Here is a 55,613-nt window from a genome sequence, read left to right on the forward strand (position 1 = left end):
CGGGAGAGGGTTAGGGTGAGGGCAGCAGCCTTTGTCCTACCAAGCCAACTTATTGAGAAACAAGGAACTACCCATGAAACAAGTCCAGGAAGCCTACATCGTTGCCGCCACGCGCACGCCCATCGGGCGCTCGCACCGGGGCTTTTTCCGCAACACCCGTCCCGACGACCTGCTGGTCAAGGCCCTGCAGGCCGCGCTGGCCCAGGTGCCCACGCTGGACCCCAAGGCGATAGAAGACATCATCTGCGGCTGCGCGATTCCCGAAGGCCCGCAAGGCCTGAACATTGCGCGCATAGGCGCGGTGCTGGCCGGCCTGCCCACCAGCGTGGGCGGCATCACCGTCAACCGCTTCTGCGCCTCCGGCCTGTCGGCCGTGCAGATGGCGGCGGATCGCATCCGTGTGGGCGAGGCCGATGTGATGATCGCCGCCGGCACCGAGAGCATGAGCATGGTGCCCATGTCGGGCAATTCGCCCTCGCTGTCGCCCGCCATGTTTGCCAATGACGAGAACATCGGCATTGCCTACGGCATGGGCCTGACGGCCGAGAAGGTTGCGCAGCAATGGAAGGTTTCGCGTGACGCGCAAGACCAGTTTGCCTACGAGTCCCACATGAAGGCGCTCAAGGCGCAGCAGGCGGGCGAGTTCAAAAATGAAATCACCCCGGTGGAGGTGACCGACCGCAGCGCCAACCTGGAAACCGGTGAAGTCATTGCCAAAACCCGTACCGTGAGCCTGGACGAAGGTGCACGCCCCGACACCACGGTCGAGGGTCTGTCCAAACTGAAAACCGTGTTCGCAGCGCGCGGCTCGGTCACGGCCGGCAACAGCTCGCAAACCTCGGACGGCGCCGGTGCGCTGATTCTGGCCAGCGAAAAAGCAGTGAAAGAATTTGGCCTCAAGCCGCTCGCGCGTTTTGTCAGCTATGCGGCCAAAGGCGTGCCTCCGCACATCATGGGCATAGGCCCGATCGAAGCCATTCCTGCGGCGCTGCGTTATGCCGGTCTGAAGCAGGACGACATCGACTGGTTCGAGCTGAACGAGGCCTTTGCCGCGCAGTCGCTGGCGGTCATCAACACCCTGGGCCTGAACGCTGCCAAGGTCAACCCCATGGGCGGCGCGATTGCACTGGGCCATCCGCTGGGTGCCACGGGCGCGATTCGCGCCGCAACCGTGATTCACGCGCTGCAGCGCCATCAGCTGAAGTACGGCATGGTGACCATGTGTGTGGGCATGGGGCAAGGCGCCGCCGGAATTTTCGAACGCGTTTAAAGGCTGGGGCCTGATGCGGCGTTGAGATCGTCAGTTTTCAAGCCCATGCAGATGGGCATGAGTAAAACACAGGAGACCGTCATGCAGAAGCAGATTCTCAGCACGGGCGCAACGCAGCTTTCACTGCGCATTTATGACTCATCCGGCCCCGCGCGGGCCAGCGTCGTGATCGGCGGCGCGATGGGCGTGCGGCAGGACTACTACACGCCGTTTGCCGAGTGGCTGTCCAGCCAGGGCTTTCGTGTCACCACCTTTGACTACCGCGGCTCGGGCGAGTCGCGGCCCGACACGCCGGGCGGCACCTTGCGTGGTTTCAAGGCCGACCTGCTGGACTGGGCCTGTGACTATGAGACGGTGGTTGACGCCGCCAAAACGGCGTTGCCCGACGCGCCGCTTTACCTTCTGGGCCACAGCCTGGGCGCCCAACTGCCGGGATTTCTGAAGAACCAGGCCAAGGTCGACGGCCTGGTCAGCATCGCGGCGGGCAGCGGCTACTGGCGCGACAACGCGCCGCAGCTCAAGCGCATCGTGCTTTATTTCTGGTATGTGCTGGTGCCGCTGGCCACCAGGCTGTTTGGCTACTTTCCGGGCCGCATGCTCAAAAAAGTGGGCGACCTGCCGGCCGGGGTGGTGCTGCAGTGGCGCAAATGGTGCCTCAACCCGCTCTACAGCGTGGGCGCCGAGGGCGAAGCCGCACGGCAGAGTTACGGGCAGGTGCAGTTTCCGGTGCTGGCGCTGTCCATCACCGATGACGAGCTGATGACTTTTCGGGGCACGCAGACGCTGGTCAATCTGTACGCCAACGCGCCGCGCAAGGTGGAGCGGGTGGCGCCTGCCGATGTGCAGGCCCGGCGCATCGGGCATTTCGGGTTTTTCCGCGAGCAGTTCAGCCAGAGCCTGTGGCCCCGCGTCACGGGTATTTTTGACACCATGCCGCAGCTCACGAGCTTGCCGGCCGCCGGCGTCACCAGTACGACTGCATGAATTCGCACCCGGCGGCACACTGGTCCCATGAGTACACATCCTTTTGACGAGGCCGTCAGGCTGCAAGTGGCCGACCCGGCCTGCCCCGATGTCTATACCGGGACCAGCAGCCCGGCCTACTGGAACATGGTGGGACCGTTCGGCGGTACCACCGCGGCCACGGCCTTGCAGGCCGTCATGCAGCACCCGGCCAGGCTGGGCGAGCCGATTGCCCTGACCGTGAATTACGCGGCGGCGCTGGGGGCAGGGCCTTTCACGCTGACGGCCCGTCCGGTCCGTACCAACCGCTCCACCCAGCACTGGGCGGTGGAGATCGTGCAAACCGATGCTTCGGGTGCCGACGGTGTGGTGTTGACCGCGACCATCGTGACGGCCGCGCGCCGCGAAACCTGGGGCCAAAACGACGTGCCCATGCCCTCGGTGCCCGCACCGCTGGAGGTGACGCGCCAGGCGTTCATCGCCGGGGTGGAGTGGATCAATCGCTATGACATGCGCCCCGTGCGCGGAGCCATTCCGCAGGTGTTGGACGGCAGCGGGCAGGACAGCGTGACGCAGTTGTGGGTGCGCGACGATTCGCCGCGGGCGCTGGATTTTCCTGCATTGGCGGCCATGGCCGATGTGTTCTACCCGCGTGTCTGGTTGCGCCGCGCCACCCGGGTTCCTGCGGGCACGGTGTCGATCACAACCTACTTTCATGCCGACAGCCGGCAGCTGGCCCAAAGCGGGCAGGGCTACCTGCTGGGGCAAGCGCGCGGGCAGGCTTTTCGCAACGGCTTTTTCGACCAGACTGCGCAGCTCTGGAATGAGGCGGGTACGCTGCTGGCGATCAGTACCCAGATGGTTTATTACAAGGAATAATCCTGACTGCTTATCCACGGCTCCTACATTTGGCCCCTTAATACTGAAATCATCATGAGCACATCTACTTCGTCCATTGCCTCCACCATTGCGGAAATCCTCAGCCACGTTGACGCGGGCGTGATGACCATCACGCTGAGCCGCGTGGACAAGAAAAACTCCATCACCGCCGCCATGTACGGTGCCCTGGCCGATGCACTGGAAACCGCCAACCACGACGCCGCCGTGCGCGCGGTGGTGATTCAGGGACATGAAACCATTTTTTCCGCCGGTAACGACATTGGCGATTTCCTGAACAATCCGCCGGCCACACCCGACTCGCCGGTGTTTCGCTTTCTGCGCGGCATCAGCAGCTTCCCCAAACCCATCGTGGCCGCGGTGTGTGGCCCGGCTGTGGGCATTGGCACCACGATGCTGCTGCACTGCGACCTGGTGTACGCGGGCGACAACGCCGCGTTCTCCATGCCTTTCGTCAACTTGGGGCTGTGCCCTGAAGCGGCGTCAAGTTTTCTGGTGCCTCAGCTCATGGGCCATGCGCGGGCTGCAGAAGCCCTGCTGTTGGGCGAACCTTTCATGGCCGAGACGGCGCTGGACATCGGGCTGATCAACCGCATCGTGCCGCCGGCCGAGGTCAATGCGCTGGCGCAACGACAGGCCCTCAAGCTGGCGGCCAAACCGCTCAGCGCCCTGATTGAAACCAAACGCCTCATGAAAAAAGGCAACGCCGGCACCGTGGCCGAGCGCATGGCCGAAGAAGGCGCCAGCTTTGGCCGCATGCTCAAGGAGCCCGCCGCACGTGAAGCGTTCAGCGCCTTCATGGAGAAGCGCAAACCGGACTTCTCCAAGGTCTGAGCCGGTGGGTCTGGGTTCCGTAGTTCTTCAAGAGAAAAAGGCTGATGGCCCTCGTCGATATTGCGCAATTAGCTATTAAAACGATAGCAAATTTAACCAGGAGAGCTTCATGAATCTCAAAGGAAAAACCCTCTTCATCACCGGCGCCTCGCGCGGCATTGGCCTGGCCATCGCCAAACGCGCGGCAGCCGATGGCGCCAACATCGTGATCGTCGCCAAGACCACCGATACCAACCCCAAGTTGCCCGGCACCATTTACAGCGCGGCCGAGGAAGTCAAGGCCGCAGGTGGACAGGCCCTGCCACTGGCCGTGGACATCCGCGACGAAGAGGCCGTGGCCGCCGCCGTGGCCACGGCGGTGGAAACCTTTGGTGGCATCGACATCCTGGTCAATAACGCCAGCGCCATCAGCCTGACCGACACCGAGCACACGCCGATGAAGCGCTACGACCTGATGAACGGCGTCAACGCGCGCGGCACCTACCTCTGCACCCAGGCCTGCCTGGCCGAGCTGAAAAAAGCCGCGCAGGCCGGCCGCAACCCGCATGTGCTCAACATGTCGCCGCCGCTGTCGATGAAGCAGCACTGGTTCGAGAACCACACGGCCTACACCATGGCCAAGTACGGCATGAGCATGTGCACGCTGGGCCACTCGGGTGAGTTCAAAAAATACGGCATCGCCGTCAACAGCCTGTGGCCGCGAACCGCCATCGCCACGGCCGCGCTGCAGATGATCCCCGGCGTGGATCTGAAATTGTGCCGCAAACCCGAGATTCTTTCGGATGCGGCGTATTTCATCCTGACCAGCCCGAGCGCGAACAGCGGCAACTTCTACATCGACGACGAATTGCTGGCGGCGCACGGCGTGACCGACCTGGAGAAGTACTCGGTGACGCCGGGGACGAAAAACTTCATCCCGGACTTCTTCGTGGATTGACGTCCGACAGGGGCGTTCGCATCCGGTTGGTTGCCACCATTGCATGTCCGGTAGCGGCGAGTTTTTCACTGTGGCGCCGACGCTTTCAAATCGCTTTCAAACGAAGCAAGGGCCTGGGTGTTAAGGTGGCAGGCATGAAAGCCCTGGTGGTTGAAGACGATGCGCAAATGCACAAGTCGCTGTGCCGCGCGCTGGCGCGCTGGGGTTTTGCCACCGCCAGCGCCATGGATGGACCCCAGGCGCTGGCGCAATGGCAGCAACTGCAGCCCGCCGTCGTGCTGCTGGACCTGAGCCTGCCGGGCATGGACGGCCTGGACGTGCTGCAAAAGGGCCGCGCGCTGGGCCTGACGACGCCCGTCCTGCTTCTCACGGCGAGGGGCACGGTGGGTGACCGCATCCTGGGCCTGAACTTCGGTGCCGACGACTACCTGCCTAAGCCTTTCGAGCTCGATGAACTCGAGGCGCGGCTGCGCGCACTGCTGCGGCGCGTTCAATCGAGCCTGCCGGCTTCACTGGACCGGCCCCGCACCCTGGGCTCGCTGGTCTGGGAGCCCTCGGGGGCGGCTTTTTACTGCGGCGACAAACCGCTCGCGCTCACGCCGCGCGAGGCGGCCCTGCTGCGCGCGCTGGTCGAGAGGCCCAACTATGCGCACACCAAGGAATACCTCAATGAGGTGGTATTCGGGCAGGAGGAGGTGCAGCAGGACGCGGTTGAGGTGGTTGCGCACCGGCTGCGCAAGAAGCTGGCTCCCTGTGGCGTGGCCATCGTCACGCTGCGCGGCATCGGCTACCTGATCAAGGTTGCGGTATGAAGAAGAATACCTGGTCGCTGCGCACGCGGCTGGTGTTCTGGTTGATCGTGCCGGTGGCCGTGCTGATGACCCTGGACACCATAGGCCTGTACTACCGCGCGTTGGTCGCGCTCAACTCGGCGTATGACCGTTCGCTGCTCGGCTCGGCCCGCATGATCGGCGACCTGCTGGAGGTGAAGAACAACAGGCTGGTGGCGGTCGTGCCCTACACCGTGATCGAGTTCTACGAAGCCGACAACCGCTCGCGGCTGCTGTACCGCATCAAGGGCTTCCATGACGAGCACGTGGCCGGGTACGAGGACTTTCCCGAGGACCCGGCCGGTGTCCCACCCAAGGCCACCTACCCGACCAAGGTGTCGTTTTTCGATGCCGATTACCAGGGCGAGCCGCTGCGCGTGGCCTCGATGTACCAGGCGGTGGCCAGCAGCGACGACCGCGGCCTGGCGCTGGTGCAGGTGGCCGAGCCCCTGTCGCTGCGGCAGAGCAAGGCGCGCAGGCTGCTGGCCGAAACCATCGCCTGGCAGCTGGTCTACCTGGTGGCGACGATCGCGCTGACCTGGCTGGTGGTGACGGCGTTTCTCGCGCCGCTGCGCCGGCTGGAGCAGACCCTGCTGCATCGCGGCCCCGACGACTTGTCGCCGATCGCACAGCCGGGCGTGCGCGAACTGGAGCCCTTGGTCCGGGCGCTCAACGAGGTCATGGGGCGCTTGAGCGAGCTGCTGGACCACCAGCGCCGTTTCATCCGCGATGCCTCGCACCAGCTCAAGACGCCGCTGGCGGTGATGAAGATCCAGTTGCAGCTGGCCCAGCGCAGCGGCATGCCCGATCCGCAGTTCATCGACGAGCTGGCCCAAACCACGGCGCGTGCGGTCAACGTCACCAACCAGCTGCTGGCGCTGGCCAAGATAGAACAGGTGCGCGGCCAGGCCCATACAACGCCGGTCGACGTGGCGGCCATCGCGCGTCAGGTCGTGGTGGCGGTATCGGCGCTGATCAGCGAACGCGGGCTGCAGTTCGAATTGACGGGCGACACACCGACCATCACGGCCCACAGCTGGATGATCGAGCAGTTGCTCGCCAACCTGCTGTCCAACGCCGTGCGCCATGCGCCGCAAGGGGGCGCGTTGGGGCTGGACATCCGCTCGGGCGACGAGGTGGTGATCCGCGTCTGGAACCTGGGTCCCGGCATCGCGCCAGAGATTGTGGACCGGCTGTTCGAGCCGTTTTCAACCACGGACCCCTTGCACGGGACCGGCCTGGGCCTGGCGATTTGCCGCGAGATCGTGCGCTGGCTCGATGGCAGCATTGCGCTGCGCAATTTCGACTCGCCGCAAGGCAGCGGGGTGGAAGCCGTGGTGCGGCTTCCCGGGCAGGTCAATCGAGCCTGATGTTGGCCCGGCTGACCACCTTCTTCCAGCGCGACTGCTCGGCTGTGATAAAGGCCTTGAACTGGGCCGGCGAATCGCCCACGGCAAACACCGCTTCGTCGTTGAACCGGTTGGCGGCGGCCGGGGCCTTGACGGCTTTGCCGGCCGAAGCGGCCAGCCTGGCGACCTGTTCGTCGCTGAAGCTGGAAGGCGCCATCAGTCCATACCACTGCGTCATCTCGAAGCCGGGATAGCCCTGTTCGGCCACCGTCGCCACGTCAGGCAGTTGCGGCAAGCGTTCCCTGGAGCCCGTGGCGATGCAGCGCAGCTTGCCGGCCTTGATGAAGGGCATCACGGCGGCAGCGCCAACGGAGGCGGCCTCCAGCCGGCCCGCCAGCAGATCGGTCATCTGCGGTCCGGTGCCGCGATAGGGCACGTGAAGCATGAAGATGCCCGTCTCTGACTTGAGGTATTCCATGGCCAGGTGGCCGGCGCTGCCGTTGCCGGCGGAGCCGTAGTTGAGCTTGCCGGGCGAGGCCTTGGCCAGGGCCACGAATTCCTTGAGGTTCTTCGCCGGCACACTCGGGTTCACCACGTAGAGGCTGGGCACCTTGGCGAGCAGCGAGATGGGCTTGAAGTCGCGGTTGACGTCAAAAGGCAGCTTGGCGAAGAGCAAGGGGTTCACCGCCAGCGTGCCGATGTGGCCGAGGATGATGGTATGGCCGTCGCTTGCGTTCAGGCATTCCTGCATGGCGATGTTGCCGCTGCCGCCGGGCTTGTTGTCGACGTACACCGTCTGCCCCAGCATGCCGCCCATTTCGGCGGCCGTGCTGCGGGCAATGATTTCGCTGCTGCCGCCAGGCGCGAAGGGCACGATCAGGCGAATCGGTTTGCTGGGCCAGCTGCCCTGCGCGTAAGCCCGGGGGCCGGCGGCCGCGCTGAGCAGCGCGGCGGCGAGAAAACTGCGTCGTTCCATGGTGTCTCCTTTGAACTTCAGATTTGTAATGATGCCAATGCTAAAGACCCCCTCTTTCAATCTGCTTTCAGTGCCTGGTCCGGCGCCAGCGCTGCAACTTCTCCTTGACAAGTGGCCCTTCGAGGCCTAGTCTGATCGGCTCCCGCCCCTGATCGTCGCCATGGGTGCTGCCATTCTCGCGAAGCGCCATGGTGCGGCGGAACAACAATGCCAGCGAGAAAGTGGAGACCTTTCCATGGACATGGCGATTCAAACGCACAACCAGCGCCCGGCGGCCGTCTGGAGTTCTGGCGGGCAGGACTATGACCAGATCAGCCGCGGCATCAGCGACTCCATCGAGCATTGCGTGCTGCGGCTGGACCCGAAGCCCGGCGAGCGCATTCTTGACCTGGCCACAGGCACCGGCTGGACCTCGCGCGTGGTCGCGCGGCGCGGTGCGCAGGTGATTGGCGTGGACATCGCCTCGGAACTGGTGGCCGCTGCCAAGGCCAGGGCCGAAGCCGAGGGACTGGCCATCGACTACCAGGTCGGCGACGCCGAAAGCCTTGCGTTCGCCGATGGCGCGTTCGACGGCGTCATCTCGACCTGTGGCGTCATGTTCGCCAGCCGGCCGGAAGCGGCCGCAGCCGAACTGGCGCGCGTCACCCGCCGGGGCGGACGCATCGCGTTGACGACGTGGCTGAACGACAGCAACGTGGCCAAGATGTTCCAGGTCATGAGGCCCTATATGGCCGCGCCCCCCGACCCGGCGCCGCCTTCGCCTTTCGAGTGGGGCCGCACGGAGCGCATTCGCGAGCTGCTGGCGCGTGACTTCGACCTCAAGTTCGAGAAGGGCGTTTCCTGCTACCGCGAGCCCTCCGGGGAAGCCGCCTGGCAGACCTTTTCTACAGGCTACGGCCCGACCAAGGCCCTGGCCGCGAGCCTCGACGAAGGCAGGCGCGCGCAGCTGCGGCGCGACTTCATCGCCTTCCACGACAGTTTCGCGACGGAGCTGGGCATCTGCGTGCCGCGCGAATACTGGGTGACGGTGGGTGTGAGAAAGTGATCCTGAAAGGAGACAAGCCATGATGATTGCACGCTGGAGCATTGATGCGAAGTTCGGCTACAAGCAGAACGTGCTGGACCTGATGCAGCGCTGGCTGCGGGAGATCGCGCCCCAGGCCGGTTTCACCGCCGACAAGACGCGCCTGCTGACCGGCTCGATAGGCGCGCTGGAAGCCACGGTCCAGTCGGAACACCTGATCGAGGACCTCGCCGAATTGAACCGGGCCTGGGACAAGATGGCTTCGATTCCCGCACACAAACAGTGGAGCAAGGATCTCGAACCCTTCGTGGTGTCCGGAACCAGCCGCTGGGAGATCTATCGGGTGTTGTGACACTGCGGCCCGGCGTGTTGGTCGGGTGGCCGTTCGTGCGCCATGCAGGCCCTGCTGCAGATGAAAAGGCGCGACATCGACAAGCTCAAACGGGCCTGCGCAGGCTAGCGCGCGATCCGGCTGGCTTATCATGCCCGGGCGCTTAGTCGCATCCCGTCACACACCCGAGGCGTTTTCGATGTCCTACATGTTATTGATTCACGAGACCATAGGCCAGCGGCTGACTCGCAGCGAGGCCGAAGGCCATGCGGTGTACGAGCGCATGCTGCGTTTTGCCGACGACCTGAAATCGCGCGGCCTGCTGCTGGGCGTGGAGTCGCTGGTGTCGCAGGAGAGCGCCGCGCGCATCCAGGTCAAGTCCGGCCGCGCGCTGGTGGTGGACGGCCCCTTTGCCGAAGCCAAGGAGATGGTGGGCGGGTTCTTTCTGCTGAGCTGCAAGAGCCGCGAGGAAGCCGTGGCCATCGCCAAGCAGTGCCCGGCAGCCGAATGGGCCACGGTCGAGGTGCGCGAAACCGGGCCCTGCTACACATAGATTTGCATCTAGGGTTTTTACCTAGTTCTAATTTGTCGATTTCGCACCGACTCCTTCGTCGTGTGAATAGGAGCCGGAAGTTTTCCGTCACCACTATCCCACCCCAAGGAGTACCGACATGCGATTCATGATCATCGTCAAGGCCACGCCCGATACCGAGGCGGGCATCTTTCCGCCGGACATGGAAAAGCTGATGGCCGCCATGGCCGACTACCACGAGCAGCTGGCCAAGGCCGGCGCGCTGCTGGACGGCTCCGGGCTGCAGCCCAGCTCCAAGGGCTGGCGCATCCGCTACAGCGGCAGCCAGCGCAAGGTGATCGACGGCCCGTTCGCCGAGAGCAAGGAACTGATTGCCGGCTACACCCTGATCCAGGTGCGCTCGCGCGAAGAGGCGCTGGAGTGGACGCGCCGCTTTCCCAACCCCGTGGGTGAGGGCCTGGATGCCGAGATCGAGGTGCGCCAGCTGTACGACCTGGAAGACTTCAATGCCCCCGACGAGCTGACCGACCGCTTCCGCGACATCGGCATGGGCCACTGACTTGACTGTCCCACTCCCACCTCTCCTGCAATTCAACTCTGGACTTCATGCAAAGGATCTCCCCATGAGCCGCCAAATCTACGTCAACCTTCCCGTCAAGAACCTCGAGCGCACCAAGACCTTCTTCGCCAGCCTGGGCTTTGCCTTCAACCCGCAGTTCACGGACGAAAAGGCCGCCTGCATGGTCATCAGCGACAGCATCTACGCCATGCTGCTGGTCGAGCCGTTCTTCCAGACCTTCACCAAGAAGCCGGTGGCCGATGCCACCAAGACCACGCAGGTGCTGGTGTGCCTGTCGTGCGAGAGCCGCGCCGAGGTCGACGCCCTGGTGCGCAAGGCCCTGGCGGCCGGCGGCACCGCGCCGAACCCGCCGCAGGACCATGGCGCCATGTACGGCCACGGCTTCACGGACCTGGACGGCCATGGATGGGAGCTGATGCACATGGACGCCGCTGCGGTGGCAGGGCAGGGTTGAAATCAGCGGGTGATATTTTTACCAAGCGGGTGCTTGCTAAAAATAACGGATTTTGCTATGGTCTGTCCTCATGGACAAACCCGCCGCGCGCAGCCGCGCCACTGCTGTAGCTGTTCCCGCCGCCGAGAAACGGCCGCGCGGCCGCCCCCGCAAGACGGTGGATGAGCGCGATGACGGCAACCGCCGGCGTGACCTGATCACGTCGGCCGCCAAGCTGTTTCGCAAGAAGGGCTTTGACGCCACCAGCACGCGCGACATCGCGGCGGCGGTGGGCATGCGCAGCGGCTCGCCGTTCTACCACTTCAAGAGCAAGGGCGCGCTGCTGTACGCGGTGATGGAAGAGGGCATGCGCTCGGCCATAGAACGGCAGGCCCAGGCCCTGCAAAGAGCCGAGCAGGAAACGCCCGACATCCGCAGCCAGCTGCGCATCCTGATCCGCAACCACTTCGGCGTGCTGCTGGGCCCCGGCAGCGACTTCATCCCAGTCATGCTTTACGAGTCGCGTGCCATCACGGCGCGCCAGCGCGCGTCGCTGGCGAAGCTGCAGAACGAGTACGAGTCGGTCTGGGTGCCGGTGCTGCAGGCGCTGCACGCCTCGGGCCAGCTCAGGGGCGACGTCAAGCTGGTGCGCCTGCTGATGTTTGGCGCGATGAACTGGTCGGTGCAGTGGTTTGACGCGAAAAAGGGCGCGTCGCTCGACGAGCTGTCCGACGCCGCCATGGCCCTGTTCTTGGGGGATTGATGATGAAGTACGGTTCGGTGTTTGAAACCAGCCCTCACCCTAACCCTCTCCCAGGGGGAGAGGGAACAGAAACTCCCTCTCCCTCTGGGAGAGGGCAGGGGTGAGGGCAAGCGCATGACCGTCTATCAATCCTCCTGGAACGCGCAGGGTGCGCAGGCGCTGGAACGCCGCGAGGCCATGCTCGCGCGCATCGCGCAACTGCGCGCGCTTGAGGAGCGCGCTGCGCAGATTTCGGCCAAGTCCAGGCCCGTGTTCGACAAGCGCGGCCAGCTGCTGCCACGCGAGCGTGTGGCGCTGCTGCTGGACCCCGGCACGCCCTACCTGCCGATCGGCTCGCTGGCCGGTTTCCTGCAGGACACCAGGAACCCTGCCGAGTCGGTGCCGGGCGGTGGCATCGTGGCCGGCATCGGCTTTGTCAGCGGCGTGCGCTGCATGGTGGTGGCCAGCGACTCCGGCATCGACGCCGGCGCCATCCAGCCCATGGGCCTGGACAAGATTTTGCGCGTGCAGGACATCGCCTTGCAGAACAAGTTGCCCTTCATTCACCTGGTGGAAAGCGCGGGCGCCAATCTGATGAAGTACCGGGTCGAAGGTTTCGTGCAGGGCGGCGCCCTGTTTCGCAACCTGGCGCGCCTGTCGGCGGCCGGCATTCCGGTCATCACCGTGCAGCACGGCTCGGGCACGGCGGGCGGCGCCTACATGCCGGGTCTGTCCGACGTGGTCATCATGGTGCGCGGCCGTTCGCGCGCCTTCCTGGCCGGGCCGCCGCTGCTCAAGGCCGCGACCGGCGAGGTGGCGACCGAAGAGGAACTGGGCGGCGCCGAGATGCACACGGCGGTGTCGGGCCTGGGCGAATACCTGGCCGAGGACGACCGTCATGCGCTGGGGATTGCGCGGGAGGTCGTTGAGAAGTTGTCATTCCGGCGAAAGCCGGAATCCATGGCTGAGGCCAAGGGGGCATGGATTGCGGGTCAAGCCCGCAATGACAACCCGAGATATGACGCCGACGAGCTGCTCGGCCTGATGTCCGCCAGCCACCGCGAGCCAGTGGACATGCGCGAAGTCATCGCCCGAATCGTCGACGACTCGGACCTGCTGGCGTTCAAGCCGCTCTACGGCGCGGCCACGGTCTGTGTGCAGGCGTCGATTGAAGGCCATGCCGTGGGCTTCATCACCAACAACGGCCCCATCGACGTGGCCGGCGCCAACAAGGCCACGCATTTCATCCAGCTGATGTGCCAACTGGGCCACCCGCTCATCTACCTGCAGAACACCACGGGCTACATGGTGGGCAGGGACAGTGAGCAGGGCGGCATGATCAAGCACGGCTCCAAGATGATCCAGGCCGTGACCAATGCCACGGTGCCGCAGATCACCATCCAGTGCGGTGCGAGTTTCGGCGCAGGCAACTACGGCATGTGCGGCCGCGGCTACGCGCCGCGCTTCCTGTTCAGCTGGCCCAGCGCCAAGACCGCGGTCATGGGCGGCGAGCAGGCCGCGCGGACCATGCAGATCGTGACCGAGGCCGCGCTGGCGCGTAAAGGCGTCACGCCCGATCCCGCGCAGTCGCAGGCCCAGTTCGACAAGATCGTTGCCATGTTCGAAGCTCAGGCCGACGCGTTCTACACCTCGGGCCTGGTGCTGGACGACGGTGTGATCGACCCGCGCGACACGCGGGCGGTGCTGGCGCAGTGCCTGTCGATGTGCGCCGAAGCGGAGCAAAGGCAGTTGCGGCCCATGCAGTTTGGCGTGGCGCGCATGTGAATTCAGAAATCAGGACAGGAGACAAGCATGCAGTTCACCCATGAACACCTGGAAATCCAGAAAACCCTCAAGCGCTACATCGACGAGCACATCAATCCCCATGTCGACGAGTGGGAAGCCGCGGAAATCTTTCCCGCGCACGAAGTGTTCAAGGGACTCGGCAAGCTCGGCCTGCTGGGCCTGACCAAGCCCGAGGAATATGGCGGCGCGGGGCTGGACTATTCCTACGCCATGGCGATGGCCGAGACGCTGGGCCATATCGAATGCGGCGGCGTGCCCATGGCCATCGGCGTGCAGACCGACATGTGCACGCCGGCGCTCGCGCGCTTCGGCAGCGATGAGCTCAAGCGCGAATTTCTCGCGCCCGCGATCGCCGGCGACACGGTGGGCTGCATCGGCGTGAGCGAGCCCGGCGCCGGCAGCGACGTGGCGGCCATCAAGAGCCATGCGCGAAAGGACGGCGACGACTATGTGATCACCGGCCAGAAGATGTGGATCACCAACAGCCTGCAGGCCGACTGGATGTGCATGCTGGTCAACACCGGCGACGGACCCATGCACAAAAACAAATCGCTTGTGATGGTGCCCATGGACAGCAAGGGCATCGAGAAGGCCAAGAAGATCAGGAAGATCGGCATGAACTCGTCCGACACCGGTCTGATCTACTTCGACGAGGTGCGCGTGCCGCAGCGCTATCGCATCGGCGCCGAGGGCCAGGGCTTCGTCTACCAGATGCAGCAGTTCCAGGAAGAGCGGCTGTGGTGCGCGGCCAGCACGCTCCAGTCGCTTTCCAACTGCATCGCCTGGACCATCGAATGGGCGCAGGAGCGCAAGATGTTCGGCTCCACCCTGGCCGACCAGCAGTGGGTGCAGTTCAAGCTGGCCGAGCTCAAGACCGAGGTGGAGAGCCTGCGCGCGCTGACCTACCGTGCCGGCGAACTCTATGTGCAGGGCGAGGACGTGCTGGAGCTCGCCTCCATGGCCAAGCTCAAGGCCGGGCGGCTCAACCGCCTCGTGCCCGACACCTGCCTGCAGTTCTGGGGTGGCATGGGCTACACCCTGGAGAACAAGGTCTCGCGCATGTACCGCGACGGCCGGCTTGCGTCGATCGGCGGCGGCGCCGACGAGGTGATGCTGGGCATCCTGTCCAAGACCATGGGCATCTCCAAACGCCCGGCGGCCCAGTGAAGAAGATTCGACGCCTGCTCATCGCCAACCGCGGCGAGATCGCGCGGCGCATCATTCGCACCGCGCAGCGCCTGGGGCTGGAAACGGTGGCGGTATATTCGGACGCCGATGCGCAGGCCCTGCATGTGCGTGAAGCAACGAGGTCGTTTGCGCTGGGCGGCAAGGCCTCGGCCGAGTCCTACCTGTGCATTGACAAGCTGATCGCTGCCGCCCGGGTCACGGGCGCCGATGCGGTCCACCCCGGCTATGGTTTTCTGAGCGAGAACGCCGACTTTGCGCAGGCTGTGCAGGGCGCCGGCTTGACCTGGGTCGGCCCGCCGCCCACTGCGATTCGCACGCTGGGCAGCAAAAATAGCGTCAAGCAGCTTGCACAATCACGCGGCGTGCCTTGTCTGTCGGGCTACCATGGCGACGATCAGTCGGACCAGCGCTTTGCCGATGAAGCGCAGCGTATCGGCTTTCCGGTGATGGTGAAAGCAGCCGCCGGCGGCGGTGGCCGCGGCATGCGCCTGGTGAGCGAGGCTGGCCAATTGCTGGAGGCCGTGCACAGCGCCCGCTCGGAAGCGCAAGCGGCCTTTGGTTCCGGTGAACTGCTGCTGGAGCGCGCGCTGCTGAATCCGCGCCATGTGGAGGTGCAGGTGTTTGCCGACAGCCTGGGTCACTGCATCCATCTCGGCGAGCGCGATTGCTCGGTGCAGCGGCGCCACCAGAAGATCATTGAAGAAACGCCCAGCCCGGCGGTGGACGCGGCCTTGCGCGAACGCATGGGGCGTTGTGCCGTGGAGCTCGCCCAGGCTGCGGGTTATGTGGGCGCGGGCACGGTTGAGTTTTTGCTGGAGGCGAGCCCTCACCCCAGCCCTCTCCCAGCGGGAGAGGGGGCGAATTTCTACCTGATGGAAATGAACACCCGGCTGCAGGTCGAGCACCCGGTGACCGAGGCCGTCACGGGGCTCGACCTCGTGGAATGGCAGCTGCGCGTGGCGCAGGGTGAACCGTTGCCGTTGAACCAGGAGCAGGTGCAGTTCAAAGGCCATGCCATCGAGGTGCGCCTGTGCGCCGAGGACGAACACTTCACGCCGCATGCCGGCACGGTGCTGCGTTTTCGTGAACCGGGTGGTGTGCGCTTTGACCACGCTTTGTTCGACGGTCTGCAGGTGCCTTCTTACTACGACTCCATGCTCGGCAAGCTGGTGGCCCATGCCGCCACGCGCGGCGAAGCCATCGACCAGTTGGCGGCCGCACTGGACCGCACCGAGGTGCTGGGCCTGCCGACCAACCGGCGGTTTCTGGCGGCCTGTTTGCGGCATCCCGAATTCCGGGCCGGACAGGCGCTGATCCCGTTTCTGGCCGGCCAGGGCGATGCGGTCCGCGAATTGCTACAAAAAGAGGAGCTGCTTGCGCAAATACCATGCGGGCTGGCGGCCATTTTTTCTCAAGAAAACGGTCGAAATCAGGCTCTCATGGCGCTGCCGTGTCCCTTCCCCAGGCCGGTGCGCCTGCGCCACCGTGGCGAACAGGTCGATGTGACGGTCAGCGGCGTGCCCGACCTGCCACGCGGCGTTTCAGTGGTGCGCATGGATGGCCGGCGCTGGCATGTGCAGCATCACGGCGTGGACCTCTTTATCGAGGACGCCTCGTTCGAGCCAGCGGCCGGTGCGGCGGCCGCCACCGCCAACGAGTTGCGCGCCCCGTTCAACGGCATGGTGATCGCCGTCAAGGCGGCGGCCGGTGGCGCCGTGAGCAAAGGCGACACGCTGCTGGTGATCGAATCGATGAAGCTGGAGCATGCGCTGGCCGCCTCGCGCGACGGCATTGTCAGGTCGGTGCATGTAGCGCCGGGCCAGCAGGCCGCGACCTCGCAGGTGCTGGTGACATTCGAGGCGCTCGCATGAGCGAAGATCATGAAAGAGCTCGCTGCACGACAATTGTGGAATCTGACCCCAATTTTGATCCCTGCACGACAATTGGGCCTATGACCAAAGTTTCCATCCCATCGACACTTCCTCCGTCTGAATTCGAACCGGAGTTCATCGCCGGTCTCAAAACCATTTTTGAAGAGAAGATTGTTTTCAACCAGGTGCTGGGGCTGAAGATCACCTCGCTCAAGCCCGAGCGGGTCACGGCCCGCATCGACATGCGGCACGAACTGGTGGGGCACTTCGCCTACAACCGGATCCACGGCGGGGTCATCAGCGCCGGGCTGGACGCCATGGGCGGACTGGCCGTGATGGCGGCCATCGGTGCGCGCCACATGGACGAGGCACCCATGCAGCGGCTGCACCGCTTTGCCAAGCTGGGCACCATCGACCTGCGCATCGACTACCTGCGCCCGGGCATCAGCGAGCATTTCGAGCTGCGCGCCGAGGTGCTGCGCCTGGGTTCGCGTGTGGCCTCCACGCGCATGGAGTTTCTCGCCGCCGACGGCAAGCTGCTGTCCACCGGGGCGGGCGCCTATATCGTGTCCTGATCAAAAGCTGGTTTGCTATAAAAACAATAGCCGGTTGCGCAATTCATGCGCGGGCTGGAGGCCTGTTTGGCATAAAAAAACCGCCCCGAAGAGCGGTTTTCCCCCAGGCACAGTTGATCACTCGGTAATGTAGTCAGACACCACTTTCCAGCGTGCATCCTGCAGTTGCGACAGGCGCGACTGGTTGTTGCCCAGTCGTTTTTGCGGTCCGAATTTGGCTTGCGCACTGCCGAAGATATCGGGCGGGATGACCATGGTGTCCATGGCCTTGATGAAGCTTTCCGTGGTGAGGTTGCCGCCGGCTTTTTGCGAGGCCCGGATGAAGGCATCGACCAGCGTATAGCCATACACCGAGAACACGGTCGGGTCTTCGTTGAACTTGGTCTTGTACTTGTTGGCCCAGAAGCGGATCGGCTGGGAGGCCTCGTCCAGATAGGGGTTTTGCACCGTCATGGTGGCGTACAGGCCGTCCATGGCTTTGCCGCCCAGTTTGTGGATCAGGTCGGTGTAGGAGGCGCTGGAGCCGAGGAAGGTCGGGTTGTAGCCGAGCTTGCGCGCGGTGGCGATGCCGCCAATGGTTTCGCGGATGATGGTGCCCAGCACGACCAGGTCGCACTCAGAGGCCTTGAGCTTGGCAATCTGTGAAGAAAAATCGGTGGCGCCGCGCTTGAACGAGGTTTTCTCGGTCATGGTCATGCCAACGACCTTGAGGCCTTCGTCTGCGCCGCGCTGCACTTCCAGGCCGAACTCGTCATCCTGGTACATGGAGCACACCTTCTTGGCGTTCTTTTCCTTGACCAGCTTGGGCACGGCCGCTTTCATCTGGTCATAGTAGGTGGCGGCGAACGAGTACTTGAGCTTGTGGAAGGGCTCGTACATCTCGCGGGCCGCAGTCACCGGGAAGAAGTTGATGACGTTCTTCTCGAACTGCACCGGCATGGCGGCGAGGTTCTGCGCCGTGCCGATGTGGCCGACCATGGCGAAGATCTTGTCCTGGTTGACGAGCTTCTGGGCCGCCAGCACGGCCTTCTTGGGGTCGTAGGCCGAGTCTTCCACGATGAGCTTGATCTTGCGGCCATTGATGCCGCCCTGCTCGTTGAGTTCGTCTACGCGCAGCATCATGCCCAGGCGCACCTGTTTGCCGAAGCCCGCGATCGGGCCCGAGAGGTCCTGGATCGAGCCGAGCGTGATCTCGGTCTTGCTGACGCCCTGGCTCTGCGCCTGGGCCAGCGTCGTGGACAAGGCGCCCGTCAATGCCAGGGCGGCAAGGGCGGCGGTTGACTTCAGCTTCATGGTGGGTCTCCTGTAAAAACTCTGCAAAAACCGTCAATACATGGCTTGAATCTGCGGTGCGTATTTTTTCTCGACCAGCTTGCGCTTGAGCTTCATGGTGGGTGTCAGTTCCTCGTCTTCAGCCGTGAGTTGGGTGTCCAGCAGGAAGAATCTTTTGATCTGCTCGACCCGTGCAAACTTCTTGTTGACCCGGTCAATCTCGGACTGGATCAATTCTTGCACTTCGGTGGCGCGCGTCAAGCTGGCGTAATTACTGAAGGGTATGTCCGCATCCTGCGCAAATTTTTCGACGTTTTCCTGGTCAATCATGATGATGACGGTCAGGTAGGGGCGCTTGTCGCCAATCACCACCGCATCGGTGATGTAGGGCGAGAACTTGAGCTCGTTCTCGAGTTCGCTGGGCGTCACGTTCTTGCCGCCGGCGGTGATGATGATGTCCTTCATCCGGTCGGTGATCTTGAAGAAACCTTCTTCATCCATGGCGCCCACGTCGCCGGTGTGCAGCCAGCCGTCGGCATCGATCGCTTCGGCGGTTTTCTCGGGCAGGTTCAGGTAGCCCATGAATACATTCGGGCCGCGCACCAGGATCTCACCGGTGGTCGGGTCCAGCCGGACTTCGTTGTAGCCGGCTGCCGGGCCAATCGAGCCGGGCTTGATGCGGCTGGCCGGCACGCCCGTGGATGCACCGCAGGTCTCGGTCATGCCCCAGACTTCCAGCAGGGGCACGCCCAGCGCCATGTACCACTTGACCAGTTCGGCGGAGATGGGCGCCGCACCGGTCACGCAAAAGCGCGCGCGATGAATGCCGATGAGCTTGCGGGTGTTGTTGAGGGCCACCCAGCGCGCGATGGTGAACTTCAGCCTGAGCCAGTGGCTGACCGGCTCGCCCGCCATCACCCGCTCGGCAATGTCGCTGCCGACGGCTATGCCCCAGGCATAAGCGGCCTGCTGCGGCCGGCTGGCTTCTTTCAGGGAAATCATCACGCCGGAGTAGAACTTTTCCCAGACGCGCGGCACCCCGGTGAAAACCGTCGGGGCAATTTCACGCACGTTCTCGGGAATGGTCTCGGGGTTTTCGACGAAATTGAGTTTGGCGCCGGTGTAGAGCCCAAAGTACTCGCCCCCCATGCGTTCGGCGATATGGCACAAGGGCAGGAAACACATGCGTTCGTCGTGCTCGTCCTGCGCTATCAGCGTGTTGTAGCCGCGCGCGGTGTAGACCAGGCCGTGGTGGCTGTGCATCGCGCCCTTGGGTTTGCCGGTGGTGCCCGAGGTGTAGACCAGGATGGCCAGATCGCCGGGCTGGCAGGCCTTGACGCGCTCTTCGACCACGTCCGGCTGCCGTTCCAGGCAGGCACGGCCCAGGGTGCGCAGGTCTTCCAGGCTCATCACGGCGGGGTCATGGAGTGCGTGCAAGCCCTCCATGTCAAACACGACGATCTGGCGCAGGCCCGGCAACCGGGGTCTGGCTTCGAGCGCCTTGTCGAGTTGCTCGTCGTCTTCAACAAACAGGAGGGTGGTGCGCGAGTCTTCGCAGAGGTACTGCACCTGCGAGGCCGCGTCGGTCGGGTAGATGCCGTTGGACACACCGCCGCAGCTGAGCACGGCCAGATCGGCCAGCACCCATTCAATGACGGTATTGGACAGGATGGACGCGCATTCGCCCTTGGCAAAACCCAGGCTGACCAGGCCGGCGGCGATTTCGCGCACGGCGTCGCCGGTTTGCGCCCAGTTCCAGCTGCGCCAGATGCCGAGTTTTTTCTGGCGCATCCAGACCTGGCTGCCGCGCTGGTTCACTCCATTCCAGAACAGGGCGGGAATGGTGTCGCCCTCCAGCACCACGGTAGTGTTGGGCTGGATATGGCTTAAATCCCACAAATTACTCATTTGAATGTGGCCTTGAAGTGCTTGCGTTGTGCATTCATGTGCTTACCGCCAGGTTTTCTTTTTCTTCCAGCGCCGCTCGCCGCGCACACCGTCTTCTTTCAGCCCCAGGTAGAACTCCTTGATGTCGTCCTTTTCACGCAGGCGGGCACAGGTGTCTTCCATCACGATGCGGCCGTTTTCCAGCACGTAGCCGTAGTCCGATGCGTTAAGGGCCATGTTGGCGTTTTGCTCGACCAGCAAAATGGTGGTGCCGCGTTCGCGGTTGATGCGCACCACGATCTCGAAGATTTCCTTGGTCAGCTTTGGGCTTAGGCCCAGGCTGGGCTCGTCCAGCAGGATCAGGTCGGGCGAGGCCATCAGGGCGCGCGAGATCGCCAGCATTTGCTGCTGGCCGCCCGACAGCAGGCCGGCGTCCTGCAGGGCCCGTTCGCGCAGGATGGGGAAGTAGCCATAAACCGCTTCGATGTCCCGCGACACGCCGTCGCGGTCCTGGCGGGTGTAGGCGCCCATCAGCAGGTTGTCGCGCACACTGAGCAGGGGGAACACCTCGCGCCCTTCGGGTACATGCGAGAGGCCCTGCTGCACGATCAGGGCCGGGTCTTGCGCGGTGATGTCCTGGCCCTTGAATTCGATGGAGCCTTTGCGCGGATCGATGATGCCCGAGATGGTCTTGAGAATGGTGGACTTGCCGGCGCCGTTGGAGCCCAGCACCGTGGCAATCTCGCTGCGGCGAACCTGCAGGCTGACGCCGCGTATGGCCTTGATGGGCCCATAGGCGCTCTCCACGTTGAGCAGCTTGAGTACGGGCTGGTCGCTGATGGGGGGAGGCACGGCGCTCATTGGGTAAGCTCCCTCCTCAGCGAAGACACATCATCAACCGAGCCCAGATAGGCTTCAATGACACCCGGGTCGTTCTGCACCTCGCGCGGCGTGCCCATGGCCAACACCTCGCCCTGGTTCATGGCCAGCACGCGGTCGGACACCTTGGAGACCAGGGTCATGTCATGCTCCACCATCAGCACCGTGATGCCCAGCTCGTTCTTGATGTCCTGAATCCAGAAGGCCATGTCCCCGGTTTCCTCCACATTCAGGCCCGAGGAGGGCTCGTCGAGCAGCAGCAGTTTCGGCTCGGTGCACAGGGCGCGGGCCAGCTCCACCACCTTGCGCACGCCGTAGGGCAGGCCGGCGACCATGGCGTCGCGGTGGTGCTGCAAGTCCAGGAAGTCGATGACCTGCTCGGCCTTCTCGCGTGCCAGCAATTCGGCCTGCCGGGCCTTGCCGGTAAAAAACATGTCGTGCAGCAGGCCGGTCCGGCGGTGCGTGTGCCGGCCAATCAGCAGGTTGTGCAGCACGGTGGCATGCTCAAACAGCTCGATGTTCTGGAAGGTTCGCGCAATGCCCAGCGACGCGATTTTGTGCGGCGGCTGGTCCGTGAGTTTGTTGCCCAGGTATTCGATCTCGCCCGTGGTGGGGGTGTAGATGCGGCTGATCAGGTTGAACACCGTGGTTTTCCCGGCGCCGTTGGGGCCTATGAGTGTGAAGACTTCGCCTTGCTGCACATCAAAGCTGACATTGTTGACGGCGAGCACGCCGCCAAAGCGCACGCTGAGATTTTTGGCTGAAAGAAGGACGGCGCTCATTTCAGGCGATCCGATTTTTGGAAAGACTTCTGCCGCTTGAACATGCCCTTGCGGTAGAACGGAAAGAGCTGAAGGTAGGTGCGTATCTTCAGCCAGCGGCCATACAGGCCCAGCGGCTCGAACAGCACAAAGGCGATCAGCACGATGCCGTAGACCGCGGCCTGCAGGCCGGGCGCCTGGCCTATGGTGGCGGGCAGGTAGTCCTTGGTCAGGGCGATCACTTGCGGCATGGAGATCAGGAAGATGGCGCCCAGAAACGCACCATGGACCGATCCCGCGCCGCCAATGACGATCATCAGCAGCAGGTCGATCGACTGCAGGATGTTGAACTGGTCCGGCGAGATGAATTGCAGCTTGTGCGCATACAGGGCGCCGGCAATGCCGGCCAGCGCCGCAGACAGCGAAAACGACAGGGTCTTGTAGCGGGCCAGGTGGATGCCCATGCTTTGTGCCGAAATCTCCGAATCACGAATCGCCACGAAGGCCCGGCCGGTCGGGGCGCGCAGCAAATTGAGGATGGCCAGCGTGGCGACGATGGTGATGAGCAGGCAGAGAAAGTAGAACGCCTCACCACTGGCCAGCTTCCAGCCGAACATGTCGGGCACCTTGAGGTGGATGCCTGCATTGCCGCCCGTCACGCTCTCCCAGCGCGCAAACACCTCTTCCACGATAAAGCCGAACGCCAGCGTGGCCATGCCCAGGTAAATGCCTTTGACACGCAGCGCGGGCAAGCCCACGACCACGCCCACGGCGGCCGACAAACCGGCGGCGCAGGCCAGTGCAATGGGAAAGGGCAGGCCGGCATTGGTCAGCACCGCCTGGGTGTAGGCCCCGACGCCCAGGAAGGCCGCGTGGCCCAGCGAAAACAGGCCCGTGAAACCGGCCAGCAGCATCAGGCCCAGGCCGGCGATCGAGTAAATCAGCACAAAGGTCAACTGGGCCAGCCAGTACTCGGCAAACAGCCAGGGAGCGGCCAGCAGCAACAGCAGCAGCGCGCCGTACCAGAACACATGGCCGCCGTGCTTGGCCAGCTTGATGTCCTGCCCATAGTCGGTTTTGAAGATAAAGCGCATGGACTGTTAAACCTTTTTACGCAGCTTTTCGCCGAACAATCCGCTGGGCTTGACCATCAACATGATGAGCACCACGATGTAGGCTGCGACGTCCTTGAAGCCGTCGGGCAGGTAAAAGCCGGACAGGGACTCGACGGTGCCGATGACCAGCCCGCCCACGATGGCGCCGGGCAGGCTGCTGAAGCCGCCCACCACCGCGGCGGGAAAAGCCTTCAGGCCGATAAAACCCATGTTGGCGTGCACAAAGGTGATGGGCGCCAGCAGCAGGCCGGCAATCGCGGCCACGGCTGCGGCCAGGCCCCAGACCAGGCCATTGAGGCGCTTGACCGGGATGCCCATGTAGTACGCCGCCAGCTGGTTTTGCGACGAGGCCTGCATGGCAATGCCCAGCTTGCTGTACTTGAACATGGCAAACAAAAGAGTGCACAGCACGGCCGTGCTGCCTATGATGGCGACCTGCTCCACGTTGATGACCAGCGGGCCCAGCGTCCAGATCTGGTCTTTGTAGGGCACCGGCAGCACATAGGTTTCGGTGCCTATGCCGGGGATCATGGTGATCAGGCCGCGCGCGGTGTAGCCGACGCCAATGGTCAGCATCACGACGGAAAAAGCCGGCTGCCCCAGGATGGGGCGTATCACCAGGCGCTCAAGCAGCATGCCAAACAGCGCCATGCCCACAATCGCGCTGATCACCGCCAGCCAGAACGGAAAGCCCAGCAGGGTCATGCCGGCCAGCCCCCCGAAGGCGCCGAGCATCATCAACTCGCCTTGTGCAAAACTCACGGTCTCGGTGGCTTTGTAAATGAGTACAAAGCCCAGCGCGATCAGCCCGTAGATACAGCCTTGGGCAATGCCGCTGATGACCAGCTGCAAAAATTGCACGTTGATGTCTCCCTGAAGGTGTTGCGCAAGTTATAGCTGTCACCCAGGGGTCTGTCTTTAGGGGTTCATCCGAATACGGCTCATTGGGGCCATCACGCGTAATCAAACCATGCAGAGAAAAGTTCGAATCGGCGCCGGCCTGGGTTTTTACGGCGACGCATGGGAGCCTGTCGTCGCCAGCATTGAGCGCGGCGAGGTCCAGTACATCGCCAGTGATCACCTGGCCGAGCTGACCCTGGCCATCCTGCAAAAAGACCGGCAGCGCGACCCATCGCATGGCTATGCGCGCGATGTGCTGCCCATGCTGATGCGCCTGTGGCCGCTGATGCAAAAACACCGGGTCAGGCTGGTCTGCAATGCCGGTGGGCTCAATCCCACCGGTGCCGCCACGGCCTTGCGCGCGGCGTTTGCGGCCAAAGGCTGGCAGGCCCGCATCGCCGTGGTGACGGGCGATGACGTCTTGCCGCACTTAAGCAAGCTGAGCCCGCCGCACCTGTTCAATGGGGACGGCTTCGAGGCGGTGCGCGAGCGCATGGTGTTTGCCAATGCCTATCTGGGCGCAAGGCCGATTGTCTCGGCCCTGCAGCAGGGCGCCGAGATCGTGATCACCGGCCGGGTCGCGGATGCGGCGCTGTCTCTGGCGCCGCTGGTGCACGAGTTTGGCTGGCGGCTTGAAGACGCCAGCACGCCGTTTGATCTGGACCGTCTCGCACAGGGCCTGGCGGTCGGGCATTTGCTGGAGTGCTCGGGCCAGGGCAGCGGCGGCAATTTTGGCAGCCAGCAGGCCTGGAAAGCCATTCCCGACCTGGCGCACATTGGTTATCCGATTGCCGAGGTGACGCAAGACGGCGCGGCCCTCATCACCAAAGCCCCGGGCACGGGCGGGCGCATCAACTTCGACACGGTGCGCCAGCAACTGCTCTACGAGGTGCACGATCCGCACCAGTACTTTTCGCCGGATGTGGTGCTTGACCTGTCGAGGGTGCAACTCGATGACCTGGGCCAGGACCGCGTGCGGCTCACCGGAGCGCGCGGGCATGCCCGGCCGGCGCAGCTCAAGGTGGTCGGCGGCTACCGCGATGGCTACAAGGCCGAGGTGACCTGGGGCTTTAGCTGGCCCGACGCCTACGACAAGGCGCTGGTGGCCATCGAGATGGTCAAGTCCCAGCTGGCCGACAAGCGCTTGCCACACGAAGCCCTGTTCGTGGAGTTCCCGGGGCTCAACTCGGCCCACGGGCCGCTGGCGCCGCTGCCGCCGCCCGAGGCGCTGGCCGAGCTCAATGAAGTGTGGGTGCGCATGGTGCTGCGCACGCGCGACAAAACCGTGGCCGACAACTTCGGCCGCCTGTTTCCGTGGATGGCCCTGAGCGGCCCGGCCTACACCTGCGGCTTTCAGGGGCGGGGCGGCAGCACGGAGCTGCTGGGCATCTGGCCGGCCCTGGTGGACCGGCAGGCGGTGGAGGCGCAGATCCGGGTGGAGGTGCTGACAACATGAAGGTTCAACTCGTGAAGCTGGCCCATGCGCGCAGCGGGGACAAGGCCGACTGGGTCGACTTTGGCCTGTTTGCCTGGAATGCAGCGGGCTACCAGCTCTTGGAGCGGGAGGTCACGGCCGAACGCGTGCAGGCGCACTTTGCGCCCTGGCTGCCCGGCGCGGTGCAATGCTGGCCCCTCCCCAACATCCTCGCGCTCAAGCTGGTGCTGCACGATGCCCTGCAGGGCGGCGGCGCGCGCAACCTGCGCATGGACAACCTGGGCAAGGCCATGGCGGCCGCGCTGCTGCGCATGGAAATCGACGTCAGTGAGGCGGAGCTGGCGCTGGCCAGCGCCGCGCCGCGTGTGGGCTGGTGGGGTTAGGAGGGAAAAGTGCCTTGGGTCCTTGCGAAATAGGCGTAATTAGCTATTAAATTGATAGCTAATCAGCTCTTCGCAATCTTGCGCGGTCGGCCCTGCTCATCGATCGCCACATAGGTCAGGCTCGCTTCGGTCACCTTGATGTACTGCCCCTGCGAGCGAAAACGCTCGGCGTAGACCTCGACCTGCACCGTGATCGAGGTGGTGCCGATGCGGGTGAGGCTGGCAAAAAACGACAGGATGTCGCCCACCCGGACCGGCTGTTTGAAGATGAATTGATTGACCGCCACTGTCGCCATGCGCCCGTCCACATGGCGGGCCGGGATCACCGAGCCGGCCAGGTCGACCTGGGCCATGACCCAGCCGCCAAAAATGTCGCCATTGGCATTGCAGTCGGCCGGCATGGGAATGACCTTGAGGACCAGTTCCTTGTCGTCGGGCAGCTTGACATTGAGGCTGTCCGGGTTAGAGCTTGAGCGGGCGCTTGATTCGGAAGACATAGGCACAATCTGAAAAGAAATTAAAAACAACCCCAATGATTGTGACTCATGCGCTCCCGTGCCTCCACTGTTGACACTCCCCTCCCGACCCCTGTGGGCGCCGGCGCGCCGGTCCAGCCGCCCCGGGCCCGCTCCGACAGGGACACCCTGAAGCGTCTTTTCCCCTATTTGTGGGAGTACAAATGGCGCGTGCTGGCCGCCCTGAGCTTCATGGTGGGCGCCAAGCTGGCCAATGTGGGGGTGCCGCTGCTGCTCAAAAACCTGGTCGATGCGATGAACTTTCGGCCGGGCGATGTGCAGGCGGTGCTGGTGGTGCCGGTGGCGCTGCTGCTGGCCTACGGCCTGCTGCGGCTGTCGACCTCGGTGTTTACCGAGCTGCGCGAGCTGGTGTTTGCCAAGGCCACCGAAGGGGCTGCACGCCGGATCTCGCTGGAGGTGTTTCGCCACCTGCATGCGCTGAGCCTGCGTTTTCACCTGGAGCGCCAGACCGGCGGCATGACGCGCGACATCGAGCGCGGTACGCGCGGCGTGCACTCGCTCATTTCCTATTCGCTCTACAGCATCATCCCGACGCTGATCGAGGTGACGCTGGTCCTGAGCCTGCTGGCGATCAAGTTTGACGCCTGGTTTGCCGGTATCGCCGCCATTGCACTGGTGTTTTACATCTTCTTCACGGTCACGGTGACGGAGTGGCGCACCCAGTTTCGCAAGGCCATGAACGAGCTGGACTCGTCCGCCCACAGCCGCGCGATCGACTCGCTGCTCAATTACGAAACCGTCAAGTACTTCAACAACGAAGACTTTGAAGCCCGGCGCTATGACGAAAGCCTGCTGCGCTACCGCCGCGCGGCCATCAAGAGCCAGAACACGCTGAGCCTGCTCAATGCCGGCCAGCAGCTGATCATTGCCACCGGCCTGGTGGCCATGCTGTGGCGCGCCACCCAGGGCGTGGTCGATGGCCGCATGACGCTGGGCGACCTGGTCATGGTCAATGCCTTCATGATCCAGCTGTACATCCCGCTGGGCTTTCTGGGCGTGATTTACCGCGAGATCAAGCAAAGCCTGACCGACCTCGAGAAAATGTTCAACCTGCTCGAAAAAGAGCGCGAGGTGGCCGACGATCCGCTGGCGCAGCCGCTGCAGGTCGAGGCGTCGCCGGCGGTCAAGTTCGTCAACGTCAGCTTTGCCTACGAGCCGGCGCGCCCCATCCTGCACCAGGTGAGCTTTGAAATCCCGCCGGGCAAAACGGTGGCGGTGGTCGGTTCGTCCGGCGCGGGCAAATCCACGCTGGCGCGGCTGCTGTACCGCTTTTACGATGTCAGCAACCCCGACGAGGGCGGCCGCATCACCATTGCCGGGCAGGACATCCGGCACGTGACCCAGGCCAGCGTGCGGCAGGCCATCGGCATCGTGCCGCAAGACACCGTGCTGTTCAACGACACCGTCGAGTACAACATCGCCTACGGCAAGCCCGGCGCCAGCCGCGCCGAGGTGGAAGAGGCGGCCCGCGCGGCCCGCATCCACGACTTCATCGCCTCGACGCCTTCAGGCTACAACACCATGGTGGGTGAGCGCGGGCTCAAGCTCTCGGGCGGCGAGAAACAGCGGGTGGCGATTGCCCGCACCCTGCTGAAAAACCCGCCGGTGGTGATTTTTGACGAGGCCACCTCCGCACTCGACTCCGCCAACGAGCGCGCCATCCAGGCCGAGCTGCGCGCCGCCGCCCAGAACAAGACCACGCTGGTGATTGCGCACCGCCTGTCCACGGTGGTCGATGCGCATGAGATTCTGGTGATGGATGGCGGGCGCGTGATCGAACGGGGGACGCACGGGCAGCTGCTGGCGCTGGGGCAGCGCTATGCGCAGATGTGGGCGCTGCAGCAGAGTTCTGAGTAATCTTTCAGGCCTTTTGGGGCTCTGGCCCTTGCAGTAATTGCGTTGACAGCTATTGAATTGATAGCTAATTTCCACCACTTTCGTTCTTTTTTCCCGGCAAGCTAGCCTGACTGCGGCCTCGCCGGCGGGGCGTATGGAATTCCCGGTAGCCCCGGCGATGCCCAAGCTCGCATAATCAAAACCATGGAAACCAAATGGCTAGAAGATTTTGTCAGCCTGGCTGAAACGCGCAGCTTCAGCCGCTCGGCCACGCTGCGCCACGTGACACAGCCCGCGTTTTCACGGCGCATCCAGGCGCTCGAAGCCTGGGCCGGCACCGATCTGGTCGATAGAAGCTCCTACCCCACACGGCTGACGCCGGCGGGTGAAACGCTTTACAGCCAGTCGCTGGAAATGCTGCAGGGCCTGCAGTCGACCCGGGCCATGCTGCGCGGCCATGCCTCGGCCGGGCAGGACGTGATTGAATTCGCGGTGCCGCACACGCTGGCATTCACCTTTTTTCCGGCCTGGGTCAGCACCCTGCGCGAGAAGTTCGGCCCGATCAAAAGCCGCCTGATTGCCCTGAACGTGCACGACGCGGTGCTGCGGCTGGTCGAAGGCAACTGCGACCTGCTGATTTCCTACTACCATGACTCGCAGCCTTTCCAGCTCGATCCCGACCGCTATGAAATGGTGACGCTGGGCCAGGAAGTGCTGGCGCCTTTTGTCAAACCCGATGCGGCGGGCGAACCGACCTTCAAACTACCGGGCCGGGCGGGCCAGCCCCTGCCTTATCTGGGGTACGCCCCGGGGGCTTATCTGGGGCGCATGGTCGATCTGGTTTTGAAGCAGTCGAGCACGGCCATCCATCTGGACCGGGTCTACGAAACCGACATGTCCGAGGGCCTCAAGGCCATGGCACTGGAAGGGCATGGCATCGCCTTTTTGCCCTTGAGCGCGGTCAAAAAGGAACTGAGGGCGAAGAAACTCGTCAGTGCCGGCGGCAACCTTGAAATGACCATGGATGTGCGCGTGTACCGCGAGCGGCCAGCCACCAAAGAGTCGACCAAAAGCCATGCGCAGGCCCTGTGGACTTACCTGCAGTCCCAGGCTCAGCTCAAGGACAAGGAAAGGGCAAAGCCGCCAGCCAGCCGTGCCTAGGTAGTAACCCTTGGTGGTTATAAACAAAACGCATAACCGGGCCCTGAAACAGCATTGGCGTTTTCAAGACCGTAAATTTACAGTGCGTGGCATTGCAACTTTGATGGTCGCCCCCTGTGTCCACTTCCTTTGTCGCCTCCGGGCTGTCCAGCCGCACCGAGCGAGATTTTCTCGGTGACAAGCAAATCCCCTTGACTGCCTACTGGGGGGTGCACACCGCGCGTGCCGTGGAGAACTTTCCGATCTCGGGCACCCGCGTGTCGGCCATGCCCGACCTGATTTGCGCCCTGGCTTTTGTCAAAAAGGCGGCCGCACGCGCCAATGTCGAGCTCGGCACGCTGGACTCCAAACGCTCGGCGGCCATCCTGGCGGCCTGTGACGAGCTGATCGCGGGCCGGCACCATGACGAGTTTGTGGTCGATGTGATCCAGGGGGGCGCAGGCACGTCCACCAACATGAACGCCAATGAAGTCATTGCCAATCTGGCGCTGGAAAACATGGGCCATGAAAAAGGCCGCTACGACATCCTGCACCCCAACGACCACGTCAATGCCTCGCAAAGCACCAATGATGTTTACCCGACGGCGGTACGCGTTGCCCTGTGGTCGGGCATCGAACGCCTGCTGAACTCCATGGCCGTTCTGCGGCGCGGCTTTGAAGACAAGGCCGCTGAATTTCGGGATGTGCTGAAAATTGGCCGCACCCAGTTGCAGGATGCCGTGCCGATGACGCTGGGGCAGGAGTTTTCCACCTACGCCGTGATGATTGGCGAGGACGAGGCCCGTTTGCGCGAAGCGCGTGCGCTGATCCAGGAAGTCAACCTCGGCGCCACGGCGATCGGCACCGGCATCAACGCGCCGCACGGCTACGCCGACCTGGCCTGCCAGTATCTGGCCGAGGAAAGCCGCATTCCGGTGGTCAAGTCCATCAACCTGATCGAAGCCACGCAGGACACCGGCGCCTTTGTCCAGCTGTCAGGCGTGCTCAAGCGCGTGGCCACCAAGCTCAGCAAGATCTGCAATGACCTGCGCCTGCTCTCCAGCGGCCCGCAGGCCGGCTTTGGCGACATCAGGCTGCCGCCGCGCCAGGCCGGCTCTTCCATCATGCCGGGCAAGGTGAACCCGGTGATTCCCGAGGTGATGAACCAGGTGGCGTTTGAGGTGATCGGCAACGACATGACCGTGACCATGGCCTCCGAAGCCGGCCAGCTGCAGCTCAATGCCTTCGAGCCCATCATGGGCTGGAGCCTGTTCAAAAGCATTGAACACCTGAGCCAGGCCTGCCTGACGCTGCAAACCAATTGCGTGGCCGGTATTGAAGCCAACCGCGAGCTGCTGGCCCGGCGAGTGCGGGAGTCGGTGACGCTGGTGACGGCGCTCAACCCCATCATCGGCTACGAAAAAGCGGCGCTGATCGGCAAAACCGCAATGGCCAGCGGCGCACCGATTGCCGAGGTCGCCGCGGCACTGGGCATTCTGACGCAGGCCGAAGTGGAGGCGCTGCTGGTGCCGGACAAGCTGACACAACCCTTGCGACCCGCTGCCTGAGCAGGCCCTGGCACAAAGACTGCTTTGATCTGCCCTATAGTTCTGGACCTTTATGCGCGCACCATCTTGGCCCCATCCGGCCGCCGGGCTTGCGTTTAAAGTGCTGGGGTAAACCTTGGGGCTTGCCCTGATGCCAACTCCCTAAAATAGTGTTCACTAACCGTTTCATTTCACACAGGAGAAACCATGAAACTCAAACTAGCCGCCTTGTCCATCGCCCTGCTCGCAGCAGGCGGTGCATTTGCACAGGCCAACGACACCATCGCCAAGGTCAAGGCTTCTGGCGTCGTCACCATGGGCGTGCGCGACTCATCCGGTCTTTCCTTTACCCTCGGTGATGGCAAGTACGCTGGCTACCACGTCGACGTGTGTCAGCGCATTCTGGCCAGTCTCGAAAAAACGGTAGGCAAGAAGCTGGAAGTGAAATACCTGCCGGTGACATCGCAAAACCGCATTCCCCTGGTGCAAAACGGCACGGTCGATATTGAGTGCGGCTCCACCACCAATAATGCGACGCGCCAAAAAGACGTTGCGTTTGCAGTGACCACCTTTGTTGAAGAGGTTCGCATTGCGGTGAAAGCCGACTCAGGCATTACGTCCATCGCCCAACTCAATGGCAAAAGCGTGGCCACCACCACAGGCACCACCTCCGTCCAGACCTTGCGCAAAAACGAGCGCGCCACCGGCGTTGACTTCAAGGAAGTCTTCGGCAAAGACCACTCCGACAGCTTTCTGCTGCTCGAGTCCGGCCGTGCCGATGCGTTTGTCATGGATGGCTCCATTCTGGCCAGCAACATCGCCAACTCCAAGAATCCCGCCGGCTTCAAGATCGTCGGTGAAGTACTGAGCGTTGAGCCCATTGCCATCATGATGCGCAAAGATGACCCGGCGTTCAAAAAATTGTCGGATGACACCATCAAAGGCCTGATCAAGTCCGGCGAGCTGGCAAAAATATATGACAAGTGGCTGATGCAACCTGTTCCGCCGAAAAATGTACGCGTCGGTTTGCCCGCCAGCGAGAGCACCAAGGCCGCCTGGGCGACGCCTAACGACAAGCCCATGGAAGACTACGCCAAGAAGTAATTCTGGCCTTTGAGGCCAACAAACCCCGCTGGCGAGCTGTCTGGCGGGGTTTGTTGTTTACTCGGGCTGTGTTTTTGGTAAAAGCAAAGCAACAACAATATTCTTGGCTGGGGTCATCATGACTTGGGATTGGAAAGTATTTCTGAATGACGATGGGAGCGGGCGCACCTATCTGCAGTGGATGTTCGACGCCTGGGGATGGACGCTGTCCGTCGCCGGCTGTGCCTGGGTGGTTGCCTTGCTGGCGGGGGCCTTGATGGGCACTTTCCGAACCCTGCCCAACAGCCCCTGGCTGGTACGCCTGGCCAACTTCTGGGTGGAGCTGTTTCGCAACGTTCCCTTGCTGGTCCAGATTTTCATCTGGTATTTCGTCGTCCCCAAAATGTTTCCGGCCATGAGGGATGTGCCCGGTTTTGTGCTGGTGGTGCTGGCACTCGGATTTTTCACCTCGGCACGTATTGCCGAGCAGGTGCGTGCCGGTGTGCAGGCCCTGCCGCGCGGCCAGCGCTATGCCGGCATGGCCATGGGCTTCACCACGGCGCAAACCTACCGCTACGTGATCCTGCCCATGGCGTTTCGCATCATCATCCCGCCGCTGACCAGCGAGTCCATGAACCTGCTGAAAAACTCCTCGGTGGCTTTTGCGGTGTCGATTGCCGAGCTCACCATGTTCGCCATGCAGGCCCAGGAAGAGACCTCGCGCGGCATCGAGATTTATCTGGCCGTCACCGCGCTGTACGCCGTGTCGGCGTTTGCCGTCAACCGGGTCATGGCCTTTGTCGAAAAGAAAGTCCGGATACCGGGTTACATCGTGGCCGGCACGGCAGGGGGAGGGCACTGACATGCTGGGACTCGACTTTTCCTTCCTGGACTGGGAAATACTCTCCAAGTTCGTCGTCAAGGGCTTCATTTTCAGCGTGCAGCTGACGGCGGTGGCCACCGTGGGCGGCATCATCTTCGGTACCCTGCTGGCCCTGATGCGCCTGTCGGGCAAACAAATGCTGATGCTGCCGGCGACGTTTTACGTCAATGGCATGCGCTCCATCCCGCTGGTGATGGTGATTCTGTGGTTCTTCCTGCTGGTGCCCACCATCATCGGCAGGCCCATAGGCGCGGAGCTGTCGGCTACCATTACCTTTGTGGCGTTTGAAGCCGCTTACTTCAGCGAGATCATGCGGGCCGGCATCCAGTCCATCTCGCGCGGCCAGGTCAATGCGGGGCAGGCGCTGGGCATGACCTATGCCCAGAACATGCGCCTGATTATCCTGCCCCAGGCGTTTCGCAACATGATCCCGGTGCTGCTGACCCAGACCATCATCCTGTTTCAGGACACCTCGCTGGTGTATGCGATTGGCGCCTACGACCTGCTCAAGGGCCTGACGACGGCCGGGAAGATTTATGGCCGGCCCGAAGAGGCCTACCTGCTGGCGGCGGTGGTTTATTTTGCGATCTGCTATGGCTTGTCGTACATCGTCAAGCAGCTGCAGGCCAAGATCGCCATTGTTCGGTAAAAGTTTTGTCAACGCACAAGAGCGTTTTCGGAGAATAAGATGATTCAACTCAAAGAAGTGTCCAAATGGTATGGCGCCGTGCAGGTGCTCAACAACTGCACCACCAGCATCAAAAAAGGCGAGGTGGTGGTGGTGTGCGGGCCGTCCGGCTCCGGCAAATCCACCCTGATCAAAACCATCAATGCGCTGGAGCCTTTCCAGAAGGGCGAAATTTATGTGGACGGCCAGGCCGTGCACGATCCGAAAACCGACCTGCCCAAGCTGCGCTCCAGAGTTGGCATGGTGTTCCAGAACTTCGAGCTGTTTCCGCACCTCAACGTGACCGAAAACCTCACGCTGGCGCAGGTCAAGGTGCTGGGTCGCAACGCCGACGAAGCCAAAACACACGGCCTGAAATACCTGGACCGCGTGGGCCTGATGGCGCACAAGGACAAGTTTCCGGGCCAGCTCTCGGGCGGCCAGCAGCAGCGCGTGGCGATCGCCCGTGCGCTGAGCATGGACCCGATTGCCATGCTGTTTGACGAACCCACCTCCGCGCTGGACCCTGAAATGGTCGGCGAGGTGCTGGACTGCATGATGGGCCTGGCCGTGGAAGGCATGACCATGATGGTGGTCACGCACGAAATGGGTTTTGCGAAAAAAGTCGGCAGCCGCGTGATCTTCATGGACGTGGGCGGGCGGATTCTAGAGGACTGCTCGAAAGACGAGTTTTTCAGCCATCCGGAAAACCGGCAGGCGCGCACCAAGGACTTCCTGAACAAGATTCTCCAGCATTGAAAACTAGCGCCCAGGCCTGCGACGGGCATGCCCCGTGCGCGCGGGCGCCTGGTCTACGATGAGCTGGGCCTCCACGTCCTTCCACAGCTGGTCCCGGCGCGTCAGCGTCTGCGACACGGCCGCGTGCCGCAACTGGGCCACGGCGGACACCAGGGCGTTGCAGACGAAGAACGCCGCGGTGTAGGAGTCAAACGGCGATGCATTGGACGTGTGCACCTGCACCCGGTGGTGCGCCAGGGCGGACAGCGGTGCGGCGGCGCTGTCGGTGATGGCCAGCACCTGCGCGCCCGCTTCGCGAAAGCGCTGAGCCACCTTCGCCGGACCGCTGGCATAGCGGCGGATGCTGAAGGCCAGCAGGGCGTCTTCGGGCCGAATCCACAGCAACTGGTCCGTGGTCGCCACGGCCCCCGCGCCCAGCTCATGCACGCCGGGGCGGCACATGTTGAGGTGCAGCGCCAGCCAGGCCGCCACGGGCGCGCTGTTGATCTGCGCCAGCACGAAGAGGCGGCCCTTGCCCTGCGCAATGCGCGTGGCGATGGCTTCGAACGCCGCCATGTCCAGGCCCTCGCGCGTGGCGGTGATGTTGTGCTGGTCGTGCAGCAGGGCGTCGTCCACGCACTGCTGCAGGCTGCGCTGCGTGCCGATGGTGACGGGCGCGCGCTGCCCGGCCGTCTGCAGCAGCGCCGTGACTTCGGCGCGGGCCTCGCGCTGCGCCTCGGCGTAGCTCGCATAGCCCAGCTTGGCGAACAGCCGCACCACGGTGGATGCGCTGGTGCCGTTGCGTGCGGCCAGGGCCGTGGCGGATTCGAGCAGCGCATGCGGGTAGTCGCGCCCCAGGGCCTCGGCCAATGCGCGTTCGCTGGCCGTCAGCTCGCCGCCCTGGCGGGCCAGGCGCTCGGTGAGCAGGCCGGATGATTTTTGCAATGAAGATTTCATGTGTGTGTTATTTGTGCAAAATATATTGCAAACAACGGTGGCGCGTGCAATACTGCGGTCAAAATTTTGCCCCGGGCAAGGGGTTTACCGAAGGACAAAGATGCAGGATACCCTTGAAGAGAGCCGTTCGCAGGCGCGGGCGCGCGTCCTGGGCTGGCTGGCTGGCCAGGGGCAGGCCATGCAGGATCTGTTGCGCAAAGTGGTCAACATCGACAGCGGCAGCCGCGACGAAACGGGCGTGACCGCTGTGGCGGCGGCACTGCGCGAGCGCCTGGAGGCTGCGGGCGTTGCCGTGCAGTTCGAGCCCGTGCCCGGCTATGGCGTGCTGCTGCACGCCCAGGTGCCAGGGCCCGGCGAGGGCGCGCCCATCCTGCTGATGGGCCACATGGACACCGTGTACCCCGCGGGCACTGTGGCGCGCCGCCCCTTTCGCGTGGCAGACGGCCGTGCGTATGGCCCCGGCGTGGCCGACATGAAGTCGGGCCTGGTGATGAACGTGTTTGTGGCCGAGGCCTTTGCACGCTGCGGGGGCCTCCATGCGCCGTTGCAGCTGTTTTTTTCGTGCGATGAAGAGGTTGGCTCGCCCGCCACGCGCGAACGCATCATGGACAGGGCGCGCGGCGCGCGGGCGGTGCTCAACGCCGAGCCGGGCCGCGTGAGCGGCAACCTCGTCACCAGCCGCAAGGGTTCGATGGTCGTGGCATTCGAGGTCGAAGGCGTCGCCGCCCATGCGGGCATCAACCACGCAGCCGGCGCCAGCGCCATCGAGGCGCTGGCCCGCAAGGTCCTGGCGCTGCATGCCCTGACCGACCCCGCCGCCGGCATCACCGCCAACGTGGGCGTGGTGCAGGGCGGCATCGTGCCCAACATGGTGGCGCCGCATGCCAAGGCCGAACTGGATATGCGCTTCACGTCGGAAACGGATCCGGAGGAACTGCTCGCGCGGGTGCGTGCCATTGTCGAGGAAGAGTCCGTGCCGCGCACCCGGGGGCGCATCACCGAATCGCGCCGCACGCTGCCCATGAAGCCCACGCCCGACGACCTGTTGGCGCTCTACCAGCGCGGCGCCAGGGCGCTGGGCTTCGAGGTGCAGGGCGAGTTCACCGGCGGTGCGGCCGACAGCGGCCTCACCGCCTCGGTGGGCGCCCCCACGCTGTGCGGCACCGGCCCGGTGGGCGGGCACGCGCACACCGAGCGCGAGTACTGCGAGCTGGCCACCTTCGTGCCACGCGCCCAGGCCGTGGCGCTGGCCATCCTGGACCACCCCTGATCCACCCCTGATCCCCATTGATTCATGTCACACAAGCCTTTGAGAGAAGATTCCATGCATCCCACACAACCGACTCGCCGCCACCTCCTCAACACCGGCCTGGGGCTGGGCCTGGCGGGCCTGGTGCCGCTGACCGCGCGCGCCGATGACAAGTACCCCTCGCGCCCCATCACGTTCGTGGTGCCGTTCCCTCCCGGTGGGTCGGTGGACATCATGGCCCGCCAGTATTCCGAGCCGCTGTCGCGCGTGCTGGGCGTGCCCATCGTGGTGGAAAACCGTGCCGGGGCCGGGGGGTCCGTCGCCTCGCAGATGGTGGCCCGCGCCAAGTCCGATGGCTACACGCTGGTGGTGTCGTCGCAGAGCAGCCACCTGGCCAACCCGCTCACGCAGTCCAAGGTGGGCTACGACCCCATCAAGGATTTCGAGAACATCGCCATCCTGGGCCGCCAGCCCAACGTGCTGGTGGTGCATTCGAGCCTGCCCATCAAGACCTTCAAGGAGTTCCTGGACTACGCCAGGAAGAACCCCGGCAAGCTCAATTACGGAAGCGGCGGCGTGGGCAGCATGGGCCAGCTCAATGTGGAAATGCTGAAAGCCGCGACGGGCGTCTTCACCACGCACATCCCGTATCGGGGCGGCACGCCGCTGATCACGGCCGTGCTGGCCAACGAAGTGCAGTTCACGCTCGACAACCTCGTCACCATGCTGCCGCACATCCAGACGGGCAAGGTGCGTGCACTGGCCGTGGCGGCCGACCAGCGCCTGCCGCAACTGTCCGACGTGCCCACCCTGGCCGAAGTGGGCTACCCCCAGCTCAATCTCACCTCGTGGACGGGCCTGGCAGCGCCCGGCGGCACGTCCGACGCCATCGTGCAGACGCTGCACAAGGCCGTTCGGCAGGTGGCTACATCGCCGGCCATGCTGGCCAGTCTCAAGGACCGCGGCGTGATCGCGCCCGAAGAGATGACGCCCGCCGCGTTCGAGAAAATGATGTCCGAGCGCCTCGCGAAGTTTGGCGACGTGGTGCGCAAGGCGGGCATCACCGCCGAGTGATCGGCTGCCGAACAGGGGGATTTGAAGTGTTTTTGGCCTCCAGCGCTTGACCATCAAGCGCTGATGGCTATTTAAATGATAGCGGTCCAGCCAATGGGACAATGCTGCCTATGACAGCCGCACCCCACACCCTTACCATCACCCGCCCCGACGACTGGCACCTGCACGTGCGCGATGGCGACGCCTTGCGCACCGTCGTGCCGCACACCGCCGCGCAGTTTGGTCGCGCGATCATCATGCCCAACCTGCGGCCCCCGGTGACGACGGCCGCGCAGGCCGTGGCCTACCGTGAGCGCATCCAGGCCGCCGTGCCCCCAGGCGTGGCGTTTGAGCCGCTGATGACGCTGTACCTCACCGACAACCTGCCGCCCGACGAAATCAGGCGCGCCAAAGACGCGGGCGTGGTGGCCACCAAGCTGTACCCGGCCGGCGCCACGACCAACAGCGACGCCGGGGTGACCGATCTGCGCAAGACCTACAAGACGCTGGAGGCCATGCAGCGCGAAGGCCTGCTGCTGCTGGTGCACGGCGAGGTGACTTCGCCTGAGATTGACCTGTTCGACCGCGAGGCGGTGTTCATCGACACGCAGCTGATCCCGCTGCGCCGCGATTTCCCCGAGCTCAAGATCGTGTTCGAGCACATCACCACCCGGGAGGCCGCGCAGTATGTACGCGATGCGGACCGCTTTACCGCGGCCACCATCACCGCGCACCACCTGCTGTACAACCGCAACGCCCTCTTCACGGGCGGCATCCGTCCGCATTTCTACTGCCTGCCGGTGCTCAAGCGCGAAACGCACCGCGTGGCGCTGGTGGAGGCGGCGACCAGCGGCAGCGCCAAGTTTTTCCTTGGCACCGACAGCGCGCCGCATCCGGCCAACCTCAAGGAGCACGCCACCGGCTGCGCGGGTTGCTACACCGCGCATGCCGCGATGGAGCTGTATGCCGAAGCTTTTGAGGCGGCGGGCGCACTCGACCAGCTCGAAGCCTTTGCCAGTTTCAGTGGTCCCGGGTTTTATGGGCTGCCACGCAACCAGGGCCGCATCACGCTGAAAAAGCAAGCCTGGACGCCGCCTGAGAGCTTTGCCTTCGGCCAGGCCGAACTCAAGCCGCTGCGATCAGGTGAAAGCCTCGCCTGGAAGCTGGTCACCCCGGAAAGCCCATGATGGAACACAAGCCACGCGTTGCCCTGCTGATTGATGCCGACAACTCGCCGGCATCGAAGATCGATCTGATCCTCAACGAGCTGTCGACCTTTGGCGAAACCAATATCCGCCGTGCTTACGGCAACTGGAAAAAGAACGAGCTCAAGGGTTGGGAAGACATATTGCACGAGCATGCGATCCGCCCCATGCAGCAGTTTGACTACACCAAAGGCAAAAACGCCAGCGACATGGCGATGGTGATTGACGCGCTGGAGCTGCTCTACACCGACCGGCCCGACGCTTTTGGCATTGTCTCGTCCGATGCCGACTTCACGCCGCTGGTGATGCATTTGCGGGCCAAGGGCGCCGCGGTGTATGGCTTTGGTGCGCAGAAAACGCCCGAACCTTTTGTCAACGCCTGCTCGCGCTTCCTGTACCTCGACAAGCTGCGGCCCATGGCCGTGAGTGATGCCGCCGGTGGCGCCCCCGGCGAAAGCCGTGATGAAGGGGAGGCGGTGTCTGCTGCCCCCCTGCGCGCCACGCCGGCGCAGCTCAAGCAGGACGCCAAGCTCGTCATGCTGCTGCGCAACGCCGTGCAGGCGGCCGCTGACGACGAAGGCTGGGCCCGGGTGGGGGCCGTGGGCACCCAGATCGCCAACCAGGCCTCGTTCGATCACCGCAACTACGGTTACGCCACGCTGACCAAGCTGCTCATCGCCACGCAGCTGTTTGAGATCGCCGACGAAGGAAAGTCCACCGTGGCGGTGCGGGACAAGCGGCAAAACAAGCCTGCCCGGGCTTGAAGGCCAGCGCATCGGGACGGTGGTAGGGCGGGTGATGGCGCAGATCGACTGGCACCAGCCGTGGTTGCAGACCTGGCGTGAGCCCGGCCTGCGGGTGGCGCAGGCGGTGGCCGGCGCAATGCCGCTGCACCAGGCGCTCAACAGCGAACCCACCGCGCCCCTGCGCTTTGTGCCGCAAAGCGAACTGCCGGACGGGCAAGCCTACGAAGACTATATTTTCAAGACCGGCCAATGCCCGACCCGCGAGGGCCTGCATGACTTCTTCAATGGCCTGTGCTGGCTCTGTTTCCCGCAAACCAAGAAAAAGCTCAACCAGCTACAAGCCGCTGAAATTGCGGCGGCCGGTGTTCGGCCGGTACGCGGCCCGGTGCGCGACGCGCTCACGGTGTTTGACGAAAACGCGGCCTTCCTGAGCGCGCCGCAGGCGCTGTGGGACGCGCTGATCACCAAGGACTGGCAGCGGCTGTTCATCGACTTGCGGCCGCTGTGGCCGCAAGCGCAGCTGGTGCTGTTCGGCCATGCCCTGCTGGAAAAGCTGGTTTACCCACGAAAACCGATCACCGCCCACGTCTATCGGGCGCAAGTAGCTATCAATTCAATAGCTTATTTGGATGCCTGGGTGGCGCAAGACTTGAGTGCGGAGAAACTGGCCGGCAAGCCTTTTGCGCCCATGCCGGTGCTGGGCGTGCCCGGCTGGTGGCCGGAAAACGAGAACTTTTCCTTTTATGATGACTCTCTTGTATTCCGCCCCCGCAGGTAAATAACACCTCACAACAGATAACCCTGCGGCCAATGTGACTTGACGTGACTTGATTTGGGCCGCCAGGCCCCCATCTTTCGCGACAAGGCAGCTTTTCAAAGCGGACTTTTGTTACTGATCCCCCGGAGAATTCATGAAACGCATTGTTCTGTTTGTTTTGACCAACCTTGCCGTGGTGGTGGTGCTGGGCATCGTCGCCAGCCTGCTGGGCGTCAACCGCTATCTCACGGCCAACGGCTTGAACCTGACCGCACTGCTGGGCTTTGCGCTGATCATGGGTTTTGGCGGCGCCATCATTTCACTGCTGATCAGCAAGCCCGTCGCCAAATGGAGCGCCGGTGTGCAGGTGATCGAGCAGCCGCGCAACGCCGACGAAGCCTGGATTGTGGAAACCGTGCGCAGGTTTGCCGACAAGGCGCAGATCGGCATGCCCGAAGTCGGCGTTTTTGAAGGTGCGCCCAATGCGTTTGCCACCGGCGCTTTCAAGAACTCGGCGCTGGTGGCGGTGTCCACCGGCCTGCTGCAGGGCATGACGCGCGAAGAAGTCGAAGCCGTGATCGGCCACGAAGTGGCCCACATCGCCAACGGCGACATGGTGACCATGACGCTGATCCAGGGCGTGATGAACACCTTCGTGGTGTTCCTGTCGCGCGTGATCGGCTACGCGGTGGACAGCTTCCTGCGCCGCAACGACTCCGAGAGTTCGGGCCCCGGCATCGGCTACATCATCACCACCATCGTGCTGGACATCGTGCTGGGCTTCCTCGCGGCCATCATCGTGGCCTGGTTCTCGCGGCACCGCGAGTTCCGCGCCGATGCAGGCGCCGCCCAGCTGATGGGCCGCAAACAGCCGATGATCAACGCCTTGGCCCGCCTGGGCGGCATGCAGCCGGGCGAGCTGCCCAAGAGCGTGGCGGCCATGGGCATTGCCGGTGGCATTGGCCAGCTGTTTTCCACGCACCCGCCGATTGAAGAACGCATCGCGGCGCTGCAGGCGGCGCAGGTTTGATGGACGCTGCCTGCGGCGGGTGATTGGGCAGCACGTTGCGTTGGCGAAACTGCAGGTGCTAACCGTATTCCAGCAGCATCAGTTCTTCCGCCGCATTGACGCAGGCGTTGCTGTCCGAGGCCAGACCCCAGGCGTCACCGGCGGGGAGCCAGCGCGGCGGTGTCGAAGGGGTTCACGGTAGCAGTCCAGAGGGGCCACGCAGCAAGGCGGCGGCTTGCGCAATGTCCGGGGCTAAAAAGCGGTCGGCGTCGTACGAAGGAACCTGTTCCCGCAACAAGCGCCAAGCGTGGTCGGTGCCTGCGCCAAAGCGCTGGTCTTTCAGGAACTCAAACGCCTGCGCGGCCAGCAGGTATTCGATAGCCAGGATTTGGGTCAGGTTCTCCAGCGACTTATACAGGTCCAGCGCGGCGATGGTACCCAGGCTCAGGTGGTCTTCCTGCCCGCCGGAGGTGACGAAGTTGTCCACCACCACGGGCTGGGCCAGGCGGCGGTTTTCGCCGGCCAGCGAGGCGGCGGTGTACTGGGTGATCATCAGCCCGGAGTTGACGCCCGGCTCAGCCACCAGAAACGCGGGCAGGCCACTGACATGCGGATTCACCAGTCGGTCGAGACGCCGCTCGGCCACGCCACCGAGTTCGGCCACCGCGATGCGCAGCAGGTCGGCCGCCATGGCCACCGATTCGCCATGCGGATTCGCCTGCGACATGACGCGGTAGGCCTGGGGCGTGCCCAGCAGCAGCGGGTTGTCGGTGGCGGAGTTCAGTTCAATTTCAATTTGCCGCGCGGCATGCGCAATCTGGTCGCGGCAGGCGCCGTGGATCTGCGGTATGGAGCGGATGCTGAGCGCGTCCTGGGTGCGTATTCCACGGCTGCTGGCGATCACCTCACTGCCGTCCAGCAGACTGCGCAGGTTGCGGCCGACCTGCTGCATGCCGGGGTGGGGTTTGAGGGCCAGGATCTCGGCGTCGAACGCGTCGATCTGGCCGCGCAAAGCCTCGAAGCTCATGGCCCCCATCACGTCGGCCCAGTCGGCCAGGCGCTCCACGTCGGCCAGTGCCAGAGCGGCCAGGCCGGTCATGCAAGACGTGCCGTTGACCAGACTCAGGCCGTCTTTGGCGCCGAGCACCAGCGGCTGCAAACCGATGGCTTGCAGCGCTTCGGCGGCAGGCTGTACGCGCCCTTGCCAGCGCACCTCGCCCACGCCCAGCAGCGCCACCCCAATGTGCGCCATGTGGGTCAAATAGCCCACCGAGCCTTGCGACGGCACGCAGGGCGTCACGCCATGGTTCAGCAGCGCTAGCAGGCCTTCGACCACGCTGTGCTGCAGGCCGGAATAGCCCTGGGCGTAGTTGGCCAGCGCCGCGCACATGATGGCGCGGGTCTGCGCCTCAGACAGCAGCGGGCCAACGCCACAAGCGTGGCTCAGCAAGGTGTTGCGCGACAGCTGGGCGAGCTGTTCGCCGTGCAGCAGCACGTTGCTCAACGCGCCCAGCCCGGTGCTGATGCCGTAGGCGCGCTCGCCGCGCGCGACGATGCAGTCCACGATGGCGCGGGAGTTGTCGATACGCGACCAGGCTTTAGTTGAGAGTTCAAGTCGTGCGCCGTCGCGGGCCACAGCGACCAGGTCGCGCCAGCCCAGCGGGGTGTCGCCGAGGGTGACGGGGGATGAAAGAGAAGGCATGGCGTCAGAGTCCTATATGGTCAGGCTGCAGCTCGTTCCTGGTGGCCCGAGATGAACTGGCGGAAGCGTTCTGAACTCTGCGCACCAAACACATCGGCCGGTGCGCCTTCGACGTCGATCACACCCTGGTGCATGAACACCACGCGGTTCGCGACATTGCGGGCAAAACCCATTTCGTGGGTCACCACCAGCATGGTGCGGCCTTCCTCGGCCAGGGAGCGCATCACCTTCAGCACCTCGCCCACCAGCTCGGGGTCGAGTGCCGAGGTGGGTTCGTCGAACAGCATCACCTGCGGGTGCATGGCCAGAGCTCGGGCAATGGCGACCCGCTGCTGCTGGCCGCCCGACAGGTGGGCCGGGTAGTAGTCGCGCCGCTCGAACAGGCCAACGCGTTGCAGCAGGTGCTCGGCTTCTTCCACGCATTCGGCACGGGGGCGCTTCTGCACCCGCATCGGGCCTTCGATCAGGTTTTGCAGCACCGTCATGTGTGACCAGAGGTTGAAGCTCTGGAACACCATGGCCAGTTGGGACCGCATGCGCTCCACTTGTGCGCGGTTGGACGGCTCCAAGCGGCCATCTTTGCGTTGGCGCATTTGCAGGGTTTCACCATCCAGGCAGACACTGCCCTGGTCGGGCGTTTCCAGCAGGTTGATGCAGCGCAGAAAAGTGCTCTTGCCGGAGCCGCTGGCCCCCAGGATGGAGATCACATCGCCTTTGTGCGCGCTCAGCGTGATGCCTTTGAGCACATGGTGGCTGCCAAAGGATTTGTGGATATCGGTCATTGCCAAAGTGGCGATCGGTGGGGTGGTGGTCATGACGTTCTCGGCTTGGGTTCAGACGGTGCGGGCGTGGGCGCATGGCTGGGGCGTTTGCGCAGATGCGGCGACAGCCGGTGTTCCAGCATGGCCACGGCGCGCACCAACAGAAAGTTCAGCACCAGGTAGATGGCGGCGGCGCAGATGAACACCTCCATGGTGCGGTAGCTGCGCTGGATGATCTGCTGCGCCACGCCAGTCACGTCCCACACGGTGACCAAGCTGGCGAGTGCGGTGGACTTCACCAGCAGCACCAGTTCGGTGGAATAGGCGGGCAGACATTGGCGCAGCGTGATCGGCGCGATCACCCGCCGCAGCAAGGTCCAGCGCGACATGCCGGTGGCCAGGCCAGCCTCAATCTGGCCGTGGGGCACGGCGATCAGGCCGCCGCGCAGAATTTCGGCGGTGTAGCCTGCGGTGCACAGGGCCAGGGCCAGCACGGTGCAGGAATAGGGTGAGCGCAGCACCAGCCAGAAAGGGCTTGCGCGCACGGCCTCGAACTGGCCCAGCCCGTAGTAGATGAGGAACAGCTGGATCAGCAGTGGCGAGCCGCGAAACACCAGCACATAGCCGCGTGCAAACCAGGACAGCGCCGGGTACGGGCTGACGCGCATGGCGACGATCACGACGGACAGCGCACCGCCGCACAGCATTGACAGAAAGAACAGGCCCAAGGTGGTGGGCACGGCGGCCAGTAGCTTACCCAGGGTGTCGAGGAGGAAATCAATGTCCATGGTGGCGTGCTCACGTACTGGCAAAGTTGCGGCGCTGGGACTTGCCCATGCGGGCTTCGGCCCGGTGAAAAACCTGGTTCGACAGGCCGGTGAGCACCAGATAGAGAATGCCGCCGACGATGTAGAAGGTGAAGTACTGGCGCGTGGAGCCTGCGGCGATCTGGGTGCTGCGCATCAGTTCGGCCAGGCCGGTGACGGAAATCAGGGCTGAATCCTTGAGGCTCATCTGCCAGACGTTGCCCAGGCCCGGCAAGGAAAAGCGCAGGATTTGCGGCAGCAGGATGCGCCGCGCCAGCATCAGCGTCGGCATGCCGATGGCGCGCGCCGCCTCCAGCTCACCTTGGGAGACTGCGAGGTAGGCGCCCCGGTAGACCTCGGCCTGGTAGGAGCCGGAAATCACGCCCACCGCCAGTGCCCCGACCAGGAACGGCGGAGTGGCGATGAAGCCCTCGGCCCCGAACCACTGGCCAATGGCCGTGATCAGGGTCGAGCCGCCAAAGTAAAACAGGTAGATCACCAGCAGCTCGGGGATGCCGCGGAACACCGTCGAATACAGCTCACCGACGACCCGCAGGCTGCGCCGGGAGGACAGTTTGGCGGCAGCCACCAGGGCGCCAAAAACCGACCCCACGAGCAGCCCGCACAGCGTGAGGGCCACAGTCAATAGCGTGGCCAGCAACAGGGCCGAGCCCCAGCCCTGGTCGCTAAAGCCCAACATCTCGAATAGTTCCATGGGGGTCTTTCGGTTGCTATGTCACTGTGGCCTGCGTTGGTATCAGGGGGTCGCGGGGGTCAGGTCCGTTTTGAACCATTTCAGCGAGAGTTTTTTCAACGTACCGTCGGCCAGCGCCGCCTTGATGGCGACGTCGAACTTGGCTTTCAGGTCGGCATCGGTCTTGCGGAAGCCCAGCGCTTCGCCTTCACCAAACACCAGCCCGCCAATCTTGGGGCCGGTGTAGGCCAGACCTTTGTTCTCGGGTTTGGCCAGAATGGAGTTGATCAGGGTGACGTCGTCAAAAGCAGCATCGATGCGGCCGGCCTTCAGGTCGAGCATGGTGTCGGGCGAGGAGCTGTACTCGCGCACCGTGGCGATGTCCTTGAAATGCTCGTCGATGAACTTGGTGTAGACCGTGCCGGAGGCGATGCCGATGGTTTTGCCCTTGAGGGCCGCGCGCAGGGGCTCGACGGCGGCACGGATGGCCTTGGCATCCGTGCCCAGTTTGATGTTGGCCGCAGCGCCGGTCGCTTCGGGCAGCAGCTTGCCGCTGGCAGCGACGAAGCTGGCCGAGGTGGACGCATAGGGGGCAGAGAAGGCGATCTCTTTTTTACGCTCTTCGGTGATGACGATGGAGTCCATCATCACGTCGTACTTACCGGCTTTGAGCCCGGCAATCATGCCATCCCAGTTTTGCACCACCAGCTTGCAGGTCATCTTCATGCGCGGGCACAGGTCTTCGATCATGTCAATTTCAAACCCGCCAAGCTTGCCGCCGGGCAAGGTCAGGTTCCAGGGCTCGTAGGCGCCCTCGGTGGCGATGGTTACGGACTTCCAGTCCTTGGCCTGGGCGGGTGCGGCGCAGGCCAGGATGCCCAGCGCCAGCAGACTGGCGGAGAAACAGTTTTGGATCTTCATGGTTGATATTCCTGAGTGAATAAAAGTAAGAGGAAACACAGTGGTGCAAAACTCCCGTCTCTCGTGAGGCGGGTCAAGCCCTTTCAGGCATTGATCATGGGCAGGTTCAGGCCCTGCTTTTTCGCCGTGGCAATGGCGATCTCGTAACCGGCATCGGCGTGGCGCATCACGCCCGAGCCGCAGTCGTTGACCAGCACGCGGGCCAGGCGTTCGGCGGCGGCATCGGTGCCATCGGCCACGATCACCATGCCGGAGTGCTGTGAATAACCCATGCCGACGCCGCCGCCGTGGTGCAGGCTGACCCAGGTGGCACCGCCCGAGGCATTGAGCAGCGCGTTGAGCAGCGGCCAGTCGGACACGGCATCGGTGCCGTCCTTCATGGCCTCGGTCTCGCGGTTGGGGCTGGCCACCGAGCCGGTGTCCAGGTGATCGCGGCCGATGACGATGGGGGCTTTGAGTTCGCCGCTTTTCACCATCTCGTTGAAAGCCAGGCCTGCGATGTGGCGTTCGCCCAGGCCCAGCCAGCAAATGCGTGCGGGCAGGCCCTGGAAGGCGATGCGCTCGCGCGCCATGTCAAGCCAGCGGTGGGTGTGGTGGTTGTCGGGGAACAGCTCCTTGATCTTGGCGTCGGTCTTGTAGATGTCTTCCGGGTCGCCTGACAGTGCCACCCAGCGGAACGGGCCCTTGCCTTCGCAAAACATCGGGCGGATATAGGCGGGCACAAAGCCGGGGAAGTCGAAGGCGTTTTTGACGCCCATGTCGAAAGCCACCTGGCGGATGTTGTTGCCGTAGTCCACCGTGGGGATGCCCATGGTCTGGAAGTCCAGCATGGCCTGCACATGCACCGCGCAAGACCGGGCGGCGGCGTTGGTCAGTTGGGCGTGCTGCTCGGGGTCGCGTTGCGCGGCTTTCCACTGCGCCACGCTCCAGCCACTGGGCAGGTAGCCGTTGATCAGGTCGTGGGCCGAGGTCTGGTCGGTGACCAGGTCGGGCTTGATGCCGCCGGCCTTGGCGCGCCTGACCAGCTCGGGCAGGATGTCGGCGGCGTTGCCCAGCAAGGCGATCGACACGGCTTCCTTGGCTGCCGTGTGCTGCTTGATGAGGGCCATGGCGTCGTCGATGTCCTTGGCCTGCTTGTCCACATAGCGGGTGCGCAGTCGGAAGTCGATGCTGGACTGCTGGCATTCGATGTTCAGTGACACGGCACCGGCCAGCGTGGCGGCCAGTGGCTGCGCGCCGCCCATGCCGCCCAGGCCGGCGGTCAGGATCCATCTGCCGGACCAGTCGGTGTTCGCCGACGTGCCGGGCGAGGGGCTACGGTAGTGCTGGCGGCCGGCTTCGACAAAGGTTTCAAAGGTGCCCTGCACGATGCCTTGGCTGCCGATGTAGATCCAGCTGCCGGCCGTCATCTGGCCGTACATGAACAGGCCCTTGCGGTCGAGTTCGTTGAAGTGTTCCCAGTTGGCCCATTTGGGCACCAGGTTGGAATTGGCGATCAGCACACGCGGCGCGTTCGGGTGGGTTTTGAACACGCCCACTGGCTTGCCCGACTGGACCAGCAAGGTCTCGTCGTCGTTGAGTTCTTTGAGCGACGCCAGGATTTGGTCAAAACAGGCCCAGTCGCGCGCCGCGCGGCCAATGCCACCGTAGACCACCAGGTTCTTCGGGTCTTCAGCCACCTCGGGGTCGAGGTTGTTTTGCAGCATGCGGTAGGCGGCCTCGGTCAGCCAGTTCTTGCAGGTCAGCGTGGTGCCGCGCGGGGAGCGGATCACGCGGGTCGCGTCAAAGCGGGGGTCAGCCGGTGCGGCGATGAAGGAATCCTTGGCATTCATTGAAATTTTCCTGAATCAGGTGGGATTTGGAAGTCGAAAAAATGGCGGTGTAAAGGCCTGCACCCTGGTCGATGGTCTGGTCCGATGGCTCAGCTGGTCACGGCGTTGCCGTCAGTACGGAATCGGCTGCCCAGGCGGTAGCGCATGCCTGGGTGCAGGCAGCGCACGAGGGTGATGGGGTCCTCACGCATCCAGGTGCGGCGGGTCAGCAGCAGGCAGGGCTGGCTGGGGTCCATTTGCAGCAGCTCGGCCTGCTCGCGCGTGGGCAGGACGGCATCGACCACATGCTCCATCTGGTCAAACAGCACCGTGCGCACCAGAAAGTCCGAAGGCTGCTCCAGCGTGAAATCCTGTTGTCCGAAAGTGGGCGCCATGCGCGGGTTGACATAGCGGTCTTCCAACTGCATGGGCACGCCGTCTTCCAGGTGCACGCAGACCGAGTGAAACACCGATTCTCCCGTGTGCAGGCCCAACGAGGACGCGATGTCCAGCGACGCCGAGATGCGCTCCACCGTCACGATCCGGCACTGGTAATCGTGGCCCCTGCGGCGAATGTCGTCGGACAGGCGCGCGATCTGCAGCAGGTTGGCTTGCGGTTTGTCGTCGGCCACAAAGCTGCCAACCCCGGCAATGCGCTTGATGCGGCCCTGCTCCACCAATTCGCGCAAGGCCCGGTTGACGGTCATGCGCGACAGGCCAAACTGCACCACCAGCTCGTTTTCGGAAGGCAGGCGGTCGCCGGCCTTCCAGGTGCCGTCCTGGATCTTGCGCGCCACAAAGTCCTTGACCTGCTGGTAGCGTGCGACATTGGGCGACAGGCGGTCGGCCCCGGCGGAAGTGCCGATTTTGGGGTCGGTTTTGCGCACCGGTGTGCGCAGGAGGTGCAGTTTGGAGCTCATGAGACCCTTGTCAATGCTCGGCTGACGCCATAGCCTCGGCGCGGATCTCTTCGGTCAGACGCGCCTTGAGCTCCATGAACTCGGGCGAGGTCTTGATCGTGTAGTGCCGCGGGTGCGGCAGGTTCACGGCAATGTCGGACTTGATGCGCCCCGGGCGCGCGCTGAACACCGCCACCCGGTTGGCCATGAAGATCGCCTCGTCGATGTCGTGGGTGACGAACAGCACGGTTTTGCGCGCCGACTCCCAGATGCCCAGCAGCAGCTCCTGCATCAGCACGCGGGTCTGGTTGTCGAGCGCGCCAAAGGGCTCGTCGAGCAGCAGGATCTTGGGGTCGTTGGCAAGCGCCCGCGCGATCGCCGTGCGCTGCTGCATGCCGCCGGAGAGCTGCTTGGGAAAGTGGTTTTCAAACCCGCGCAGGCCCACCTTGGCCATGAAGTAGTTGCTGCGATCCTTCTGGTCGGCCTCGCTCATGCCGCGCTCGCGCAGGCCAAAGCGGATGTTCTGCGCGACGGTCAGCCACGGGAACAGCGTGTAGCTCTGAAACACCATGCCGCGGTCGGCGCCCGGGCCTTCGACCGGTCGGTTGTCCAGCAATGCCCGGCCCGTGCTGGGCCTCTCCAGCCCCGCGACGATGCGCAGCAGCGTGGACTTGCCGCAGCCCGAGGGGCCGAGGATGGTGACGAAGTCGTTGTCGTTCACTTCGAAATCCACCGGCAGCAGCGCCTGCGTGCGCTGGCCCTTGGCGGTTTCGAAGACGCGCGACACCCCTTGAATGGACAGTTGGCTCATCAGATTGAACTCCAGGCGAACAGGCGGCGGTTCAGCGCCTTGAAAGCAAAGTCAGACACCAAGCCAATCAGCCCGATGATGATGATGCCGAAGATGATCTGTCCGGTGTTGAGCAGGGACTGGCTGTCGGTGATCATGTGGCCGATGCCGCTGGATGAGCCAATCAACTCCGCCACGATCACGTAGGTCCAGGCCCAGCCCAGCACCAGGCGCAATGTTTCGGCGATGCCGGGTGCGGCCCCGGGAATCAGCACGCGGGTGATGATGCCCCGGTCGGCTGCGCCCAGCGTGTAGGCCGCTTCCACCAGGTCGCGCCGCGCGCCGCCTACCGTGACCGCCACCATCAGCACGATCTGGAACACCGAGCCGATGAAGATCACCAGGATCTTCTGCGTTTCACCAATGCCGGCCCACAGGATCAGCAGCGGGATGAAGGCCGACGCGGGCAGGTAGCGGCAGAAGGACACAAAGGGCTCGAAGAAAGCCTCGACCCCCTTGTAGGTGCCCATGGCAATGCCCAGCGGCACGGCGATCACGCTGGCCAGGATGAAGCCGCCGAAGACTCGCCACACCGTCATGCCGATGTCATGGATGAAGTGGTGTTCGGTGAACAGCAGCCAGCCTTCCCTGGCCATCGTCACGGGGCTGGCGAGGAAGGTGGGCGACACATAGCCGCCCAGCGTGAAGACCGCCCAGGCCAGCACGAACAGCACAAAGAAGCCCAGACCCAGCAGCCAGCGCGTGTTGGCGCCCACCGGCTCCAGCGGCGCCAGCCACTGGCTGCGCTGGCGCACCGGTGCTTCGGGCAAGTGAGGCGGTGCCTGGATATGTTCCATGACGTGTTCCATGGCTTTACTTGATGAAGCTGGCGTCAAACGTGGCCGCGAGGTTCTCGGGTGCCTTGCGGATCACACCGGATTCCAGCAGGATCTTCTCGGCATCTTTCATGAACGCGGTGATCTCGCCGGCGAAGAACTTCTGGTTGGCCGCCTTGTCCTGCCAGCGCAGGAAGGCCGCCGACTTCGCAAACTGTTCGCCGGTCTGCTTGACGGCCGAGCCCATCAGCTCGTTGGACTTGACGGGGTCGGCCTTGATCATGGCCAGTGCGTCGAAGTAGGAGTTGGTGAGCGCCTGGGCTGCCTTGGGATTGGCCTTGAGCCAGGTCGGCGCGCAGCCTACGGTGTCCATCACCATCGGGTAGTCCAGCGTGGTGGCCAAAATCTTGCCGGCGGCCGGGTTGTCGCGCACGGTGGACAGATAGGGCTCGTAGGTCATGGCCGCGTCGTTCTGGCCTGCCACAAAGGCCTGGGCAGACGCCTGGGGCGAGAGGGTAGTGGTCTTCACGTCCTTGAGCGTCATGCCGTTTTTGTTGAGCATCCAGGCCAGGCCGAAGTAGGGCGCGGTGCCGGGCGCGTCCACGCCGATGGTCTTGCCCTTGAGGTCGGCAAAGCTCTTGATGTTGCCGCGCACGGCCAGGCCGTCGGCGCCGTAGGATTTGTCCATCTGGAAGATCTGCACGATAGGCACACCGTTGGCGTTCCAGGCCACATGGGTCTCCACCGTGGTGGCTGCGCACTGGATGGCCCCGGAGGCCAGCGCCAGGTGGCGGTCTTTCTGGGGAATGAATTTGATCTCCACATCCAGGCCGTTCTTCTTGAAAATACCGGCCTTGTCCGCCAGCGACAGGGGGGCGAAGCCGGTCCAGCCGGACATGCCCAGCACAATTTTGGTTTCCTGTGCCGCCGCAGGCGCGGCCATGCCGGCCAGGCAAACACCCATTGCCAGCAGCGAAGTCAGTTTCTTGACTGTTGTCTTAGCCGTCTTATCCGTCTTACCCATTACGTACTCCTGTTTCATTCAGAAAATCGGTTGATCCCAAGATCCCTGCGCAGCAAAGTCCCGGCAGGGAGATTTTTGCCAACACGCCTTATCCTGTATATACAAGTAAACCCTAGTGCGGCCGAATCAGGGCCGTCGATACCGAGCAAAGCACTGGTTTGGGGATCCGGCCAGCGGGATTGGTGCATTGCCGCCCCTCGTTCGCCGGGTTTTGTTGTCTATACAGGTATCTTGTTTTGGCGAAACAAAGAGAGCAAGTTCGGGGCCAGCCTTTCTGGCAGGGGATGGCCTTGCCCCCGCGCCGCCAGTGGCCGCTCAGGCGTTCAGCAGGCTGCGCGCCACGGCCTCGGCGACTTCAATGCCGTCCACGCCCGCCGACAAAATGCCGCCGGCATAGCTGGCGCCCTCGCCGGCCGGGTACAGCCCTTTGACGTTGAGGCTCTGGAAGTCGTCGCCGCGCGTGAGGCGCAGCGGTGACGAGGTGCGCGTTTCAACGCCGGTCAGCATGGCATCGTGCATGTCAAAGCCCTTGATCTTCCGGCCAAAAGCCGGCAGGGCTTCGCGCAGGGCGGCAATCGCGTAGTCGGGCAGGGCGCTGGCCAGGTCGGTCAGGCGCACGCCGGGCTTGTACGAAGGCTCGACGCTGCCGAGCTGGGTCGATGCCTTGCCGGCGATGAAATCACCGACCAGCTGGCCCGGGGCTTCGTACGTGCCGCCGCCCAGCACGAAGGCGTGCGACTCCAGCTTTCTTTGCAGCGCAATGCCCGCCAGCGGGCCACCCGGGTAGTCGGCCGGGGTGATGCCCACCACGATGCCGGCATTGGCGTTGCGCTCGTTGCGCGAGTACTGGCTCATGCCGTTGGTCACCACGCGCTCGGGCTCCGACGTGGCCGCGACCACGGTGCCGCCCGGGCACATGCAAAAGCTGTAGACCGAGCGGCCATTGCTGGCATGGTGCACCAGCTTGTAGTCCGCCGCGCCAAGCAGCGGATGCCCCGCGTGCTGGCCGAGCCGGGCCCGGTCGATCAGGCCCTGCGGGTGCTCGATGCGAAAACCGACGGAGAACGGCTTGGCTTCCATGTAGACGCCGCGCTCGTGCAGCATGGCAAAGGTGTCGCGCGAGCTGTGGCCCAGCGCCAGCACCACGTGGTCGGCGCGCAGCTCGTAGCTGGTGCCGTCCTTGAGGTTTTGCACGGTCAGGCCGCGTATCTGCCGGCCCTGGGGCTGGGGGCCGTCTTCAAGCAGCACATCGCTGACGCGCTGCTCAAAGCGGATCTCGCCGCCCAGCGCCTCGATCTGCCCGCGCATGTGTTCGACCACCTTGACCAGCTTGAAGGTGCCGATGTGCGGTTTGCTGAGCAGCAGGATTTCTTCGGGTGCGCCGGCCTTGACGAACTCGGTCATGACCTTGCGGCCCAGATGGCGCGGGTCCTTGATCTGGCTGTACAGCTTGCCGTCCGAAAACGTGCCGGCACCGCCCTCGCCGAACTGCACATTGGATTCGGGGTTGAGCACGCGCTTGCGCCACAGGCCCCAGGTGTCCTTGGTGCGCTCGCGCACTTTCTTGCCACGTTCCAGCACGATGGGCTGAAAACCCATTTGCGCCAGCAGCAGCGCGGCAAAAATGCCGCAGGGGCCAAAGCCGACGACGACCGGACGGATCTTGGGCGCCCTGTCAGCCCGGGCGACCGGGTAATAAGCTAGGTCGGGCGCCGGGCGTATGTGCGGATGGCCTGCGAATTTCGCCAGCAGCCTGGTCTCGAGCGATGAGGAATTTTCCGACGGGCCGCCCCTAGGAAAATTAGCCCCCTCGGGGGGCAGCGCAGTACGCGAAGCGACAAGCGTGGGGGCAACCTCCACGTCGACGATGTAGACCAGAAGCAGTTTTTGCTTGCGGGCGTCGTAGCTGCGCTTGTAAATGCGGTGGCCGGCCAGTTCACCGGCGGGGATGCCCAGGGTCTGGATGATCAGGGCGGGCAGGGCCTCTTCGGGGTGGTCCAGCGGGAGCTTGAGCTCGGTCAGGCGAATCATGGCTTACCTATTAACTTCGTGGATCTGTATTTCGGATCGATGGGATGTATTTTAAGCCCCTGGCTCCGGTGTTATTTGCGCAGGCAGCTATGAATTTAATAGCAAAGAGAACTGACGAAAAAGCACGCTCCCAATTGCGCCGATAATAGGCAGGTGAAGCACGCCAGACTGCCGCTGGTGCAAGGGTGGAAACACCGCACTGGAGGAAGGTCCGGACTGCACAGGGCAGCGTAGCAGCTAACAGCTGTCCACCGCGAGGTGAGGATCAGAGCAACAGAGACGAGCCGGTTAAGTCCGGGTGAAACGGGCAATCTCTACGCGCAGCAATACCAAGTAGGCCAGTGTTGATGTGGCTCCGCAGAGCTGGCGGGTAGGTAGCACCGAGCCGGGTGGGCGACCCCCGGCCCAGATTAATGGCAGTCACGGGCGGCAACCGCAAGGAAGCCGCCCGCACAAAATCCGGCCTATCGGCGGGCTTCACACTTTATTCTCCCAGGAGCGCCCATGGGTCGAACGGGGATGCTTGTTCTGCTGAATGGACTGCGAAAGCATAGGATAGAAAACCAATCTGTTTTTTTCTGATATGGAAATTTTGAGCTTCCTTCGTGAAGAACCGGTGATGGTTTGGTTCGTGCTGATTGCGTTGCTGATCACCGTTGTGCCGGTGACATCTGTGCTTTGGCGCAGGATGTCTGGACGCAAACCGGTTGATGCAGCGAAACCGCCTGTAGAAGCAACTAAATCGACACGCTTTGGAAACCAGACTGAGCTGATTATTTTGTTCGTCGGGCTTTTATTGTTGCTGCTGGTGATGGGTTGGATACGCAGCACTTTCTTTGGGTAACGCAAGGGGCAAAAACACGCCCCGTGAAACTTGCTGAACTCACCCGACGGGTCTAAGATCATTGGCTGGCTGGCTGGCTGGCTGGCTGGCTGGCTGGCTGGCTGGCTGGATCGCTGAGGTCACGGCGGGGCGATTCGTTTGAGCATGGAGTGCACCCTACGGAGGGCAAAATGAACACATGCCTGAAAATGATACTGAAAGTCAGGCTTTCGAGAGAAAGCATTCTGAAGATCATCGCGAAGGCGTCGCTGGCGGTCTTGGTGGTTGCCGGAGTCTTTGGCACACCAACGGTGCATGCCTTTAGGAATTATTCTGAATATGCCGCCGCCTGTAGAGCAGAGGGCGGCACACCCAGCCCCAGTCCTGCACGATGTGATATGCCATCAGCCCGCGGAGGCGGCAGTTCAGGTAGCGGCTGCCCCGCTCCTTGTGATGGCGGGCTTTTAGGTGATCTTTTGCGTGGTATTTTTAAGCCCGGATCTTCCGCCGCCGAGCAGGCTGACCAGCAGTCTCGTGCGGCCAACGAGAAAGGTGTGCAAGCCTACAAAAAGGGTGATTGGGCCGCTGCGATTTCGCTTTTCCAACAAGCGTTGCAAAACGATCCTAACGATCCGACCTACCGCCAGAATCTTGCCAATGCCCAGGCCAATATGGCGAACCAGCAGGAAAGAGAGAAAGCAGAAAGGGAGGCGATGGACAGGCAGCGCCAGAACAAAGTGGCGGCGGACAACATGCAGCAATCCATCCAGAACTTTGCACAAACATTGAACGCTGCGCCGGTGTCCGGCGGACTGGATTTCGATGGACGCACTGCCGGCACTGCGCCAAGCGTTGGCAATAGCGGCGGACTGGATTTCACCGCGTCTGTGACGATACCAAGCCAGAAGAAACCCGTACCCGTTTTACCGTCCGGCGATCCCATGGTGGTGGATGCGCGGGGGCCCAGAGACGGCGCCCATCTCACTAACCAAGTGCCAGAACTCAAGAACTCGCCCGCTGCCGACCGCATCAGCAAGGGTTTCCAGGCGGTGATCAACCACGACTGGCCAGTGGCACTCGCCTGGTGGCAGGACGCGCTCAAGCGCGACCCCAACAACGCCGTGCTGAAACGCTCGGTCGATCTGGCGCAGTGGATGGTGGATAAACGCAAGGCAACGGCAGCGGGGCCGGTCACGCCGCTCGGCGCCGCCATCCATAGCGCGTCACGCGGCGACAACGCCGGAGCGATACGCCAATTCGAACTTGCCAAGGCGGAGAATCCCGCCATTGCCGCGCAAGCGGATGCCATGATTAACGCGCTCCGGCAACGGCAGACAAA

54 protein-coding genes and 1 other RNA gene (1 of these 55 running past the window's edge) are annotated in these 55,613 nt (G+C 63.5%); 35 read left to right on the plus strand and 20 right to left on the minus strand.

What is annotated here, in order from left to right; translation table 11 throughout:
• The first annotated feature begins 73 nt into the window (after window positions 1-73).
• The 7 genes from V6M61_RS09205 (at window position 74) to V6M61_RS09235 (ending at window position 7,101) form a co-directional block, all read left to right on the plus strand.
• Window positions 74-1,270 carry an acetyl-CoA C-acyltransferase gene (locus tag V6M61_RS09205; RefSeq protein WP_332776270.1) on the plus strand — a complete coding sequence of 399 codons (1,197 nt, stop codon included), beginning with the start codon at window positions 74-76 and terminating at the stop codon, window positions 1,268-1,270.
• Window positions 1,271-1,351: 81 nt separating this feature from the next.
• Window positions 1,352-2,254 (plus strand): alpha/beta hydrolase family protein, encoded by a 903-nt coding sequence (locus V6M61_RS09210; RefSeq protein WP_332776271.1) that lies wholly within the window; start codon window positions 1,352-1,354, stop codon window positions 2,252-2,254.
• Window positions 2,255-2,281: 27 nt separating this feature from the next.
• Window positions 2,282-3,112, plus strand: coding sequence for an acyl-CoA thioesterase (locus tag V6M61_RS09215; protein ID WP_332776272.1), 831 nt, complete (start codon window positions 2,282-2,284; stop codon window positions 3,110-3,112).
• 54 nt (window positions 3,113-3,166) lie between these two features.
• A complete protein-coding gene (locus V6M61_RS09220; RefSeq protein ID WP_332776273.1) occupies window positions 3,167-3,964 on the plus strand; it encodes an enoyl-CoA hydratase in 798 nt (265 codons plus the stop codon).
• A gap of 109 nt (window positions 3,965-4,073) precedes the next feature.
• Window positions 4,074-4,901 (plus strand): SDR family oxidoreductase, encoded by an 828-nt coding sequence (locus V6M61_RS09225; protein WP_332776274.1) that lies wholly within the window; start codon window positions 4,074-4,076, stop codon window positions 4,899-4,901.
• A gap of 134 nt (window positions 4,902-5,035) precedes the next feature.
• Window positions 5,036-5,713, plus strand: a complete 678-nt coding sequence (locus V6M61_RS09230) for a response regulator (protein WP_332776275.1) — start codon at window positions 5,036-5,038, stop codon at window positions 5,711-5,713.
• Window positions 5,710-7,101, plus strand: a complete 1,392-nt coding sequence (locus V6M61_RS09235; RefSeq protein ID WP_332776276.1) for a sensor histidine kinase — start codon at window positions 5,710-5,712, stop codon at window positions 7,099-7,101. Before V6M61_RS09230 ends, V6M61_RS09235 begins: the two co-directional genes overlap by 4 nt.
• Here V6M61_RS09235 and V6M61_RS09240 read toward each other — a convergent pair.
• Window positions 7,088-8,056 (minus strand): Bug family tripartite tricarboxylate transporter substrate binding protein, encoded by a 969-nt coding sequence (locus tag V6M61_RS09240; RefSeq protein ID WP_332776277.1) that lies wholly within the window; start codon window positions 8,054-8,056, stop codon window positions 7,088-7,090. The two genes, V6M61_RS09235 and V6M61_RS09240, sit on opposite strands and share 14 nt — an antisense overlap.
• A 241-nt stretch (window positions 8,057-8,297) precedes the next feature.
• Between V6M61_RS09240 and V6M61_RS09245 the strand changes: the two genes are divergently transcribed.
• From V6M61_RS09245 to V6M61_RS09290, 10 genes are all read left to right on the plus strand, one after another.
• A complete protein-coding gene (locus tag V6M61_RS09245) occupies window positions 8,298-9,101 on the plus strand; it encodes a class I SAM-dependent methyltransferase (RefSeq protein ID WP_332776278.1) in 804 nt (267 codons plus the stop codon).
• Between the two features lie 19 nt (window positions 9,102-9,120).
• Window positions 9,121-9,432 carry a hypothetical protein gene (locus tag V6M61_RS09250; RefSeq protein ID WP_332776279.1) on the plus strand — a complete coding sequence of 104 codons (312 nt, stop codon included), beginning with the start codon at window positions 9,121-9,123 and terminating at the stop codon, window positions 9,430-9,432.
• A 178-nt stretch (window positions 9,433-9,610) separates the two neighbouring features.
• Window positions 9,611-9,964: a YciI family protein gene (locus V6M61_RS09255; protein ID WP_332776280.1), complete on the plus strand. Its 354-nt coding sequence runs from the start codon at window positions 9,611-9,613 to the stop codon at window positions 9,962-9,964.
• A gap of 118 nt (window positions 9,965-10,082) precedes the next feature.
• Entirely contained in the window at window positions 10,083-10,502 is a 420-nt protein-coding gene (locus tag V6M61_RS09260) for a YciI family protein (RefSeq protein WP_332776281.1), read from the plus strand.
• A 64-nt stretch (window positions 10,503-10,566) separates the two neighbouring features.
• A complete protein-coding gene (locus tag V6M61_RS09265) occupies window positions 10,567-10,977 on the plus strand; it encodes a VOC family protein (protein ID WP_332776282.1) in 411 nt (136 codons plus the stop codon).
• 70 nt (window positions 10,978-11,047) lie between these two features.
• On the plus strand, window positions 11,048-11,719 hold the full coding sequence (locus V6M61_RS09270; protein ID WP_332776283.1) for a TetR/AcrR family transcriptional regulator: 672 nt from the start codon (window positions 11,048-11,050) through the stop codon (window positions 11,717-11,719).
• A gap of 114 nt (window positions 11,720-11,833) precedes the next feature.
• Window positions 11,834-13,483, plus strand: coding sequence for an acyl-CoA carboxylase subunit beta (locus V6M61_RS09275; protein ID WP_332776284.1), 1,650 nt, complete (start codon window positions 11,834-11,836; stop codon window positions 13,481-13,483).
• A gap of 27 nt (window positions 13,484-13,510) precedes the next feature.
• On the plus strand, window positions 13,511-14,671 hold the full coding sequence (locus V6M61_RS09280) for an acyl-CoA dehydrogenase family protein (protein ID WP_332776285.1): 1,161 nt from the start codon (window positions 13,511-13,513) through the stop codon (window positions 14,669-14,671).
• Between the two features lie 5 nt (window positions 14,672-14,676).
• Window positions 14,677-16,563: an acetyl/propionyl/methylcrotonyl-CoA carboxylase subunit alpha gene (locus V6M61_RS09285; RefSeq protein ID WP_332776329.1), complete on the plus strand. Its 1,887-nt coding sequence runs from the start codon at window positions 14,677-14,679 to the stop codon at window positions 16,561-16,563.
• An 80-nt stretch (window positions 16,564-16,643) separates the two neighbouring features.
• Complete coding sequence (locus V6M61_RS09290) at window positions 16,644-17,138, plus strand: thioesterase family protein (protein WP_332776286.1); 495 nt, start codon at window positions 16,644-16,646, stop codon at window positions 17,136-17,138.
• 117 nt (window positions 17,139-17,255) lie between these two features.
• On the opposite strand, the gene V6M61_RS09295 is transcribed toward V6M61_RS09290, so the two are convergent.
• From V6M61_RS09295 to V6M61_RS09320, 6 genes are read right to left on the minus strand one after another with little or no spacing between them, the layout of a single operon-like run.
• Window positions 17,256-18,431 carry an ABC transporter substrate-binding protein gene (locus V6M61_RS09295; protein WP_332776287.1) on the minus strand — a complete coding sequence of 392 codons (1,176 nt, stop codon included), beginning with the start codon at window positions 18,429-18,431 and terminating at the stop codon, window positions 17,256-17,258.
• Between the two features lie 33 nt (window positions 18,432-18,464).
• Window positions 18,465-20,318 carry an AMP-dependent synthetase/ligase gene (locus V6M61_RS09300; protein WP_332776288.1) on the minus strand — a complete coding sequence of 618 codons (1,854 nt, stop codon included), beginning with the start codon at window positions 20,316-20,318 and terminating at the stop codon, window positions 18,465-18,467.
• A gap of 42 nt (window positions 20,319-20,360) precedes the next feature.
• Complete coding sequence (locus tag V6M61_RS09305) at window positions 20,361-21,158, minus strand: ABC transporter ATP-binding protein (protein ID WP_332776289.1); 798 nt, start codon at window positions 21,156-21,158, stop codon at window positions 20,361-20,363.
• Window positions 21,155-21,958 (minus strand): ABC transporter ATP-binding protein, encoded by an 804-nt coding sequence (locus tag V6M61_RS09310; protein ID WP_332776290.1) that lies wholly within the window; start codon window positions 21,956-21,958, stop codon window positions 21,155-21,157. Before V6M61_RS09310 ends, V6M61_RS09305 begins: the two co-directional genes overlap by 4 nt.
• A complete protein-coding gene (locus V6M61_RS09315; protein ID WP_332776291.1) occupies window positions 21,955-23,031 on the minus strand; it encodes a branched-chain amino acid ABC transporter permease in 1,077 nt (358 codons plus the stop codon). The genes V6M61_RS09310 and V6M61_RS09315 overlap by 4 nt, the downstream gene beginning before the upstream one ends.
• Window positions 23,032-23,037: 6 nt before the next feature.
• Entirely contained in the window at window positions 23,038-23,913 is an 876-nt protein-coding gene (locus V6M61_RS09320; protein ID WP_332776292.1) for a branched-chain amino acid ABC transporter permease, read from the minus strand.
• Between the two features lie 109 nt (window positions 23,914-24,022).
• Here V6M61_RS09320 and V6M61_RS09325 point away from each other — a divergent pair, with 109 nt between their 5' ends.
• Together V6M61_RS09325 and V6M61_RS09330 are read left to right on the plus strand one after the other, a co-directional pair.
• On the plus strand, window positions 24,023-25,408 hold the full coding sequence (locus V6M61_RS09325) for an acyclic terpene utilization AtuA family protein (RefSeq protein WP_332776293.1): 1,386 nt from the start codon (window positions 24,023-24,025) through the stop codon (window positions 25,406-25,408).
• Window positions 25,405-25,770: an AtuA-related protein gene (locus V6M61_RS09330; RefSeq protein ID WP_332776294.1), complete on the plus strand. Its 366-nt coding sequence runs from the start codon at window positions 25,405-25,407 to the stop codon at window positions 25,768-25,770. The genes V6M61_RS09325 and V6M61_RS09330 overlap by 4 nt, the downstream gene beginning before the upstream one ends.
• A 62-nt stretch (window positions 25,771-25,832) precedes the next feature.
• Here the strand turns inward: V6M61_RS09330 and V6M61_RS09335 are convergent, their stop codons facing one another.
• Entirely contained in the window at window positions 25,833-26,267 is a 435-nt protein-coding gene (locus V6M61_RS09335) for an acyl-CoA thioesterase (protein ID WP_332776295.1), read from the minus strand.
• 48 nt (window positions 26,268-26,315) lie between these two features.
• Between V6M61_RS09335 and V6M61_RS09340 the strand changes: the two genes are divergently transcribed.
• The 7 genes from V6M61_RS09340 to V6M61_RS09370 all read left to right on the plus strand — a co-directional run bounded on the left by V6M61_RS09340 (window position 26,316) and on the right by V6M61_RS09370 (window position 34,221).
• Window positions 26,316-28,163: an ABCB family ABC transporter ATP-binding protein/permease gene (locus tag V6M61_RS09340; protein ID WP_332776296.1), complete on the plus strand. Its 1,848-nt coding sequence runs from the start codon at window positions 26,316-26,318 to the stop codon at window positions 28,161-28,163.
• A gap of 183 nt (window positions 28,164-28,346) precedes the next feature.
• Window positions 28,347-29,303 carry a LysR substrate-binding domain-containing protein gene (locus V6M61_RS09345; protein ID WP_332776297.1) on the plus strand — a complete coding sequence of 319 codons (957 nt, stop codon included), beginning with the start codon at window positions 28,347-28,349 and terminating at the stop codon, window positions 29,301-29,303.
• Between the two features lie 116 nt (window positions 29,304-29,419).
• A complete protein-coding gene (locus V6M61_RS09350) occupies window positions 29,420-30,850 on the plus strand; it encodes an aspartate ammonia-lyase (protein ID WP_442957756.1) in 1,431 nt (476 codons plus the stop codon).
• 186 nt (window positions 30,851-31,036) lie between these two features.
• Window positions 31,037-31,933 (plus strand): amino acid ABC transporter substrate-binding protein, encoded by an 897-nt coding sequence (locus V6M61_RS09355; protein WP_332776298.1) that lies wholly within the window; start codon window positions 31,037-31,039, stop codon window positions 31,931-31,933.
• Window positions 31,934-32,051: 118 nt separating this feature from the next.
• Window positions 32,052-32,774 carry an amino acid ABC transporter permease gene (locus V6M61_RS09360; protein WP_332776299.1) on the plus strand — a complete coding sequence of 241 codons (723 nt, stop codon included), beginning with the start codon at window positions 32,052-32,054 and terminating at the stop codon, window positions 32,772-32,774.
• Window position 32,775: 1 nt separating this feature from the next.
• Window positions 32,776-33,444 carry an amino acid ABC transporter permease gene (locus tag V6M61_RS09365; RefSeq protein WP_332776300.1) on the plus strand — a complete coding sequence of 223 codons (669 nt, stop codon included), beginning with the start codon at window positions 32,776-32,778 and terminating at the stop codon, window positions 33,442-33,444.
• A gap of 39 nt (window positions 33,445-33,483) precedes the next feature.
• The gene (locus tag V6M61_RS09370; protein ID WP_332776301.1) at window positions 33,484-34,221 is read left to right on the plus strand and encodes an amino acid ABC transporter ATP-binding protein; all 738 of its coding nucleotides are present in this window, start codon (window positions 33,484-33,486) and stop codon (window positions 34,219-34,221) included.
• Window positions 34,222-34,224: 3 nt separating this feature from the next.
• On the opposite strand, the gene V6M61_RS09375 is transcribed toward V6M61_RS09370, so the two are convergent.
• Window positions 34,225-35,157, minus strand: a complete 933-nt coding sequence (locus tag V6M61_RS09375; protein WP_332776302.1) for a MurR/RpiR family transcriptional regulator — start codon at window positions 35,155-35,157, stop codon at window positions 34,225-34,227.
• A 100-nt stretch (window positions 35,158-35,257) separates the two neighbouring features.
• Between V6M61_RS09375 and V6M61_RS09380 the strand changes: the two genes are divergently transcribed.
• From V6M61_RS09380 to htpX, 6 genes are all read left to right on the plus strand, one after another.
• The gene (locus tag V6M61_RS09380; RefSeq protein WP_332776303.1) at window positions 35,258-36,427 is read left to right on the plus strand and encodes a M20 family metallopeptidase; all 1,170 of its coding nucleotides are present in this window, start codon (window positions 35,258-35,260) and stop codon (window positions 36,425-36,427) included.
• A 54-nt stretch (window positions 36,428-36,481) separates the two neighbouring features.
• The gene (locus V6M61_RS09385) at window positions 36,482-37,480 is read left to right on the plus strand and encodes a Bug family tripartite tricarboxylate transporter substrate binding protein (protein ID WP_442957757.1); all 999 of its coding nucleotides are present in this window, start codon (window positions 36,482-36,484) and stop codon (window positions 37,478-37,480) included.
• A 101-nt stretch (window positions 37,481-37,581) separates the two neighbouring features.
• Window positions 37,582-38,646, plus strand: a complete 1,065-nt coding sequence (pyrC, locus tag V6M61_RS09390) for a dihydroorotase (protein WP_442957758.1) — start codon at window positions 37,582-37,584, stop codon at window positions 38,644-38,646.
• Entirely contained in the window at window positions 38,646-39,428 is a 783-nt protein-coding gene (locus tag V6M61_RS09395; RefSeq protein ID WP_442957760.1) for an NYN domain-containing protein, read from the plus strand. The genes pyrC and V6M61_RS09395 overlap by 1 nt, the downstream gene beginning before the upstream one ends.
• Before the next feature lie 34 nt (window positions 39,429-39,462).
• Window positions 39,463-40,188, plus strand: coding sequence for a DUF3025 domain-containing protein (locus V6M61_RS09400; protein WP_332776307.1), 726 nt, complete (start codon window positions 39,463-39,465; stop codon window positions 40,186-40,188).
• A 133-nt stretch (window positions 40,189-40,321) separates the two neighbouring features.
• The gene (gene htpX, locus V6M61_RS09405; RefSeq protein WP_332776308.1) at window positions 40,322-41,197 is read left to right on the plus strand and encodes a protease HtpX; all 876 of its coding nucleotides are present in this window, start codon (window positions 40,322-40,324) and stop codon (window positions 41,195-41,197) included.
• Between the two features lie 172 nt (window positions 41,198-41,369).
• On the opposite strand, the gene hutH is transcribed toward htpX, so the two are convergent.
• The 11 genes from hutH to V6M61_RS09460 all read right to left on the minus strand — a co-directional run bounded on the left by hutH (window position 41,370) and on the right by V6M61_RS09460 (window position 53,451).
• Window positions 41,370-42,878 carry a histidine ammonia-lyase gene (gene hutH, locus V6M61_RS09410; protein WP_332776309.1) on the minus strand — a complete coding sequence of 503 codons (1,509 nt, stop codon included), beginning with the start codon at window positions 42,876-42,878 and terminating at the stop codon, window positions 41,370-41,372.
• Between the two features lie 20 nt (window positions 42,879-42,898).
• The gene (locus V6M61_RS09415) at window positions 42,899-43,693 is read right to left on the minus strand and encodes an ABC transporter ATP-binding protein (protein WP_332776310.1); all 795 of its coding nucleotides are present in this window, start codon (window positions 43,691-43,693) and stop codon (window positions 42,899-42,901) included.
• Complete coding sequence (locus V6M61_RS09420; protein ID WP_332776311.1) at window positions 43,690-44,427, minus strand: ABC transporter permease; 738 nt, start codon at window positions 44,425-44,427, stop codon at window positions 43,690-43,692. The genes V6M61_RS09415 and V6M61_RS09420 overlap by 4 nt, the downstream gene beginning before the upstream one ends.
• Before the next feature lie 10 nt (window positions 44,428-44,437).
• The gene (locus tag V6M61_RS09425; RefSeq protein WP_332776312.1) at window positions 44,438-45,160 is read right to left on the minus strand and encodes an ABC transporter permease; all 723 of its coding nucleotides are present in this window, start codon (window positions 45,158-45,160) and stop codon (window positions 44,438-44,440) included.
• A gap of 42 nt (window positions 45,161-45,202) precedes the next feature.
• A complete protein-coding gene (locus V6M61_RS09430) occupies window positions 45,203-46,060 on the minus strand; it encodes a transporter substrate-binding domain-containing protein (protein WP_332776313.1) in 858 nt (285 codons plus the stop codon).
• An 83-nt stretch (window positions 46,061-46,143) separates the two neighbouring features.
• Window positions 46,144-47,892, minus strand: coding sequence for a urocanate hydratase (hutU, locus tag V6M61_RS09435; protein WP_332776314.1), 1,749 nt, complete (start codon window positions 47,890-47,892; stop codon window positions 46,144-46,146).
• Window positions 47,893-47,981: 89 nt separating this feature from the next.
• Entirely contained in the window at window positions 47,982-48,791 is an 810-nt protein-coding gene (hutC, locus tag V6M61_RS09440; protein ID WP_332776315.1) for a histidine utilization repressor, read from the minus strand.
• 10 nt (window positions 48,792-48,801) lie between these two features.
• On the minus strand, window positions 48,802-49,581 hold the full coding sequence (locus V6M61_RS09445) for an ABC transporter ATP-binding protein (RefSeq protein ID WP_332776316.1): 780 nt from the start codon (window positions 49,579-49,581) through the stop codon (window positions 48,802-48,804).
• On the minus strand, window positions 49,581-50,417 hold the full coding sequence (locus V6M61_RS09450) for an ABC transporter permease (protein ID WP_332776317.1): 837 nt from the start codon (window positions 50,415-50,417) through the stop codon (window positions 49,581-49,583). The genes V6M61_RS09445 and V6M61_RS09450 overlap by 1 nt, the downstream gene beginning before the upstream one ends.
• A gap of 16 nt (window positions 50,418-50,433) precedes the next feature.
• A complete protein-coding gene (locus V6M61_RS09455; RefSeq protein WP_442957759.1) occupies window positions 50,434-51,420 on the minus strand; it encodes an ABC transporter substrate-binding protein in 987 nt (328 codons plus the stop codon).
• 315 nt (window positions 51,421-51,735) lie between these two features.
• Window positions 51,736-53,451 (minus strand): NAD(P)/FAD-dependent oxidoreductase, encoded by a 1,716-nt coding sequence (locus tag V6M61_RS09460; protein WP_332776318.1) that lies wholly within the window; start codon window positions 53,449-53,451, stop codon window positions 51,736-51,738.
• Window positions 53,452-53,606: 155 nt separating this feature from the next.
• On the opposite strand from V6M61_RS09460, the gene rnpB reads away from it, so the two are divergent.
• The 3 genes from rnpB to V6M61_RS09475 all read left to right on the plus strand — a co-directional run.
• An RNA gene (rnpB, locus tag V6M61_RS09465) (RNase P RNA component class A) lies at window positions 53,607-53,934 on the plus strand.
• A gap of 100 nt (window positions 53,935-54,034) precedes the next feature.
• The gene (locus tag V6M61_RS09470) at window positions 54,035-54,295 is read left to right on the plus strand and encodes a hypothetical protein (RefSeq protein WP_332776319.1); all 261 of its coding nucleotides are present in this window, start codon (window positions 54,035-54,037) and stop codon (window positions 54,293-54,295) included.
• Window positions 54,296-54,483: 188 nt separating this feature from the next.
• Window positions 54,484-55,613 carry the 5' portion of a tetratricopeptide repeat protein gene (locus tag V6M61_RS09475; protein ID WP_332776320.1) on the plus strand. 352 nt of this gene lie beyond the right edge of the window, so only the first 1,130 of its 1,482 coding nucleotides appear in the window; the start codon lies at window positions 54,484-54,486; its stop codon lies beyond the right edge, outside the window.

It is taken from the genome of Polaromonas sp. (genome assembly GCF_036676035.1).
In the GTDB taxonomy this organism is placed as follows: domain Bacteria; phylum Pseudomonadota; class Gammaproteobacteria; order Burkholderiales; family Burkholderiaceae_C; genus Polaromonas.

What these genes read in the sequence shown, in the direction of transcription:
- V6M61_RS09255 (WP_332776280.1), top strand. Translation starts at nt 9,611, where the DNA reads ATGTCCTACATGTTATTGATTCACGAGACCATAGGCCAGCGGCTGACT.
- V6M61_RS09275 (WP_332776284.1), top strand. Translation starts at nt 11,834, where the DNA reads ATGACCGTCTATCAATCCTCCTGGAACGCGCAGGGTGCGCAGGCGCTG.
- V6M61_RS09375 (WP_332776302.1), bottom strand. Translation starts at nt 35,157, where the DNA reads ATGAAATCTTCATTGCAAAAATCATCCGGCCTGCTCACCGAGCGCCTG.
- V6M61_RS09295 (WP_332776287.1), bottom strand. Translation starts at nt 18,431, where the DNA reads ATGAAGCTGAAGTCAACCGCCGCCCTTGCCGCCCTGGCATTGACGGGC.
- V6M61_RS09300 (WP_332776288.1), bottom strand. Translation starts at nt 20,318, where the DNA reads ATGAGTAATTTGTGGGATTTAAGCCATATCCAGCCCAACACTACCGTG.
- V6M61_RS09225 (WP_332776274.1), top strand. Translation starts at nt 4,074, where the DNA reads ATGAATCTCAAAGGAAAAACCCTCTTCATCACCGGCGCCTCGCGCGGC.
- V6M61_RS09205 (WP_332776270.1), top strand. Translation starts at nt 74, where the DNA reads ATGAAACAAGTCCAGGAAGCCTACATCGTTGCCGCCACGCGCACGCCC.
- V6M61_RS09310 (WP_332776290.1), bottom strand. Translation starts at nt 21,958, where the DNA reads ATGAGCGCCGTCCTTCTTTCAGCCAAAAATCTCAGCGTGCGCTTTGGC.
- V6M61_RS09260 (WP_332776281.1), top strand. Translation starts at nt 10,083, where the DNA reads ATGCGATTCATGATCATCGTCAAGGCCACGCCCGATACCGAGGCGGGC.
- V6M61_RS09415 (WP_332776310.1), bottom strand. Translation starts at nt 43,693, where the DNA reads ATGACCACCACCCCACCGATCGCCACTTTGGCAATGACCGATATCCAC.
- V6M61_RS09280 (WP_332776285.1), top strand. Translation starts at nt 13,511, where the DNA reads ATGCAGTTCACCCATGAACACCTGGAAATCCAGAAAACCCTCAAGCGC.
- hutC (WP_332776315.1), bottom strand. Translation starts at nt 48,791, where the DNA reads ATGAGCTCCAAACTGCACCTCCTGCGCACACCGGTGCGCAAAACCGAC.
- V6M61_RS09215 (WP_332776272.1), top strand. Translation starts at nt 2,282, where the DNA reads ATGAGTACACATCCTTTTGACGAGGCCGTCAGGCTGCAAGTGGCCGAC.
- V6M61_RS09395 (WP_442957760.1), top strand. Translation starts at nt 38,646, where the DNA reads ATGGAACACAAGCCACGCGTTGCCCTGCTGATTGATGCCGACAACTCG.
- V6M61_RS09305 (WP_332776289.1), bottom strand. Translation starts at nt 21,158, where the DNA reads ATGAGCGCCGTGCCTCCCCCCATCAGCGACCAGCCCGTACTCAAGCTG.
- V6M61_RS09380 (WP_332776303.1), top strand. Translation starts at nt 35,258, where the DNA reads ATGCAGGATACCCTTGAAGAGAGCCGTTCGCAGGCGCGGGCGCGCGTC.
- V6M61_RS09400 (WP_332776307.1), top strand. Translation starts at nt 39,463, where the DNA reads ATGGCGCAGATCGACTGGCACCAGCCGTGGTTGCAGACCTGGCGTGAG.
- V6M61_RS09460 (WP_332776318.1), bottom strand. Translation starts at nt 53,451, where the DNA reads ATGATTCGCCTGACCGAGCTCAAGCTCCCGCTGGACCACCCCGAAGAG.
- V6M61_RS09470 (WP_332776319.1), top strand. Translation starts at nt 54,035, where the DNA reads ATGGAAATTTTGAGCTTCCTTCGTGAAGAACCGGTGATGGTTTGGTTC.
- V6M61_RS09355 (WP_332776298.1), top strand. Translation starts at nt 31,037, where the DNA reads ATGAAACTCAAACTAGCCGCCTTGTCCATCGCCCTGCTCGCAGCAGGC.
- V6M61_RS09360 (WP_332776299.1), top strand. Translation starts at nt 32,052, where the DNA reads ATGACTTGGGATTGGAAAGTATTTCTGAATGACGATGGGAGCGGGCGC.
- V6M61_RS09210 (WP_332776271.1), top strand. Translation starts at nt 1,352, where the DNA reads ATGCAGAAGCAGATTCTCAGCACGGGCGCAACGCAGCTTTCACTGCGC.
- V6M61_RS09230 (WP_332776275.1), top strand. Translation starts at nt 5,036, where the DNA reads ATGAAAGCCCTGGTGGTTGAAGACGATGCGCAAATGCACAAGTCGCTG.
- V6M61_RS09445 (WP_332776316.1), bottom strand. Translation starts at nt 49,581, where the DNA reads ATGAGCCAACTGTCCATTCAAGGGGTGTCGCGCGTCTTCGAAACCGCC.
- V6M61_RS09240 (WP_332776277.1), bottom strand. Translation starts at nt 8,056, where the DNA reads ATGGAACGACGCAGTTTTCTCGCCGCCGCGCTGCTCAGCGCGGCCGCC.
- V6M61_RS09250 (WP_332776279.1), top strand. Translation starts at nt 9,121, where the DNA reads ATGATGATTGCACGCTGGAGCATTGATGCGAAGTTCGGCTACAAGCAG.
- V6M61_RS09385 (WP_442957757.1), top strand. Translation starts at nt 36,482, where the DNA reads ATGCATCCCACACAACCGACTCGCCGCCACCTCCTCAACACCGGCCTG.
- V6M61_RS09220 (WP_332776273.1), top strand. Translation starts at nt 3,167, where the DNA reads ATGAGCACATCTACTTCGTCCATTGCCTCCACCATTGCGGAAATCCTC.
- V6M61_RS09430 (WP_332776313.1), bottom strand. Translation starts at nt 46,060, where the DNA reads ATGAAGATCCAAAACTGTTTCTCCGCCAGTCTGCTGGCGCTGGGCATC.
- pyrC (WP_442957758.1), top strand. Translation starts at nt 37,582, where the DNA reads ATGCTGCCTATGACAGCCGCACCCCACACCCTTACCATCACCCGCCCC.
- V6M61_RS09345 (WP_332776297.1), top strand. Translation starts at nt 28,347, where the DNA reads ATGGAAACCAAATGGCTAGAAGATTTTGTCAGCCTGGCTGAAACGCGC.
- V6M61_RS09265 (WP_332776282.1), top strand. Translation starts at nt 10,567, where the DNA reads ATGAGCCGCCAAATCTACGTCAACCTTCCCGTCAAGAACCTCGAGCGC.
- V6M61_RS09330 (WP_332776294.1), top strand. Translation starts at nt 25,405, where the DNA reads ATGAAGGTTCAACTCGTGAAGCTGGCCCATGCGCGCAGCGGGGACAAG.
- htpX (WP_332776308.1), top strand. Translation starts at nt 40,322, where the DNA reads ATGAAACGCATTGTTCTGTTTGTTTTGACCAACCTTGCCGTGGTGGTG.
- V6M61_RS09335 (WP_332776295.1), bottom strand. Translation starts at nt 26,267, where the DNA reads ATGTCTTCCGAATCAAGCGCCCGCTCAAGCTCTAACCCGGACAGCCTC.
- V6M61_RS09340 (WP_332776296.1), top strand. Translation starts at nt 26,316, where the DNA reads ATGCGCTCCCGTGCCTCCACTGTTGACACTCCCCTCCCGACCCCTGTG.
- V6M61_RS09365 (WP_332776300.1), top strand. Translation starts at nt 32,776, where the DNA reads ATGCTGGGACTCGACTTTTCCTTCCTGGACTGGGAAATACTCTCCAAG.
- V6M61_RS09270 (WP_332776283.1), top strand. Translation starts at nt 11,048, where the DNA reads ATGGACAAACCCGCCGCGCGCAGCCGCGCCACTGCTGTAGCTGTTCCC.
- V6M61_RS09315 (WP_332776291.1), bottom strand. Translation starts at nt 23,031, where the DNA reads ATGCGCTTTATCTTCAAAACCGACTATGGGCAGGACATCAAGCTGGCC.
- V6M61_RS09420 (WP_332776311.1), bottom strand. Translation starts at nt 44,427, where the DNA reads ATGGACATTGATTTCCTCCTCGACACCCTGGGTAAGCTACTGGCCGCC.
- hutU (WP_332776314.1), bottom strand. Translation starts at nt 47,892, where the DNA reads ATGAATGCCAAGGATTCCTTCATCGCCGCACCGGCTGACCCCCGCTTT.
- V6M61_RS09425 (WP_332776312.1), bottom strand. Translation starts at nt 45,160, where the DNA reads ATGGAACTATTCGAGATGTTGGGCTTTAGCGACCAGGGCTGGGGCTCG.
- hutH (WP_332776309.1), bottom strand. Translation starts at nt 42,878, where the DNA reads ATGCCTTCTCTTTCATCCCCCGTCACCCTCGGCGACACCCCGCTGGGC.
- V6M61_RS09325 (WP_332776293.1), top strand. Translation starts at nt 24,023, where the DNA reads ATGCAGAGAAAAGTTCGAATCGGCGCCGGCCTGGGTTTTTACGGCGAC.
- V6M61_RS09450 (WP_332776317.1), bottom strand. Translation starts at nt 50,417, where the DNA reads ATGGAACATATCCAGGCACCGCCTCACTTGCCCGAAGCACCGGTGCGC.
- V6M61_RS09290 (WP_332776286.1), top strand. Translation starts at nt 16,644, where the DNA reads ATGACCAAAGTTTCCATCCCATCGACACTTCCTCCGTCTGAATTCGAA.
- V6M61_RS09245 (WP_332776278.1), top strand. Translation starts at nt 8,298, where the DNA reads ATGGCGATTCAAACGCACAACCAGCGCCCGGCGGCCGTCTGGAGTTCT.
- V6M61_RS09370 (WP_332776301.1), top strand. Translation starts at nt 33,484, where the DNA reads ATGATTCAACTCAAAGAAGTGTCCAAATGGTATGGCGCCGTGCAGGTG.
- V6M61_RS09455 (WP_442957759.1), bottom strand. Translation starts at nt 51,420, where the DNA reads ATGGGTAAGACGGATAAGACGGCTAAGACAACAGTCAAGAAACTGACT.
- V6M61_RS09235 (WP_332776276.1), top strand. Translation starts at nt 5,710, where the DNA reads ATGAAGAAGAATACCTGGTCGCTGCGCACGCGGCTGGTGTTCTGGTTG.